Origin of the sequence: Actinoplanes palleronii (assembly GCF_016862315.1) — a bacterium.
Taxonomy (GTDB): Bacteria; Actinomycetota; Actinomycetes; order Mycobacteriales; family Micromonosporaceae; genus Actinoplanes; species Actinoplanes palleronii.
This window is the reverse complement of the sequence record NZ_BOMS01000112.1, coordinates 1-55633: the sequence shown is the minus strand read 5'-3', so window position 1 is coordinate 55633 and position 55633 is coordinate 1. Positions and strand designations below refer to the sequence as shown.

Genomic DNA, 55633 nt, shown 5'->3' with positions numbered 1-55633 from the left:
CGAGGTGCATCATGGCGTGCGAGTGCGGCAGCTCGATGGCGATCACCTTGGTCGCCGCGCCGGCCTGGAACAGGTTGCGGGCCAGGTTCTCCACGCCCATCGCGGTGGACCGCTCGCCCAGCCCGATCATCACGGCGCCGTTGCCGAGCACGTGGATGTCGCCGCCCTCCAGGGTGGCCGGCTGGTGCGGCAGGTCGTCGGCGCCGTACCACATGTCGAAGTCGGCGAGGGTGAACATCGGGTGGAACCGGTAGATCGCCGAGCTGTGCACCGACTCGCGGTGCCGGGCCGGCATCGCCATCGGGTTGACGCTGACCCCGCCGTAGATCCAGGCCGAGTTGTCCCGCTGGAACAGGTGGTTGGGCAGCGGGGTGAGCACGAAGTCGTCGGCGCCCATCAGCTCCCAGCGCAGGCTGTTCACGGTGAAGCCGGCCAGCTCCTGTTTGAGCACCCCGCCGATCAGGTAGTCGGCGAGCTTGGCGCTCTCGGCCTGCTCGGCGAGCCGGCGCAGCGGCCCGACCAGGGTGGGACCGACCGTGTCGTCGGTGATGATCCGGTCCAGCACCCAGGTGCGGGCGTGCGGGATGTCCAGCACGTCGGCGAGCAGCTTCGCGAAGTAGTGCACCTCGATCCCGCGCTCGCGCAGCACCTCGGCGAACGCGTCGTGCTCCTCCCGGGCCCGGCGGGCCCAGAGGATGTCGTCGAACAGCAGGTCCTTGACGTTGTCCGGGGTGAGCCGGCTCAGTTCGACGCCGGGGCGGTGCAGGATCACCTGCCGCAGCCGGCCGGTCTCGGAATCCACGTGGAAACTCATGGTGATCTCCCTGGTGATCACTCGTAGGTGGGGACCGGCGGCGGCGCCGTCATCCGGTTGCGGGTGGCGAGGTAGACCGGCACGCCGAGCAGGAACGCGGCGCCGGCCATCAGGAACGGGCCCCAGACGACGTACCAGTCGTCGTGGCCGGTGTTGCGCGAGTACCAGACGAACAGGATCGAGAAGATCAGGCTGAGCAGAGCGATCGTGGAGTCCCGGACGAACTGGGCGCGGTTGCCCATCCGGCGGTCCTGCCGGCGCCACTTGAGCTGGGCCAGGGCGGAGAACGCGTACGGAATGGCCGCGGTGATCCCGGTCATCAGCACCAGGGTGTTGAACACCGTGGCACCGCTGGCGCCCATGTAGCTGACCGTCATGGCCAGGCTGCCGAGCACGGTCGACGACAGGATCCCGGCGGTCGGCACACCGCGGGCGGACAGCTTGCCGAAGATCGCCGGGAACACCCCGTCCTTCGCGGCGGCCAGCGGCATCTCCGCGCAGATCATGGTCCAGCCGTTGAGCGCGCCGAGCCCGGACACGATCACCGCGAGGGCGGTCAGGTCGCCGGCCCAGGTGCCGCCCCCGGCTATCGTGTTCGCCGCCACCGAGTAGGACGCCTGGTCCTCGGCGAGGGTGGTGGTCGGCACGATGCCGAAGACCGCGATCATCGAGAGCAGGTACACCACCGCGGCGCCGATCGTGCCGAGCACGGTCGCCCGGGGCACGTTGCGGGACGGGTCGCGGACCTTGGCGGCGGCCACCGCGGCGCACTCCACGCCGAGGTAGCTGAACAGGCAGATGGCCATCGCGCTGCCGATCGCCTGCCAGTCGTTGTCGCCGCTGACGTTGGCCGGCCGGTAGTTCGCGGTGCTGATGAAGAACAGCCCGACCGTGGACATGATCAGCAGCGGGATGAACTTGACGACGGTGGTCCAGAGCTGGACCGCGCCCATGTTCTTCACGCCGGTCAGGTTGATCAGCGCCGGGATCCAGAGGCCGATCAGGGCGATCACGATGGACCAGCCGGTCACCGAGTCCTTGTTGACGAAGTGCTCGACGTAGAAGACCCAGCCGGTGACGATCGCCGCGTTACCGGCCCACGCGGTGATCCAGTACGACCAGGCGTTGACGAACCCGACGGTGTTGCCGAACGCGGCGCGGGCGTAGGCGTACGGGCCGCCGTCGGCGGGCAGCCGCCGGGAGAGCACCGCGAACATCACGGCGAGCGCGAGCGCACCGAGCGTGGTCAGCCCCATCGCGACGATGCTGATCGGCCCGATCCCGGACAGCGAATACGGCAGGTTGAAGATGCCGACACCGATGATGGTGCCGAGGATCAGGGCGGTCGCCTGGGGCAGTCCGAGGCTCCGGTTCATCGGGCCCTCCGTTCGGTCTGCGGGCAGCCTCGCCCGGGTCCGCCGGGCGGGGCATCCTTCCGCGGGGATGACTCAGGGCGCGGCCGGCGTGAACCGGCCCATCTCGTCGGCGCCCTTCTGGATCACGCCGTAGCTCGACTCCGGCACCGGCTGCCAGGCGCCCTCCAGGTCGCCCAGCGGCTCGGAGACCACCAGCCGGGTCTCCTCGGAGAGCGCGCGGAGCTGCCGGTTCTCCGGGTAGAGCGCCTGCAGCGCGGTGGTCTCGGTGCTGAAGTACAGCGACCGGCTGTGGCCCTCGCTGGAGTACCGGAAGCACCAGATCCGGTCACCGTCGGTGGTGGCCACGGTCATCTGCAGCGGATCGGCGACCCCGTGCGCGCGGCCCACCGACTCGACCAGCCCGGCCATCCGTTCCACCGCGGCCACCGGGCGGTCCCGCAGGCCGTACGTCAGCGCCAGGTGGAACATCACCTCGGAGTCGGTGGAACCGGCCAGCGACGGGTAGAGCCGCGGGTCGACGGCGAGCATCAGGTCCCGTTTGAGCGTGCTGAACTCACGGATCGATCCGTTGTGCACCCACAACCAGTTCTCGTGCCGGAACGGGTGGCAGTTGGTCTGCTGCACCGCGGTGCCGGTGCTGGCCCGGATGTGCGCCAGGAACAGCGGTGACGAGATGGACCCGGCGATCTCGCGCAGGTTCGCGTCGTTCCAGGCCGGCCCGGTCCCGCGGAACAGCGCGGGGGCGGGCGGCCCGTCGACCGGGTACCAGCCCACCCCGAACCCGTCGCCGTTGGTGGTCTCCACGCCGAGCCGGGAGTGCAGGCTCTGGTCGATGAGCGAATATTGCGGCTTGTAGAGCAGCTCCTCCAGGCGGATCGGCGTGCCCGAGTAGGCCAGCCAGCGGCACATGGACGGCTCCTTCCGGTGTCGATGCCGGCCATCGTCACCGGGTTCCGGGCCGGCGGGCTCACCCCGGCGGGATGAGCTTCGCGAGGCATCCGCGCAGGTAGTGATGCACCTCGTCGGCGGAGTTCAACGCGCCCGGCGGCTCCCAGTCGCGGGGGTGGATCAGCACCGGCCGGTCCTGTGCCCCGCCCATCCCGCCGTGGCAGCCGATCAGGTCCTCGAACGCCGCGACCTGCCCGCTGACCGGATCCCAGAGGCTGTTCACCACCAGGTCGCCGGTGTGCGCGAGGCTGTCGTGCCGGCGCAGGTCGGCGGCGGCGTGCGAACCGAAGCCGAGCAGCGGATCCACCCCGTCGACCCGGTCGTCGGCGAGGCGCCGGCGGCCGGCCGGTCCGAGAACGATCGGGCCCCAGCGCCGCGAGCGGACCAGCACCCAGCCGATCCCGGGGTGCCCGGTCAGGCCGGGCAGCAACGCCGGGTGTTCCTGCTCGATCTCCTCGAGGCTGACCCGGCCGGCGCGCCGGGCGAAATAGATCAGGGCGAGATTCCCCGAGGCCGCGACCACGATCTGCGGCCGGTCCGCCGCCGGGTCCGCGTCGTTTTTCACGGTACGGGTGAGCCCGGCCCGCAGCGCCCGGGCCCGCCCGGCCTGCTCGTCCTCCGCGGGGGCGACGACCGCCCCCGCCGTGGTCAGCCCGGCGACCAGGTCCTCCAGCCGGATCCCGTAGCGCTGCGCGAACGTCGCGCCCTGGCTCTGCCCGTGATCGGAGAGCACCACGAACCGGTACGGCCGGGGCGCCGCCTCGGCGATCCCGGCCAGCACGGCCAGCACCGCGTCGATGCCCTCCAGCGCCGCGAGGGCCTCCGGCCGGGCCGGCCCGGCGTGGTGGGCGATCTCGTCGTAGTCGACGAAGTCGCAGTACACCACGGGCGCCCCGCGCATCATCTGCTCGGCGAGCACGGCCAGGTTCAGGTGCCGCAGCAGCACGTTCGTCGCACCCCGCAACAGCACGTACGACCAGGAGCGGCGCATCCGCGGCAGCACCCGGCGCAGCCGCTGCCGGCGGGCCTGGTGCAGCTCCTTGACGATCTCGCCGACGGTCAGCACCAGGGAGCGGGTGAGCCCGAACGGGTCGAGCAGGTAGGCGCTCACGTACCGGGCCGGGCCGGCGGCGGCGCGGCGCGCGGTGCTCATGGTCAGCAGCGAGGTGGGCGCGTCGCCGGAGAACACGTTGCTGACGCTGACCCCGCCGTCGGCGAGCAGCCCGTGCCCGTCCGAGCAGCGGGACTCGACGAGCGCGGCGTCCCGGGGCCGGTTCGTGACGATCATCCGGCCGGACGTCTTCTCGTACCAGCGGAACGCCGGGACCCGGTCGCTGGCGCCGTGCAGCAGCCCGGCCTGACTGGCCGGTGTGGTGGCCGGCAGCTGGGCGTGCCACTCGGCCAGCAGGTGACTGCCCGCGCCGAGCCAGCGGCCCAGCGTCGGCAGGTTACCGGCCTCGATCGCCCACCGGGCCAGCGGCGCGGACAACCCGTCGACCTGGATGATCATCACGCCGGGGGTGGTGGTCCGGGGCACGCTGCGCCGGAATCTCCGGTTGACCCGGAGCAGGTGCTGGGTGACCACACCGTCTTGTCCCGCCGTGACCACCCAGAGCCCCGCGCTCATCACCGCCGCACCCAGCCAGGCCGCGCTGAACGCGCTGGCGAACCCGTCCACGTGCACCCCGGGGGTGAGCTCCAGCGCGGCGTAGACCAGCAACGCCTGGCTGACCAGCCAGCCGGCCACGACACCGGCCCAGCCGGTCGCCGCGAGCAGCTTCACCAGCGCCGGCCGCAGCACCGCGCCGAGCAACCCGACCAGGATCGCCGCCGTCAGCACCGCGAGGCCGTTGTCCGCACTGATCCCGGGGAGCACGGCCACCGTGAACCCGAGCGCCACCGCACCCAGCGCCACCGTGCCCAGTTGCGCCGTGACCCGCATGTCGACAGCCTGCCGCCCGCCGGGCGGGCCGGCCTCACACCGGTGGGATGAACGCGGGGCGGGTGCTCCGGTCGTACCCCCGGCGGTTTCACCCACCCGGGATGGGTCGGCCCGGCGGCGGACCGGCGACAGTGAGCCCGGGGGGTGACCGCGATGCCGGAGCCGGCCTGGATGGAGCGGGTGCCGCACGGGCTGCGGCCGCGCGCGGCGCTGGTGCTCGGCAGCCGGCTCGGCGCGCTGGTGCTGCACGGCCTCGGCGAACTGGTCCGGGTGCAGATCTTCGATCGGGCGATGACCCTCGCAGCGCAGTCCTTCACCTCGATCTTCCCGCTGCTGATCATGCTGGCGGCGCTGCTCGGGCCGGCCCACCGCGCCGAGCTCACCGACCTGCTCCGGCTGCCGGACGCCAGCGAGCGGCTGCTGCAGGCGGCGCTGAGCGGCAGCCGCAGCAGCGCGTTCGGCGTGGTCGGGTGCCTGATCGTGATCCTCTCCGCGACCGGGCTGAGCCGGGCGCTGGTCCGCTCCTACCAGGCGGTGTGGGGCGTGCACCGCAAACCGACCGGGGTGGCGGCGACCGGCCGGCAGGTCGGCGCGGTGGTGGCCCTGGTCGCGCTGCTGCTGTCGGCCCGCCTGCTGGCCTGGCTGGCCTCGCTGCTGCCGGCCCCGCGGGCGTCCGGTGTGCTGGTCGCATTGATCGCGGACTGCGCGCTGGCGATCCTGCTGCCGTGGCTGCTCCTCGGCGGGCAGGCGCCGCGCGGGCCGTTGCTGGCCGGCGGCGTGGTGTTCGCCCTGCTGATGATCGCGGTGCGCGGCGCCGGGGCGATCTACCTGCCCCGGGCGCTGCAGTCCAGCACCGACAAGTACGGCACGATCGGGCTGGCGTTCACCTTCATCGGCTGGCTCTACGTGCTGTCCTTCTGCCTGCTGCTGTCCGCGGTGATCGGCGGCATGATCACCGCGGGCCGGGGTGAGCTCACAGCAGGCCCAGCTGACGGGCCGTGACCACGGCTTCCCGGCGGCGTCCGGCGCCCAGCTTGCGATAGATCGATCGCATGTGCGCCTTCACCGTGTTGACCGAGATCCCGAGGTTCTCGGCGATCTCCGCCGCGGTCAGCACGGTCGGCAGGTACTGCAGCACGTCGATCTCCCGCTCGCTGAGCGGCCCGGCCGACTGCCCGGCGCCGACCACCGGGATCTCCCCGGTGATCTCCGCGAGGACACTGTCGCCGGACGGGCCCCGCGGCTCGGTCAGCCACTGCTGCCGCTCGGCCAGCGCGAGCACCCGGTCCGCGTCGAAGTGCCGGAACGGCCGCCGGATCCGTTCCGGTTCGGCTGCCGAGAGTGCCCGGGTCAGCGCCTCGCCGGCCTGGCCGCCCCGGCCCTGCGCGTCGGCCGCCAGCGCGGTCAGCAGCCAGGCGGAGACCGCGTTGAGCCGGTCCGGGCCGGTCCGCACCACGGCCAGCACCTGGTCCGCCTCGGCCGCCCGCCCGGCCGCCCGGTACGCCTGGGCCAGCCGCACCTGCTCGCCCGGGTACAGGTCGGGCCGCCGGGCGTAGCGGGTGAGCACCGGCACCGGGTCGTCCAGCATCAGGTCGATCTCGCTCTGCGCCAGGTCGACGACGCGTCGCAGCAGCGGAGCGTCGAGCCGTGGCCCGGCCTCGTCGGCCATCCGGCTGAGGACGGCCTGCGCGCTGTGCGGCTCTCCCCGGCCGGCCAGCAGGTAGGTCCGCACCGCGCCGGACAGCAGGGTGACCGCGGCCTCCGGCTGGTCACCGGAGGCGTGCAGGGCCTGGCGCAGGGTCGCCTCGGCCTCGACGTCACCGCCCTGCTGCACCTCGATCACCGCCCGGGCCAGGTACGCCACGGCGGCCGCGGTCCGGCTGTCGGCCTCGATCCGGCGGGCCACGTCCAGGGCCGCGTTCACGTGTTCCTCGGCCGCGCTCAGCGAACCCCGCACGATGCCGAGCCACGCGAGGTGGCCGAGCGCGCTGACCTCGATCAGCGGCGCCCCGGACGCCCGCGCCGTGGTGGCGGCCGCCCACAGGTAACGGTCGGCGTGGTCCAGCCGGTCCGACCAGAGCAGCCCGATGCCCTTGTTGAGCAGCGTGATCGCCCGGTACTGCGGCATGGCCGGCACCTGGTCCCAGCGCAGCCGGGCCAGCGCGGCGAGGATCTCGGTGGTGGCCTGGACCAGCCGGGGCATGTCGCCCTGCCAGCGGGTCACGATGCCGGCCTCGATCGTCCGCACCGCCAGCTCGATCACCGCGCGGTAGCCGTCGCCCAGCTCGGGCAGCAGCGCCCGGACCCGGTCGAGCTGGGACGCCAGGCCGGCCACGTCGCCGAGCGCGTAGGTCAGCAGCGCCGCGCAGACCCCGAGGGGGGCGCTGCGGGTCAGGCGGTCCACCGGGATGCGCCGGAGCAGCGCGACCAACTCGGCCCGGTCCGCCGACGCGAACAGCGGCATCCCGTGGTCCACCACCAGCCGGCCGACCAGCTCCCAGTCGGCGGCCGCCGCGGCGTGGCTGAGCGCGGCGAGCGGGCTGCCCGCCCGGGCGTGCCACTGCGCCGCCAGCAGGTGCAGCCGGAGCGGCACGTCCGGGCGCTCCTCGGCGAGGCGCTGCCGCAGCGCCGCCCGGAACTGCCGGTGGAACCGGAACCAGCCGCCGGCGCCCACCGCCTCGATCATCAGGTGGGACCGTTCCAGCTGTTCCAGCAGCTGCCGGCCGTGCTGCCGGCCGGTGAGCGCCTCGGCGAGGCCGCCGAAGATCCGGTCGGGCAGGCTGACGTACAGCAGGAACTCGCGGAGGTCCGGAGGTAGCCCGTCGAGCACCTCGCGCACCAGGTAGTCGGCGGCCGCCTCGTCCGGGCCGACGCCGGCCGGGGCGTCCAGTGCCAGGCGCAGGCCGGCGCCCCAGCCCTCGGTGGCCCGGACCAGGACCGCCAGCTCGTCGACCGGCATGTCCGGGTGCCGCGCGGTCTGTGCGGCCAGCTCGGCGGCCTCCTCGACGCGGAACGCCAGGTCATGGTCCCGGATCTCGGTCAGGTCGCCGGCCGCGCGCAGCCGGTGCAGCGGCAGCTCCGGCTCGGCCCGGGTGATCAGGACCAGGTGCAGCCGGGCCGGCGGGCGGCGCAGCAGTCCGGCCAGGGCGTCCAGCACCCGCGGGTCGGTGACCTGCTGCAGGTCGTCGAGGACCACGATCAGCGGGCCCGGCGCGACGCCCGGCCCGGAGCCGAGCCGGCGCAGGAAGGCCAGCGCGTCCACGGCGAGGGCCGGGCCACGGTCCGGGGGCCGGTGGCCGTCCCGGATCGCGCCGCCGGTGTGCAGGGCCAGCAGCAGATCCGACCAGAAGACGTGCGGACGGTTGTGCTCCGGCCCGAGGGTGAGCCAGGCGATCGGGCCGGCGTGCCCGCGGGCCCCGGCCCAGGCCGAGGCCAGTGCGGTCTTGCCCCAGCCGGTCCCGGCGCAGATCAGCGTCGCCGGCCGGCGCGTTCCGGCGTCCAGCGCCCGGGTCAGCCGGTCCCGCCAGATCACTCCCTGCGGCAGTCGCGGCCGGCCCGCCCGGTCGGTCGCCGCCGGCGGGCCGTTGCCCATGTGGTCGCGCATGTCGCCCCCTACCCCTGGCAGGCGTGGGCACGGCGGCGATCCGGCGCGAACGGACACCCCCGTGGTACCTGCTCGTCGTCCTGAACCCCCGACAGTGACCATCACGCAGAGTGAAGATGAATCCCCCTTTTCCCCAGCAATTCCCCCGCCCCCGAGCAGATCGCTGACAAAAAGTGATGCACCGGCATGTGTCACCCGGACACCGAATCACAGAAAGTACGCGAGCAGCAACCATCGGTATTCGCAAGTATCGAAGAACGCACGCCGGGCTTTCACCCCTGGCGCACGAGGCGGCACCGCCCGTTCCGCCGTTTCCTGGTGGCATGTCGACCAGCTACGCGAGCGAACGACCGTCCGGCGCCACGTCACCCGCCCCGCCGGTCACCGGCTGGGTGGGCCTGGTGGTGTTCGGCGGCATCATGCTGCTGACCCTGGGCCTGTTCCAGGGCATCGAGGGCGCCGTGGCGCTCTATCACGAGCGGTTCTACCTGGTCACCTCGGACGGCCTGTTGCTGGAGATGGACTACCAGGTCTGGGGCTGGACACACCTGCTGTTCGGCCTGCTCTCGCTGACCGCCGGGGCCGGCGTGCTGCTCGGCCGGCTCTGGGGCCGGATCCTCGGCGTGCTGATCACCTTCCTCGGTGCCCTGCTGCACCTGCTGTTCCTGGCCGCCTCGCCGGTCTGGTGCACCATCCTGATCAGCATGGACATCCTGGTCATCTACGCCCTGACCGCACACGGCGGCGAGGTCCGCCGCCACCGCCCCTAGATCGAGGGCCGGCCCTCGATCAGGGCCGGCCCTCCACCAGGGTCGGATCTAGATCAGCTTGAGCGAGCGGGCCCGGCGGACCGCCTCGTTGCGGCGGGAGGCGGACAGTTTTCGCAGGATGCTGCGGACGTGGGTCTTCACCGTGTTGACCGAGACGAACATCGAGGCGGCGATCTCCTCGGTCGGCAGCATCTCGGCCATCCCGCGCAGCACGTCCAGCTCGCGCTTGCTCAGCGTCTCGACCACCACCGGCTCGGCGACCGCCTGCGCCGGGCCGGCGCTGCCCAGCGCGGCCAGTTTCTCGTCGTCGCGCAGCACCCGCCGCAGCACGCCCCACACCTGGTGCACCGGCCGCCGGACGTTCTCCGGCCCGGCCACCCGCAAGGCCCGGCGCAGCGCCTCCCGGGCGCCGGGCGCGTCGTCCTCGCTCGCCGCCAGCATCGCCAGCAGCAGCCAGGCGTCCAGGGACACCGGGGCGGACACGCCGGACGCGTCGGCGACCGTCCGGGCCACCTCGTGCGCCCGGGCCGGATCGCCGCGGGCCATCCAGATCGCGGCGTCCAGGACGGCCACGTCCGGGGTGCGGGGCACCGGGTATCCGGCGAGCACCTCGGCCGCGGTGTCCACCTGACCGGCGGTGATCAGCAGCCGGGCCCGGGACAGGTCGATCTCCCGGCGCAGCCAGCGGGGCGCGCCGGGGATCGGGGTGAGCGCGTTCAGGGCGCCGCGCAGCTCGCCGCGCACCTGCAGGCGGCGGGACTTGACCACGGCGTGCACGGCGACGGCGAGCGGGTCGTCGCCCAGCCGGGCGGTGCGCAGGTGACGGTCGGCGGACTCGATGTCGTACCGCTCCAGGGCCACCCAGGCGAGCGCCACCTCGGCGGTCACCGGCCAGTGCCCGATGTCCGGGCCGCACTGCGCGGCCAGGTCGAGCGCCTGCCGCGCCGCGCTGTCCGCACGGGTCAGCCGCCCCCGGTACGCCTCCAGCGCCGCGACCGTCCGCAGGCAGTCCACCTTGAGCGACTCGCAGCCGACCGGCGCCACCGCCGCGGCCTCGGTCAGCACCTGCACGGCGGTGTCCACGTCGCCGCACGCGCTGCGCGCCGCACCCTCGGCGGCCAGCAGCAGCGCCCGCAGCTCGGGGTGCCGGGCCAGCTTGCGGGCCGGGACCACGGACAGGAAGGCATCGGCGACCGGCGCCAGCTCCTCGACCTGCTCCGGCTCGGGGCCGCCGGCCAGCAGCAGCAGCCGCATCAGGAAACAGGTGAGGGTGAGCCCCTCGCCGCAGTCGCTGCCCTGGATGGCGAGCAGGTTGCCGGCGTAGCTGAACAGCTCCCGGGCCTCGTCCACCCGGCCGTCGCCGTAGGCCAGCGCCGCGCGCACCACCACCACCTCGGGCAGGTCGAGGTGGTCGGGCAGCCCGGCGAGCAGGGTGCCGAGCCGTCCGGCACTGCCTTCGACGATCAGCCGGCCGACCGCGAAGTCCTCGATCACCATGGACGCGGCGGTGCCCCAGTCGGCCGCGATGACCGCGTGCCCGACCGCGTCGGCGAGCCGGCCGTTGCGGGCCAGCCAGGCGGCGGCCCGCTGGTGCAGCGCCGCCACCCGGTCCGGCTCGGCCCAGGCGAGCTGGGCGCGCAGCAGCTCGGCGAAGAGCCGGTGGTACCGGTACAGGTCGGTGCCGTCACCGAGCGGCTGGATGAACGCGTTCCGCCGGGTCAGCACGGCGAGCAGCCGGGCCGCGTCGGGCCGGCCGGTGACCGCTGCCGCGAGGTCGGCGGAGAACGGGTCCAGCAGGCTGGTCTCCAGCAGGAAGCGCCGGATGTCGGGCGGCTGGGTCCGCAGCACCTCGCCGATGAAGTACTCGGCGATCGTCGACTCGTCGCCGGAGATCGTGGTGACCATCCGGGTGACGTCGGCGCTGCCCTGCATCGCGCAGGCGCAGAGCCGGATGCCGGCCGCCCAGCCCTCGGTGTGTTCCAGCAGCGCGGACAGGTCGGGGGCGGCCAGCGGCACACCGTGCAACTCCATCAGCCGGGCCGTCTCGTCGGCGGTGAACGCCAGGTCCGCGGCGCGCACCTCGCGCATCTGCCCGGCCAGCCGGTAGCGGTAGAGCGGGAGCGGCGGGTCCCACCGGCCGGCCAGCACCACGCGCAGCCCGCGGGACTGCTCGAGCAGGAACTCCAGGCCGCTCGCCCAGTCCCGGCCGGGCAGCTGGGCCGCGCCGTCCAGGACCAGCACCACCGGGGTGCGCTGCCGGTCGATCGCCGCGGCGAGCCGGGCCAGGATCGCCCGGCCGGCCGCGGCGCCGGGCACGGCCGGCACCGGCACCGGCACCCCGGCACGGCGCAACCCCTCCAGCACGTACGACCAGAACGTCGCGGCCGGCTCGTCACCGCTCTCGCAGGTGATCCAGGCGATCGGCCAGTCGACCACCTGGGCACGCACCCAGGAGGCCAGCAGCTGGGTCTTGCCGCTGCCGGCCAGACCGGTGACCAGGGTGACCGGGCCGCGGACCCCGTCGCTCAGCCGGTCGAGCAGTGCCGGCCGGGCCACCATGAACGGTGGAGCGGCCGGCACCGTGAACTTCGAGGCGAGCAGGGAGCCGTCCCCATCGCATCCAGCAGTGCCGGGTGGATCCACGATCACTTCGATGGACACCTTTGTCACCTCCGAGGCCGACCCCGTCCGATCTCCTCGTTCAGACTTCCGGCGCTAGCACCCCCGCGCATCGTCCGGATCGGATAGTCCGTGACGTTCGGTACCAACCTGGTCACTCCAGGGTGAGAACATGTGTTCCCCAGGGCGGCAGGTCGACGTAGAGCCCGTTCTCGGCCAGGTCGCTGCCGCTGCGTTCGAACACCCGGCCGTCCAGCAGGTCGGTGAGCCGCCACGCCCGGCCGGCCAGGTCCGGCCGAGCCAGCTCGACCCGGCCCTGGGACGGGTGGTCGGACAGGTTGATCACCACCAGGTGCCCGGACCAGGACCAGGCCAGCAGATCCTGGTGGGTCTGGTTGTCCGGCCAGCCCTCGGTGCCGAGCAGCCGCCACTCCCCCCGCCGGACGGACGCCGCGACGCGCAGCAGCGTGCGGTGGAAGTCGCGCAGGCCCGCGTCGACCGGTTCGTCGGGGAACCGGGCCAGGAAGACCGGGAGGTGGACGCGCCGCCCCTCGAACTCGCCGTCGTGCCAGAGCGTCGCGCCGGGCAGGGTGGCGATCGCGACCGCGGCGGCCCGTTCCCGCCCGCCGGGCAGGGTGGCCGCGGCCCGCGGCTCGTCGTGGTTCTCCAGGAACCGGATCAGGCCGTTCTGATAGGCCAGGTCCGCGGAGAGGTGCTTGCTCACCGAGCCGGCGTCCTCGTGCACCAGCCGGTCGTAGAGCCGCTTGTCGTAGCAGTGGTCGAAGCCCTGCTGCTGCAGCATCCACTCGGTGTCCCAGTACGCCTCGGCGATCAGCACCAGCCCGGGGTGCCGTTCCCGCAGGGCCCCGGTCACCCGCGGCCAGAACTCCTCGGCCGGCGCCGGGCCGGCCAGGTGACCCCAGGTGCGCGCGAAGATCTCGTTGATCAGCAGCATCGCCATGTCGCAGCGGATGCCGTCGCACTGATCGGCGATCCCGGACATCATCTCCAGGGTGGCCGCCCGCATCCCCGGCGAGAACGCGTTCAGCTGCGCCACGTCCGGCCACGGCGGGAAGTACGGGTCCCGCCCCTGCGCGATCACCCGGCCGCCGACGTGGAACCCGTCCGGCGTGCCCTGGATGAACCAGTCCGGGTGCTCGGCCAGCGCCGGGTGATCCGGCGCGACGTGGTTCGGCACGTAGTCCAGGACCAGCCTCAGCCCACGTTTGCGCAGCTCGGAGCGGGCCACCGCGAGCCCGTCCGGGCCGCCCAGCCGGTCGTCGACCCGATACTGCCGCACGCAGTACGGCGAGCCGACCACGTCCTCGGCGGTCAGGTCGGGCAGCGCCTCGTGGAAGCTGCGCTGCAGGCCGTCGTTGGACCGGGCCACCGCGAGCCCGGCGGGGCTGCGCTCCCACACTCCCATCAGCCACACCGCGTCCAGGCCCGGCGCGGCCACCTCGTCCCAGACGTGCCCCGGCACGTCGGCCAGGGTGACGCCCTTGCCCAGGCCGGCCAGCCACGGCCAGGTGTCGATCTCGTAGATCACCGGTGTCATAGTTGCTCCTCCTGACCCATCGCGGCGCGGAACAGTCCAGCCATACCGTGCTCCAGCAACGCCGGGCCGTCCAGCCCGGCGAAAAGATTGGGGAAGACCGCGACCAGGCCGGTCCAGCCGGTCTGGTGCGAGGCGCCCAGGCCGGCGCCGTTGTCGCCGTGGAAGTACTCGGCGAACGTGATCAGGTCCCGCCAGTGCTCGCCGGCGAAGACGTCCTGGCCGCCGTGGCAGGGCCGGTGCCCGTCCGGGCCGGGCAGGAAGATCCGGGTGAGCCGGTCGGAGATCTCCCGCGCCACCTCGAACAGGTTCTTCTGTACGCCGGACCCGGTCGGGCACTCCACGGTGAAGTCGTCGCCGTAGGCCACGTACAGGTTGAGCAGTGCCCGGATCATCAGGGCGTTGACCGGGAACCAGACCGGGCCGCGCCAGTTCGAGTTGCCGCCGAACATCCCGCTGTCCGACTCGGCGGGCTGGTAGGAGACCCCGTACGTGGTTTCGCCGACGCCGAACTCGAACGGCTGGCCGGCGTGGTGCCGGGAGAGCGAGCGGAGCCCGTACGGGCTGAGGAACTCCTCCTCGTCCAGCATCCGGGCCAGGATCCGGCGCAACCGCGTCTCGTCGAAGAGCGCCAGCAGCCGGCCCCGCGCGTCGGTCATCGTGATCGCCGGGTGCCGTTCCAGGAACCCCTGCTCCTCGGCGATCACCCCCGGGTGCCGGGTGATCAGCTCCGGGTCGTAGACGGTCGCGGCCGCCAGCGGCAGCAGCCCCACCATCGAGCGCACCCGCAGCCGCTGCGACGAGCCGTCCGGCAGCCGCAGCAGGTCGTAGTAGAAGCCGTCCTCCTCGTCCCACATCGACCCGCTGCCGGTGGCGATCCACGCGAAGTGCTCGAAGTAGGTCTGCGCCTGCTCCACGTAGACCGGATCCTGCCGGGACAGCTCCAGCGCGATCTGCAGCATGTTCTGGCAGTACAACGCCATCCACGCGGTGCCGTCGGCCTGGTCCAGGTGCCCGCCGGTGGGCAGCGGCGCACTGCGGTCGAAGACACCGATGTTGTCCAGGCCCAGGAAGCCGCCCTGGAAGACGTTGCGCCCGTCGACGTCTTTCCGGTTCACCCACCAGGTGAAGTTCTTCGCCAGCTTGTGGAAGACCCGTTCCAGCCAGTCGTGGTCGCCGTGCCCGGTGCGCGCCTTCTCCAGTTCGTGGACCAGGTAGGCGGCCCACGCGTGCACCGGCGGGTTGACGTCGCCGAAGTTCCACTCGTAGGCCGGGATCTGCCCGTTCGGGTGCAGGTAGCGGCGGCTCAGCAGCAGGTCCAGCTGGCCCTTGGCGAAACCCACGTCGACGGCGCTCAGCGCGACCGCCTGGAACGCCAGGTCCCAGGCCGCGAACCACGGGTACTCCCAGGTGTCCGGCATCGAGATGATGTCGTGCGCGTCCAGGTGGAACCATTCGCCGTTGCGGATGTCCGGCGCGTCCAGCGGGTCGCGGCCGTGTTCGCGCAGCCAGCGCTCCACGTCGTAGCCGAAGTACTGCTTGGACCAGAGCATGCCGGCCAGCGCCTGCCGGGCCACCTGCCGTTCCGGCTCGCTCAGCGCCGGCGCGAACAGGTCGCGGTAGAACTCGTCCGCCTCGGCGCGGCGCGCCTCGACGACCTCGTCGAACTCCGCTTCGGTCACGGTGCGCCGCTGGTCACCGAGCATGGTCCGTACGATCGCAGAACCGCCGGCGGACAGCGTCACGGTGACCAGAGCAGCGGCCTTGGTCCCGGTCTCGTCCGGGTTGACCGCGCCCTTCTCGCCCTGCACCAGGAACCGGCCGACCGCGTCCTTGCGCCCGTCCGCGTTGTCGGTGAACAGCACCGGCGGATCGCCGAGGCAGGTCCACCAGCGGTCGCCGAGCCGCTCGTGCCCGGCCTGCACCACGCCCCCACCGACGTGGCGCAGGTGCGCCCGGTCGCCGGTGGCCCGGAACCAGACGGTCGGCAGCACGTGCAGCTCGGCCTGCTCGGGACCCCGGTTGTGCACGGTGACCCGGGTGAGGATCTCCTCCGGCCCGGCCTTGGCGTACTCGATCACCACGTCGAAGTACCGGTCCTCGGCGAAGATCCCGGTGTCCAGCAGCTCGTACTCGAAGTCGCCGCGCCCGCGCGCCCGGTTCGTCGCGACCAGGTCCTGGTACGGGAAGGCCCGCTGCGGATACTTGTAGACCATCCGCATGTACGAGTGCGTCGGCGTCCCGTCGACGTAGAAGTAGTACTCCTTGACGTCCTCGCCGTGGTTGCCCTCGGCGTTGGTCAGCCCGAAGAAGCGCTCCTTGAGGATCGGGTCGTGCCCGTTCCACAGCGCCACCGCCAGGCACAGCTGCTGACGGTCGTCGCTGAAGCCGCCGATACCGTCCTCACCCCACCGGTACGCCGTCGACCGGGCCTGCTCGTGACTGAGGTGATCCCAGGCGTCCCCGCCAGGGCTGTAGTCCTCCCGGACCGTCCCCCACTGCCGTTCGCTGAGGTACGGCCCCCAGTGCCGCCAGTCCACGGCGGCGGTGTCGGCGTCTTGCAGGCGCCGTTGCTCGGCATTCGTCGTCATACCGTCAGGCTGAGCAGCCCCCGGGTCAGCGCACGTCCTCCCGAAGGGATGAAACCGCGTCCTCGACGGTCGGGTAGAAGTGCGCCGGGTCGATCGTCCGGGTCAGCTTGTACCTGTCGATCTTCTCCCGCACCGGGCTCTTCAACTCGGCGAAGACCAGCGAGATCCCGGCCGCGTTGAGCTCCTCGTCCAGCTCCTCGAGCATGTCCGCGGCGGTGGTGTCGATGTCGGTGATCGGTTCGGCGGCCACCACGATCCACCGGGGTTTCGGCTCGGCCCGGGCCAGCGCACGCACCTCCTCGCGGAACGTCCGGGCGTTCGCGAAGATCAGCGGCGCGTCGAACCGGAAGATCGTCATGCCGGGCACCGCGGCGGCGCCCGGGAAGTCCCGCACGTCGTGGTACCCGTTGATCCCGTCGGGCCGCCCCAGCACGGTCCGGTACGGCCACCAGGCGCGCCGGAACACGTTGAGCACCGACAGGCCGACCGCGACACCGATCCCGGGCAGCACGCCGAGCAGCGCCACCCCCAGGAAGGCCGCCGCGGCCAGGGCGAACTCGACCCGGCGCTGCCGCCAGAGCCGGCGCATCCCGGGCACGTCGGCCAGCGACAGCGACGCGGCGATCACCACGGCGGCCAGCACCGGCTGCGGCAGGTTGCGCAGCAGACCGGGCGCCAGGACCAGCAGCAGGGTGATGGCGGCCGCGCCGACCAGCCCGGTCAGCTTGGTGCGCGCGCCGGCCCGGAACGCCACCGCGGTCCGGGAACCGCTGGTGCTGACCGGGAAGCCCTGGAAGAACGCGGCCGACAGGTTGGCGGCGCCGATGCCGAGCATCTCCCGGTTGCCGTGCACCTCCTGACCGGTGCGGGCGGCGAACGCCGACGCGGTGGAGATGGTGTCGGTGACCGAGACCAGCGTGATGCCCAGCGCGCCGACCGCGAGCAGCCCGAGATCCGCCCAGCTCGCCGACGGCAGCGTGAACGGCGGGAACCCGCGCGGCAGCGCACCGATCACCTGCACACCCCGCTCGGTCAGACCGAACGCCGGAACCGCGAGGATCGCGCCGACCACCACCAGCAGGATGCCCGGCACCCGGGGCGCGAACCGGCCCAGCAGCAGGATCACCAGCAGGCCGAGCCCGCCGACGGCCAGCGCGGCGGGCACCGTCTCGCCGTTCGCCACGCCGCGCACGAACCCGGCCGCCTCGGCGAACAGGCCGTCGCCGTCCACCGAGAAGCCGAACAGTTTGGGCAGCTGACCGATCAGGATCGTCACGGCGAGGCCGTTGACGTAGCCGAGCTGGGTGGGATGCGACAGCAGGTCGGCCACGAAACCCAGCTTGGCCACCGCCGCCACCGTCATCATCACCCCGACCAGCAGGGCCAGCATCGAGGCCAGCGCGACCGCCCGGCCCGGGTCACCGCCGGACGCCACGATCGGCAGGATCACCGCCGCGATCATCGGGCCCAGCGACGAGTCCGGGCCGAGGACCAGGACCTTGGAGGGGCCGACGATCGCGTACGCCAGCAGGCACAGGATCGACGTGTAGAGGCCGGTGATCGCGGGCAGGCCGGCGAGTTCCGCGTACGCCATGCCCTGCGGCACCAGCAGGGTGGTCAGCACGATCCCGGCGATCAGGTCCCGTCCGTAGCCGCGCACCACCACTCCCCTGCCGCACGCCAGGCGCCGCCCGGCCGGCCGGGCGGCGCCCGCACTCTTCTCGCGAGGTTATCGGTTGGCGTCTCCGCCGTGCAGCGCCTCCTGCAGCTCCTCCTCGGTCTCCTTGGGCAGCGACGACTTGAGCACCGTGCCGCCGAACTTGCTCAGCGACTCGACCGCCTTGTCCGGGGTGACCGCCTCGACCACCAGGAACAGCGCCGAGGTGCCCGGCTGGAGCTCGCTGCGGATCCGGTCCTGGAACTCCTTGTTGATCGCGCCCTTGGCGAGTTTGCCGGTGAGCGCGCCCAGGCCGGCGCCGACCGCCATGCCCAGGATCGGGATGAAGAACAGCATCCCGAACAGCAGACCCCAGAACATCCCCCAGGTAGCGCCGCCGCCGACCGCGTGGTGGTTGGTGGTGACGTGGAACTTGCCCTCCCGGTCCCGGATGATCACCGCGATCGCGTCCGGCTGGATGATCAGATCCTTGGCCAGCCGGTTGGCCTCCAGCGACGCCGCTGTCGCGGTGGTCTCGTCGGGGTATCCGATGGCGACCAGTGTTGCCATGACGTGCTCCTTTTCGTTGCCTCGGCTACGTCCCGACAAGTCAGCCACGCACCGCCGCCACGATCCTCATTCCGTACGGATGACTTCCCGGACGACTTCCGGGCGCGAGGCCGCATTCATCCCCGCCGGGCGATGCCGCCCGGACCGCTCGGGGCGAAGGTCAAGGACACCTTTTTTCGTACGACGGGAGCCGGTCATGCAGGAGCGTTACGAGATCCGGGTACGGGGCTTCCTGGGGCCCCTGCTCCGCAAGGTGCTGGGTGACCTGCGGATCCGAACCCTCCCCCGGCAGAGCACGATCAGCGGCCGGCTCTCCGACGACGACCTGGAGCGCCTGCTCACCCGCCTGGACCACTCCGGCGTGCAGATGGTCTGCCTGAGCCGCAGCCCGTCCGGCGCCGGAGAGCGCTGATGACCGAGCCGGCGGCCCCGGTGCTGCCCCGCGGCGTGCTGGTGCTGCTGGGCTTCGCCTGTGTGGTGGTCGTGGTGGCCGGGCTGCGCTGGGTCGCCGACCTGGTCGGGCCGGTCTTCCTGGGCCTGATGCTGGTGGTCACGGTCAGTCCGCTGACCGCCTGGCTGCGCCGTCGCCGGGTGCCGGTCTGGCTGGCCGCGATACTCACCGTCCTGGTGCTCTACCTGATCCTGGTCGCGCTGGGCGGCGCGCTGGCCGCCTCGGTCACCCGCCTGATCGACCTGATGCCGGCCTACCAGGAACAGTTCGCGGCGCTGCGCGACGACCTGGCCGACGGGCTGCGCACCCTCGGGATCAGCACCGGGCAGGTGCACGCCGCGGTGGCCGGCGTCGACGGCGAATCGGTGGCCCACCTGGTCACGTCGCTGTTCGGCGGGCTGGCCGGGCTGCTGTCGAACACCCTGTTCCTGCTCGCCGTGCTGCTGTTCATGGCCCTGGACGCGGTGGACTTCCCGGCCCGGCTGCGCTCGCTGGCCGGCGAGCGCCCGCAGGTGGCCGCGGCGCTGCAGTCGTTCGCCGGCGGCACCCGCCGCTACCTGGTGGTCTGCACGGCGTTCGGGCTGATCGTGGCGGTCCTCGACACGCTGCTGCTGTGGGCCCTGGACGTGCCGCTGCCGGTGCTCTGGGGGCTGCTGTCGTTCATCACCAACTACATCCCGAACATCGGCTTCGTGGTCGGCGTGATCCCGCCGGCGCTGCTCGGCCTGCTGCAGGGCGGACCCGACCTGATGCTCGCGGTGATCGTGTTGTACTGCGCGATCAACTTCGTGATCCAGTCGGTGATCCAGCCGAAGATCGTCGGGGACGCGGTGGGGTTGTCGGCGACCGTCTCGTTCCTGTCGCTGATCTTCTGGGCCTGGGTGCTCGGCGCGCTCGGCGCGCTGCTGGCCATCCCGCTCACCCTGCTCGCCAAGGGGCTGCTGGTCGACATCGACCCGGGCACCCGATGGCTGAACCTGCTGCTCGCCGACACCGTCACGACGGAACCAGCGGAACCGGACGACGCCGCCGAATCGCCCGCCGGGGATGAAGTTCCGGCCGCGCCCGCCCGGTGACGATGGGCCGATGACGGCTTTTACGGTATGGAAGTACGACGACCCCAAGGGTGCCGAGCAGGCGTACGGCACCGTCAAGTACGCCGCCGCCGACGGCCTGGTGAAGATCGTCGACCACGCGGTGGTGACCTGGCCCGAGGGGGCCGAGCAGCCCGAGATGCACCACACCCACTCGCACACCCTGCGCGGCACCGGCTGGGGCGCGTTCTGGGGCGTGGTGATCGGCGGCCTGCTGTTCATCCCGGTGGCCGGCGCCGTGGTCGGCGCCGGGCTGGGCGCCCTCGCCAAGATCACCGAGGGGACCGCGATCACGCCGGACCAGCTGGAGCGGATCCGCGCCGAGATCACCCCGGGAACGTCCGCGCTGTTCCTGGTCACCGGCGACGCCGACCTGGACCGGCTGGGCGAGCGGTTCCACGGCATGGGCCAGCGGCTGATCTCCACCAACCTGACCGAGGCGGAGCGTGACTCGCTCACCGAGGCGTTCGGCGGCAACCGCCCATGACCACGAGCGAGCGGGCCGGCGCGGACGTGGCGGAGCGGGCCGCGACCGGCCGCGCGGCCCGCGACCGGCTGCCGATCGACGGGCACGGCGTCTTCCGGCCGCCGGCCGACCGCGCCGACCCGGTCCAGATCGTCTTCGACCAGGAGGCCGACCGGCTGCCCGACCTGCTGGCGCTGCGGCACCGGCGGATGCGGGCGTCCCCGCTCGCGTTCTACCGTGGTGCGGCCGCCGTGATGGCCGCCGATCTGGCCGGCCAGCCGGACTCCGGGCTGCGCACCCAGCTCTGCGGGGACGCGCACCTGTTCAACTTCGGGCTGTTCGCCTCACCCGAGCGACGGCTCGTCTTCGACCTCAACGACTTCGACGAGACCTGCCCGGGCCCGTTCGAGTGGGACCTGAAACGCCTGCTGGCCAGCGTGGCGCTGGCCGGCCGGGCGAACGGTTTCGGCCGCCGGGTGCGCGCCGGGATCCTGTCCGGCGCCGCCCAGCGCTACCGGACCGCGATGATCCGTTTCGCGGGCGAGGGTGAACTCGACGTCTGGTACGCCCGGGCCGACGTGGACGACCTGGTCACGCGGCTGGCGAAGAGCCGGCGCCGGCGGGTGACCCGGGTCGGCGACAAGGCCCGCGCCCGGACCACCCTGCAGGCGTACCGCAAGCTGACCACGGTGGTCGACGGCCGCCGCCGGATCGTCGCCGATCCGCCGCTGGTGGTGCCGGTCGCCGACCTGCTGCCGGCAGTGGACCGGATCGCGCTGGAGGACCGGATCCGGACGATGCTCACCGGGTACCGGTCCACGCTGGCCGAGGACCGCCGGCACCTGTTCGACGCGTTCCGGTTCGTCGACATGGCCCGCAAGGTGGTCGGCGTCGGCAGCGTCGGCACCCGCTGCTGGATCATCCTGCTCACCGCCCGGGACGACACCGATCCGCTGCTGCTGCAGGTGAAGGAGGCCGGTGTCAGCGTGCTGGCCGGGCCGGACCCGGTGCCGGACCCGGACGGCGAGGGGCACCGGGTGGTCGCCGGGCAACGGCTGATGCAGGCCACCGGCGACATCTTCCTGGGCTGGCAGCGGGTGCCCCAGCTGGACGGCCGGACCCGCGACTTCTACGTGCGCCAGCTGCGCGACTGGAAGGGCTCGGTCGCCATCGACGAGCTGACCCCGCGCGGCCTGCGGACGTATGCCGAGTTGTGCGCCTGGACCCTGGCCCGCGCGCACGCCCGGGCCGGCGACCGGATCGCGATCGCCGGCTACCTGGGCCGGCGCGGCCGCTTCGACAGCGCCCTGACCGAGTTCGCCGAGTCCTACGCCGACCAGAGCGAACGAGACCACGCCGCCTTCCGCGCCGCCACCAAGTCCTGACCCAGCCCCATCCCCCAGCTGGGTTTCAGGGGTGCCTCAGCTGCGCTGAGACACCCCTGGAGACCAGCCCCGAACCCGGACCGATGGGGCTTCCGGTGAGCGGTCAGGCGCGAGGTCCCGGCTGGTTGCCAGGGGTGTCTCAGCGGCCGTGAGACACCCCTGGCAGCCAGCCGCCTTCCGGCTCGGACCGGCTGTCGGGGTGTCGATGGGCGATCAGGGTCACGGTGATCTCGTAGACGATCAGCAGGATGGCGATCACCAGCAGGGCGGTCCAGGACGACAGGACCAGGGCGAGGACCGCGGCGACGACCACTCCGGTGATCCGGAGCGGGTCGAGGTGCGCGGCGATCCAGCCGGGCGCGTGCGTGGCCAGCGCGCCCGAGCCGGTGCGCACGCCACGGGCGGTGGCCCGGCCGCCCCGGGCAAGCTGGGAGCGCAGCCAGACCGGGAACCGGCCGGGGCCGACCAGGTAGGCGAGCAGCGCCAGCAGCGCGCCGAGCACGATGAGCTGCGTGCCGCGGTCCCGGAGCAGGCCGAAGATGCTGGTCATCGCGGCGTCGGCGCCGGACCGGTAGGTTCCGTCGGGCACCTGGGCGAGCAACTCCCGGCGGACCGCGCGCAGCACCGCGGTGACCGTGACGGCCGCGATCACCAGCCAGATCCCGAACTGGACGGTGGTGCGCCGGCGGGCGGGCGAGACGACGTACGCCGCGATCAGCAGCAGGATCGCCGCGCCGGTGAACAGGGCCAGATCCCGCTTCGCGGTGGTGACCGCCTCCTGAGCGGCCTTCAGCTTCCCGGCGTCGTAGACGGTGAACTGCGCGAAGTTCGCCGGCAGCGGCACGCCGAGCTGCTCCTGCACCCGTTCGCGCAGGCCGGGCGGGATCGCCCCGCTGCTCAGGTCGGGCAGGGTGATCTCCTTACCGAACATCGTCGGCAGCTGCGCGCTCAGCTCCCGCAGCGCCTGATTGATCAGTGGCAGCAGGTCGATCTGGATCCGGTCGTCGTAGGCCGTCACCACCTGGCTGGTCCCGCTGAGCACCGCCATCAGCCGCTGGTGCAACCGCCGGTTCAGCTCCGTCCAGACCAGCTGGAAGCGGTCGCTGCGCAGCACGTTCGTCATCACCTCGCGGACCTGCTCGCGCAGCTGACCGGTCAGCGGACCGGCGACGAACGCGGCCTGCTGCGGCAGCACGGTCCGCAGCCGCTGTTCGACGTCGATCACCTCGAACAGCTGGGTGGTCGCGTACTGGGCGACGGCCGCGGAGACCGCCGGGTCCTGCGGCAGCGGCGCGACGGTGGCCACCCAGCGGTCGGTGTTCAGCGTGGTGCGCGCCGCCCACAGCCCGACCACGCTGGTGACCAGGGCGAACGCCGCCAGCGCGGCGAGCACGGCGGCGATCGCGCGCCGCACGGCCCGGCCGCGGGCCGGACGGGGAGGACGGGGAGGACCGGGCGGGTGCTCCTGCAACTGCGCGCGCAGAGCGGCGTTCTCGGCACGCAGCCGCGCCAGTTCATCGGGCGCGTCCTCCTCGACGGCGGGCGGCGCTGGCGGGGTGTCGTCACCGCGTACCGGAAAGTCGTCGGCGGCGGGTGACGGGCTCGCGGACCTGGTCATGAATCCTCCTACCGACCGGACGGCCGGTGGCCGTCGGCCTTGCCGACGTTCGCCGAGCGCGGCGGCCCACGCTTCATCCGGCGGGGATGAACGGCGCGGCCGGCCGGCGGAGCGGACCAGGGCGCTTTCACCCCGGACGGATGAGGCCCGGGGTACGGCACCCGGGGCAGGCTCGGCCGCATGGCAATGGGCCCGCTGGAACTCATGATCCTTTCCTTTCCCGCGGAACGACTCAACGACGGCGTGCTGGCCACCCTGAACCGGCTCAGCCGAGCCGGCGACATGCGGGTGGTCGACGTCCTGGTGGTGCGCACCGACTCGGCGGGCGGTTCCTGCACGGTGGAGATCTGCGAGCTGCCCGGGTTGCCCCGGGACACCGGATGGGCCCGGCTGGCGACCGGCCTGATCACCGAGACCGACCTGGACGAGGTGGCCCGGCTCGTCGACGACCACACCGACGCGCTGGCCGTACTGCTGGAACACCGCTGGGTGAACGACCTGGCCGGCCGGGTCGCCGCCGCGAAGGGGACCATCGTGGCGCTGACCCACATTCCGGGCGCGCCGGGCCGCCATCGGCCCATGCTGACCACCACGAGCTGAGGGGAAGCGATGACCAGGAGAAAGATCGCACGGCGGCGGGCCGCCGTCGCCTACGACGTGCTGCGGGGCCGGCCGGTACGGCTCGACTACGGCTACTTCGTCGTCATGCCGCTGCTGGCCGCGGCCGGTGGCGCCCTGATCGGCTGGGGCCTGGAGTCGGCGGTGACCCGGTCCCGGGCCACCAAACCGGACGCCGAGGCGACCAGCGTCACGGACCGTCGCGCCGAGTCGGTGAGCGCCTGATGGCCACGCCGACCCGCGACGAGCTGGACGTGATGGGACCGGTCGACTACCTGTGCGTCGAGTTCCCGCAGGGCACGCTGACCGGCCGGGCCCTGCCGATGCTGCTGGACCTGGTGGACCGGCGGGTGATCCGGGTGCTGGACCTGCTGTTCGTCCGCAAGTCGCCGGACGGCACGGTGGTCGCCCTGGACGGGCGGGAGCTGGAACTCAGCGGACTCGGCGCGTTCCACGGTGCCGCCTCCGGGTTGCTCGGCGGCGACGACCTGCGCGAAGCGGGTGCGATCCTGGCGCCGGGCGCCGCCGCGGTCCTGCTGGTCTACGAGAACCTGTGGGCCGCACCGCTGGCCCGGCAGCTGCGGGTGTCCGGCGCCCAACTGGTCGCCGGCGGCCGGATCCCGGTGCAGGGGCTGCTGGCCGCGCTGGACGCGGCCGAGTCGCAGGACAACGCTGTCGCGAGTGGGAGGTGACGGGCGATGCCGGGTCTGCTCCGAGGGATCGCACGAACCGCGGTGATCGCCGGTACGGCCACCGCGGTGTCCAACCGGGTGTCGCGCCGGCAGGCCGGCCGATGGGCACGGCAGGAGCCGGAGGACCAGTACGTCGACGAGCCGGCCGAGGCCGAGCCCGAGCCGGATCCCACGTCCAAGAAGTTGGACCAGCTGCGCCAGCTCGGTGAGCTGAAGGCGCAGGGGCTGCTCGACGCCACCGAGTTCGAGGTGGAGAAGGCCAAGATCCTCAACCCCTGACCAGCCTGCGGGACCGGGCCGGCCACCACGGTGGCCGGCCCGTTCAGCGTGCCGTCACCACCGGTGTGGTGGCCTGCGCCAATTCCCGGACGAAGTCCGTGCCGGCACCGTGCCGCGCCCATAACCGGCGCTGCCGATCCGCCCCGGTGCCCTCCCGCCGCAGCCGCGCGAACCCGGCGTGCACCGCGGCGAGGTCGTCGCCGAGATAAGGGTCGATCTTGGCCAGCAGCCGGCTCTCCTGCCGCAGCCGGCCCCGGGCGGCCGTCTCCAGGTCGGCGCCGATCCGCCCGTCCGGCGTGGGGACGATCTTCTCCTGCCGCCGGATGTCGTCCTGCAACCCCGCCACCAGGGCGCGGACCACCGCGGCGAACAGCACGCTGTCGGCAACGTCGAGGCAGGTGTCGGCGACCCGCACCTCGATCGTCGGGTAGCGCGGGGAGAGCCGGGCCAGGAAGTACACGCCGGCCGGGTCCATCGCCGTACCGGAATCGACATGATCCTGCACCGCGCGGTCGTAGCGTTCCGCGCTGGCCCAGACCCCTGGCGGCCGGAAGGTCGGCCAGCGCAGCTGTGCCGGATAGCGCGAACTGGCCCACCCGGTGTCGTGGGCGGCCGCGAACGGCGAGTTGACCGTGAACGCGAGCAGCACCGGCAGCCACGGCCGCAGCCGGGTCAGCACCGCGGCGGCCAGCTCCCGGTCCGGCACCCCGATGTGCACGTGGCAGCCGCAGGTCCCGCCCTCGGCGGTGGCGTCCGGGAACCGCCGGGCCAGCTCCCGGTAGCGCTCCTCGTCGGTAAGTGCCTCCCTCGGGCCGCCGGCCAGCGGCGCCGACCCGGTGGCGACCAGGTACGCACCGGCCTGCCCGGCGGCCTCCGCGGCGACCCGCCGCAGCCGGACCAGGTCCCGGCGCAGCTCGTCCAGGTCCTCGCAGACCCGGGTGCTGGTCTCCAGCTGGTACGCCATGTACTCCGGCTTGATCTGGTCGGCGCCCCGCGCGTCGCGGACCACCGACCGGGCCGCCGGCACCACCGCGCCGTCCGGCCCCAGCAGCAGGAATTCCTCTTCGACACCCATCGTCAGCACGTCGTCAGGGTCGCCGCGCGCGTGGGCGGGGCGCCTCACCCCACCCGGATGACCGCGGTACGCGCGATCTTGTCGTGCACGGCCTGCCGGCGCCGGTCGGCCAGCAGCCACAGCGCCCCGATCGGGAAGAACGCCAGCAGCAGCGCCCGGACCAGCGCACCGGGCCAGCGCACCGGCCGCCCGTCGGCGCGCACCACCCGCACCCCGAGCACCGCCATCCCGGGGGTACGCCCGGCCAGGCTCCAGAACAGCGTGCAGTAGACCACGAGCAGACCGGGCAGGAAGACCAGGTAGCCGGAGAGCACCAGATCGGCCAGGTCCCTGGCACCGGCCCCGACCACCGGGGCGACCACCGCGAGGACGGCCACCCCGGAGCCGGCCAGCAGCGCGACCACGAGCGCGTCGAGCAGGTACGCCAGGGCCCGGCTGACCAGACCGGCGTACCCGGTCACGGGGTGTCGCCGCGCCTCGACATCCGCAGGGTGAACCGGTCGACGGCCTCGTCACCGGCGGCCGCACCGGCGCGGACCCGGCCGACCGCCTCGCCGACCAGGCTGTCGCGCTGCCCACGGACCAGTGCGCGGATCCGTTCCGGCTCGGTCTCCAGCACGGTCAGCACCCGTTCGAGCTGGACGTCGATCACCCGGTCGAGCAGCGGCGCGTGCGCGATCTTCTCGACCGCGGCGTCCACCACCCGGTGCGCCTCCCGCCGGCCGCGCTCGCGTTCCGCCGCGCCCCGGTCGGCCAGCAGGATCCAGTAGGCCCAGAGCTCGCCGGCCGTTCGTACGCTCTCCTGGTCCCACCGCGACCGCAGCTCGGCGACCGTGTCCGCGCTCTTCTCCCCGGCCCGGAACACCGCGCCGATCGCGACGTCCCCGAGCTGCCGCAATCCGATCATCGAGGGCTCCTCGCCCGGCGCCGCAGCACCGCCTTGCGGATCTCAGTGGGCACCACCACGAACCCGCCGGCCAGCAGGCAGAGCAGCCAGTGCTCGACGTCCAGGCTGGTGGTGTGCAGGATCTTCTGGAACAGGCCGAACTCGGTGGCCAGCACGATCGCCGCGGCCGACATCCCGGTGGTGATCACGAAGCGCTTGTCACCGAACGTCTCCAGGCTGAAGACCGAGCGGATCTCGCTGCGCACGGTGAACGAGAACGCCAGGTTGGCGATCGAGAACGCGGTCAGACCCATGGTGCGGGCCTGGTCGACGCTGTTGTCCCGGTCCGCCCACCAGATCACCAGCAACGTGATCGCGCCCATCAGCAGGCCGAGCAGGCCGAGCCAGCCGAGCGCCCGGCGGGTCAGCAGCGGTTCGTCGGAGCGGCGTGGCGGGCGGTCCATGATGTCCGCCTCGGCCTTGCCGTAGCCGAGGCCGACCGCTTGGAAGACCTGGGTGGTGAAGTTCAGCCACAGGCTCTGCAACGGCTGGAACGGCACCCCGGCGGCGATGTTGCCGATGCTGGCGCCGAGGAACGTGACGATCATGCCGGCCAGCACACCCATCTGGAAGAAGATGTACTTCTTCAGGTTGGCGTAGAGCGCGCGGCCCAGCTCGACGGCCTTCACGATGGTGGCGAAGTCGTCGTCGGTGAGGATCATCGCGGCGGCTTCCTTGCTCACCTCGGTGCCGGTGATCCCCATCGCGATGCCGATGTCCGCCTTCTTCAGCGCCGGGGCGTCGTTCACCCCGTCGCCGGTCATCGCGACGATGTGGCCCTTGCGCTTGAGCACCTCGATCAGGCGGACCTTGTGCTCCGGGGTGACCCGGGCGATCACACCGATCCCGCCGATCTCCCGGTCCGCCTCCTCGTCGCTCATCGCGGCGAACTCGGCGCCGGTGATCGCCCGGCCGCGGATGCCGAGCTTGCCGGCGATCGCCGCCGCGGTGATCGCGTGGTCTCCGGTGATCATGCGGACCTCGATGCCGGCCGCGTGCGCCTGCGCGATCGCGTCCTTGGCCTGCGGCCGCGCCGGGTCGACGATGCCCACCAGGGCGAGCGGCTCCAGGTCGTGCAGCAGGTCGAGCAGGTCGCCGTCGACGGCGTCCAGATCGCACCGGGCGGTGGCCATCACGCGCAGACCCTGCCGGGCCATCCGCTCGTTCTCGGCCAGGTACCGTTCGTGCTGCTCCGGGGTGACCCGGCACCGGGCGAGAACCTGGTCCGGGGCACCTTTGACGAAACACCGAATTTTCCCCGACATTTCGTGGAATGTCGCCATCAGCTTGTACGCCGAGTCGAACGGCAGCTCCGCCACCCGCGGGTACTTCTCCCGGGTGGCCACCGCGTCCAGCCCGCCCTTCTCGGCGAGCACCACGAGCGCACCCTCGGTCGGGTCACCGATCAGCGCGCCGTCGGTGACCACCGCGTCCGAGGCGAGGATCATCGGCAGCAGGTACTCCTCCAGCGGCACGTCCGGATCCCCGGCCACCCGCTTGATCGTGCCCTCGATGGCATAACCGCCACCGGAGACCACGTAGCGCCGCCCCGGGATGGCCATCTCGGCGGCGGTCATCTGGTTCAGGGTCAGCGTCCCGGTCTTGTCCGAGTTGATCGCCGAGGTGGAGCCGAGCGTCTCGGTGGAGCGCAGCCGCTTGACGATCGCGTTCGACCGGGCCAGCAGCTGGGTGCCCATCGACAGGATCGTGGTGACCACGGCCGGCAGCCCGGTCGGGATGGCCGAGACGGCGAACGCCACCGCGGCAGTGAAGACCACGGTGAACTCGTTGCCCCGGGCCAGGTTGATCACCACCGAGGCGAGCAGCGCGAACCCGGCGATGAACAGGATCTGGTTGGTGAGCGTGCTGAGCTGCCGGGTCAGCGGGGTCTGCGCGTCCTTCTCGGCCTGCAGCATCCCGGAGATCCGGCCCACCTCGGTGGCCATCCCGGTCGCGGTGACCAGCAGCTCGCCTGATCCCCGGGTGACGTTGGTGTTCATGTACGCCATGTCCGACCGGTCACCCAGGTCGGTCTGTGCCGACGCGACCGGCTCGACGTTCTTGGCGACCGGCAGGCTCTCCCCGGTCAGCGCCGACTCGCCGATCTCCAGGGTGGCCGCCCGCAGCAGCCGCCCGTCGGCCGGGACCACGTCACCGGCCTCGATCTGCACCACGTCGCCGGGCACGAGCTCCTCGGCGGGCAGCTCGGCCAGGGCGCCGTCCCGGCGGACCCGGGCCTTGACGATCATCATCTTCTGCAGCGCGTCGATCGCGGCCGCCGCCTTGCCCTCCTGGTGCAGGCCCAGGGCCGCGTTCAGCAGGGTGAGCGCGATCAGCAGCACGCCGGTGCCCCACTGCTTGAGCGGGTAGAGGCTGCCCAGGCCGGCGAGGAGCAGCACGATCTGCATCGGGTCGGCGTACTGCCGGACGAAGGAGCGCCACCAGGGTTCCTTCTTCGCCTCGGCGAACCGGTTCGGGCCGTACCGGTCCCGGCGCGCGGCGGCCTCGTCGCTGCTGAGGCCGTGCTGCTGGTCGACGTTCTCGGCCGCGAGGGCCTCCGGGACGGTGAGCACGTGGAAGACCGGGGTCTCCTCGGTCATGGTCGCCATCGCGGGCCTACCGGTACTGCTGCGGGTAGGGGCGCGGCGACGGCTGCCCGCCGGTGCGCACCAGCCGGGTCGCGGTCCGCGCGGTGCCGGCCACCAGCGAGCCGATCGCGATGCCGAGGATCATGTTCAGCCCGGCGGTGTAGAACTGCTCGGCGCGGGCCGCGTCGGTGACGAACGGCGCGAGCATCCCGACCACCGTGGCCAGGCCGACCACCCAGCCGAAGAACCGCATCGGCCGCGGCGTGGTGAGGATCAGGACGTGTGCCACGCCCGTCGCGACCAGGGCGGCGAGGGCGGCGCCGAGGGCGTACCAGCCGGTGCTCGCGTCGCCCCAGGCGCCCTCGCCCTTCGGTGCCAGCACGTCGACGTCGAAGATCCCGCGGCCGAGCAGGATCCCGGCGATCGCGATCAGGGCCGCGATCGCCGCGGTGGCGCCGCCACCGGCCCACAACTTCCCGGCGTTGACGGTGGGTTTCACAGGTTCGGAGGTCATCGGATTCTCCTCGGTCACACGGCAGCTGCCGCGCTGAGAATCGCCGGGACCGGCCTCCGGCACCTCATCCAGCGAGGATGAGCGCACGAAGCACCGCACGCCGTCGCCCCGGTGCAGGGCGACGGCGTGCGGTGTCGCGAAGGTCAGCCGCGGGAGCGCGGCAGGCAGCACTTCTTGTACTTGTTGCCGGAACCGCACCAGCAGGCCGCGTTGCGCTCCGGCGGCCAGCTGATCCGCGCCGAGCTGGCGCTGAGCTGCCGGGCGTAGGCGACGCGGGTCTTCGCCTCGGCCGGGTCGCCGACCTTCTTCAGGTTGGCGAGCACACCCGGCAGCAGGGCCAGGTCGGTGCCGCCGGCGGCGGTCAGCCGGACCAGCTCGCGCTCCAGGCCGGCCCGGTGCCCGTCGAAGGTCCCGCCGTACTGCGCGGACACCTCGCCCAGCTGATCGAACTCGGTCTGCGCCCAGAACACCAGGTCGGGCGCCTCGGTGGCCGCCGCGGGGCCGGCGGTGGTCAGCTTGCTCTCCAGCCGCTCCGCGAGGTTGTCGTGCGTGTCGTGCGGCAGGCCGACCGCGTGCCGGACCCGGTGCCGCTGCTGCAGCAGGAAGAAGAGCAGGCCGGCGTCGTCCGGGTTGGTCGGTTCGGCGGCGGATCCGCGGTCGGCCAGGACCGACTGGACCGCTTCGCTCAGCCACTGCTCGGCGATCCGGTTGCGGCCGCCGACGGCCAGGGCGGCACTGATGTACGCCGCGGCGTCCGGGTACTGGGTGAGCGCCGGGCGCAACGGCTCGAGCTCGGCCAGCGCCTCGTCCTCGCGGCCGGTGCGGAACAGGATCCGCGCGCGCAGGGCCCGGGCCGCGGCCACCTGGCCGTCGTCCCGCTTCCCGTACGCCTCGAGGGCCCGCTCGACGTACGTCGCGGCGGCCTCGAGTTTCGCCCGGCTCTCGGCGATCTCGGCGGCCAGGGTAAGGGCGAGCCCGGCGTCCGCCGGGTCGGCCAGCCGTCCGGTGTCGGCGGCGTCGGCCAGGTCGGCCGCCACGCCGAGCGGGTCGGCCGCGCCGAGCGCGGACTGCCGGATCTGGGTCAGGTCTGCGCTGGTGAGTTCAGCTTTCAAAGGCACGCCGCCACGCTACTGCGCGCGACACCCCGACGGCTGTTGATCTGAGTCTCACCCGGCGTCCGGTTGCGCCCATCCGCCGCGGATGACGCGGCCGGCTCGGCACGGCTGGTACTCCGGTACCGGACCTGTCGCACGTCGCTAGGAGGTTCCGTGGCCAAGAAGACCGGGCACCAGCGCCTGGACCGCCAGCTGTACGAGACCGAACTGGCCCGGCTGCAGGCGGAGCTGGTGAAGGCGCAGGAATGGGTGCGCTCGACCGGCGCGCGGGTCGTGGTCCTCTTCGAGGGCCGGGACGCGGCCGGCAAGGGCGGCACCATCAAACGGGTGACGGAGTTCCTGAACCCGCGGGTCGCGCGGATCGTGGCGCTCCCGGCACCGACCGAACGGCAGCGCACCCACTGGTACTTCCAGCGGTACGTCGAGCAACTCCCGGCGGCCGGCGAGATCGTGCTGTTCGACCGCAGCTGGTACAACCGCGCGGGTGTGGAGCGGGTGATGGGCTTCTGCACCAAGCAGGAGTACACGCGTTTCCTGCACCAGTGCCCGATCGTCGAACGCCTGCTCGTCGAGGACGGGATCCTGCTGCGCAAGTACTGGTTCTCGGTGAGCGGCCGCGAGCAGCAGCGGCGGTTCCGCGCCCGGCTGAAGGACCCGATGCGGCGCTGGAAGCTGTCCCCGATGGACGTGGAGTCGATCAACCGGTGGGAGGAGTACTCCCGGGCCAAGGACGAGATGTTCGTCCACACCGACATCCCGGAGGCGCCGTGGTGCGTGGTGGACGCGGAGGACAAGCGGCGGGCGCGGATCAACATGATCGCGCATCTGCTGGCCGGCATCCCGTACACCGAGGTCGAACAGCCGAAGATCCATCTGCCGGACCGGCCGGAGAGCACCGGGTACCACCGCACCCCGCGCGAGCTGCAGTCGATCATCGAGGACCACGCCGCGACGCTGGAGAAGAACGCCGCGTGACGACCCGCTGGTTCATGCCTGCGGGATGAGGCAGCGGCCCGCGTCGCGGCACACCGTAGGAATTCGGACCGGGATGTCGTCGGCTCCCGACGCAGGCCCGGCGACATACGTCCGTGGAGGCGCGGGTGTCCAGATACGCAGTTCGATCCCGGGTGGGGCGCGGCAGGCGCCGGCTCGCCGCGGCGGTGGTCCTCGCCCTGTCCGCCGGTCTGCTGACCGGCTGCGGCGACGACAGCGGTGTCCCGGTCGTCACCTGGTACATCAACCCCGACAACGGCGGGCAGAGCCGGCTCGCCGAGCGGTGCGCGGCCGCCGCCGGCGGGACGTACCGGGTCGACGTCCAGGTGCTGCCGAACGACGCGTCCCAGCAACGCGAGCAGCTGGTCCGGCGGCTGGCGGCCAAGGACAGCTCGATCGACGTGATGAGCCTCGACCCGCCGTTCGTCGCGGAGTTCGCCAACGCCGGGTTCCTGCGCCCGTTCGACCCCGCGGACACCGCGACGCTGACCGGGGACGTGCTGCGCGGCCCGCTGCAGACCGCGTACTGGAAGGATCAGCTGGTCGCGGCGCCGTTCTGGGCCAACACGCAGCTGCTCTGGTACCGCAAGTCGGTCGCCCGGGCGGCCGGCGTCGACCCCACCGCGACCGGCTTCACCTGGGACGCGATGATCCGCGCGGCGGAGAGCCAGCGCAAGGTGATCGGGGTGCAGGCCAACCGGTACGAGGGCTACATGGTCTGGATCAACGCGCTGGTGGCGTCGGCGGGCGGCGAGATCCTCGGCGACGTCGAGGCCGGCAAGGACGCCTCGCCGGAGATCGCCGGGCCGGCCGGCGACGACGCGGCCCGGATCATCGGCGACCTGGCCCGGTCGCCGGCGGCGCCACCGGCCATGTCGACGATGGGCGAGGAGGAGGCCCGCTCGGCCTTCCAGAGCCCGTCCGGCGGCTTCATGGTCAACTGGCCGTACGTGTACAGCGCCGCGAAGGAGTCGGTCGCCAGTGGCGGCATCGGCCAGGACGTCCTCGACGACATCGGCTGGGCACGGTACCCGCGGGTGGCCGCCGGCACACCGAGCAAACCGCCGCTGGGCGGCATCAACCTGACCGTCGGCGCCTTCTCCGAGCACCCCGAGCAGGCCCTGGACCTGGTCCGGTGCGCCACCTCGCTGCCGAACACCATCGCCTACATGCTCGACGCCGGCAACCCGGCGGCGCGCGGGGCCGCGTACGACGACCCGGGGGTGCGCCAGGCGTACCCGATGGCGTCGGTGATCCGGCAGTCGATCAACGACGCCGGGCCGCGGCCGATCACGCCCTACTACAACGACGTCTCCACCTCGGTGCAGATCACCTGGCACCCGGCCACCGGCGTCACCGCACCCGCGACCCCCGAGGAGTCCGCGGCCTTCATGTCCGACGTCCTGCAGGGCAGACGGCTGCTGTGAGCTGAGAGGAGCATCCGCATGGCTCTGACCGAGGTCCGGGTCGCTCCACCGGAGCCGGCGAAAGCCGAGCTCACCGACCGCGCGCGACGCGAACGGCGGCTGGGGCTGACCCTGTCCGCGCCGGCGTTCCTGGTGATGGTGTTCGTGACGGCCTACCCGCTGATCTACGCGGTGGTGCTGTCGCTCTACAACTACCGGCTGACCGACCCGGCCGGGCGCGAGTTCGTCGGGCTGCGCAACTACAGCACGGTGCTGACCGACCCGGTGTGGTGGACCGACTTCGGCACCACACTGATCATCACGGTGGTCAGCGTCGCGGTCGAACTGGTGCTCGGCTTCGCGTTCGCGTTCGTGATGTACCGGATCATCCGGGGCCGGTCGCTGGTCCGCACCGGGATCCTGATCCCGTACGGGATCGTCACCGTCGTCTCCGCGTACATCTGGCAGTTCGCGTTCCAGCTGGACTCGGGCTTCGTGAACCAGTGGCTCGGGCTGGGCACCTTCAACTTCTTCGGCCAGCGCTGGTCGGCGCTGGTCGTCATCATCCTGTCGGAGATCTGGAAGACCACGCCGTTCATCTCGCTGCTGCTGCTGGCCGGCCTGGTGCAGGTGCCGGAGGAGTACCAGGAGGCGGCCCGGGTCGACGGCGCCACCGCGTGGCAGCGGCTGCGGCGGGTGACCCTGCCGAACATGAAGGCGGCCATCATGGTCGCGCTGCTGTTCCGCACCCTGGACGCCTGGCGGATCTTCGACAACCCGTTCATCATGACCCGCGGCGCGAACGACACCGAGACGCTCTCGTTCCTGGCCTACCGGCAGAACGTCACCCTGGTGAACATGGGCGCCGGCTCGGCCGTCTCGGTGCTCCTCTTCCTCACCGTCGTGGTGATCGCGTTCATCTTCGTCAAGGGCTTCCGCACCGACCTCTCCCAGGTTCGAGGTGATCAGTGATGGCCACCGATCGCCGGGTCAGCGGCTGGTGGACCGTCTGGGGCCTGCTGATCCTGGTCTGGGCGCTGTTCCCGCTGCTCTGGATGGTCTCGCTGTCGTTCAAGGACCCGGACACGTTCCGGAGCGGCACACCCACGTTCTTCCCGGAGACCTGGGTGTGGGACAACTACAGGACGGTCTTCGCCGACTCGCTGTTCACCAGCGCCCTGATCAACTCGGTCGGCATCGCCCTGATCGCCACCCTGCTCGCGGTGGTCACCGCGATGTTCGCCGCGTACGCGATCGCCCGGATGACGTACCCCGGCAAGAAGTTCCTGCTCTCGATGGCCCTGGCGATCGCGATGTTCCCGCAGGCCGCGCTGGTCGGGCCGCTGTTCAACATGTGGCGCAACCTCGGCATCTACGACACCTGGATCGGGCTGATCATCCCGTACCTGACGTTCGCCCTGCCGCTGTCGATCTGGACCATGTCGGCGTTCTTCCGGCAGATCCCCTGGGAGATGGAGCAGGCGGCGCAGGTCGACGGGGCCACCGCCTGGCAGGCGTTCCGCAAGGTGATCGTCCCGCTGGCCGCGCCCGGGGTGTTCACCACGGCCATCCTGACGTTCTTCTTCTGCTGGAACGAGTTCCTGCTGGCCATCTCGCTCACCTCGACCGACCGGGCCCGCACGGTGCCGGCCGCCCTGTCGTTCTTCACCGGCGCGTCGCAGTTCGAGTCGCCGATCACCTACATCATGGCCGCCTCGGTGGTCGTGACGATTCCCGTCGTCATCCTGGTGCTGATCTTCCAGCGCCGGATCATGGCCGGCCTCACCGCCGGCGCCGTCAAGGGCTGAACTGGGGAGGGACGAGCTCATGGCAGCCATCACCATGCGGAACATCGTCAAGCGGTACGGCGACGGATTCCACGCCGTCGACAACGTCAGCCTGGACATCGCCGACGGCGAGTTCATCATCCTGGTCGGCCCGTCGGGCTGCGGCAAATCCACCCTGCTCCGCATGATCGTCGGCCTGGAGGACATCACCTCCGGCGACATGATCATCGGTGACACCCGGGTGAACAAGAAGGCGCCTCGCGACCGCAACCTCGCCATGGTGTTCCAGAACTACGCCCTGTACCCGCACCTGACCGTCTACGAGAACATCGCGTTCCCGCTGCGGCTGCGCAAGGCTCCCGAGGAGGAGATCCGTGAGCAGGTGAACAACGCCGCGTCCCTGCTCCAGCTCACCGAGCACCTCGAGCGCCGGCCCGCCAACCTCTCCGGCGGGCAGCGCCAGCGCGTCGCGATGGGCCGGGCCATCGTCCGCAAGGCCGACGCGTTCCTGTTCGACGAGCCGCTGTCGAACCTGGACGCGAAACTGCGCGGGCAGATGCGCACCGAGATCGCGCGGATGCAACGCCGGCTCGGCACCACGACGGTCTACGTCACCCACGACCAGACCGAGGCCATGACGCTCGGCGACCGCATCGCGGTGCTGCGCAAGGGTGTCCTGCAGCAGGTCGGCACGGCGCATCAGCTCTACGAGGAGCCGGCGAACCTGTTCGTGGCCGGGTTCATCGGCTCGCCGCCGATGAACTTCATGCCCGGACGGCTCCAGGACGGCCGGATCGAGACCCCGTTCGGCGCGGTTCCCGCGTCCGGGCCGCGGCTGAGCAAGGTCGGCGACCGGGAACTGGTCATCATCGGCCTGCGCCCCGAGCACTTCGAGGACGCGGCACTGGTGGCGAGCGCGGTGCGCGGGCGGGGGCAGGCGTTCACCGCCGAGGTGGACGTGACCGAGTGGCTGGGCAACCAGCTGTACGCGTACGTCCCGTACAGCGCGCCGGCCGAGATCACCCAGCGTCTCGAGGAACTGGAACGCGAGCTCGACAGCGAACAGATGCGCACCCAGCTCGTCGTCGCCCTGGACGCCGCCAGCCGGATCCGCTCCGGCGCACAGGCGCACCTGTGGTTCGACCCGGAGCGGATGCACGTCTTCGACGCCGCGACCGGCGAGAACCTGACCCGGGACCCGGACCGCTCGTTCGCCGAGGACGTGCACGTGCCCGCGGCCAAGCCCGACGACACCCCGCCCGCGCCCTGACACGTGGAAGGCCGACCGGATGTACTCCTTCGACCCCACGCTCTCCAGCGCCATGAGCACCGTCGACGGCATCTATCGGGCCGGGCCCGGGCACGGTGGCCCGGCGCTGGTCGGGCACGCCGATCCGGAGGGCACCTACTCGGAGGTCTACCGGCAGGTCACGCCGGACGAGGCCGGGCGGTGCCGCCGGTTCTCCACGCCCGGCGGAATCCCCGGCCACGTCAGCGTGCAGACCCCGGGCTCCGTCCACGAGGGCGGCGAGCTGGGGTACAACGCGTACGCCCACGAGCACTTCGAGGACCAGCCGGAGATCCGTGACTGGGTGTGGACCGGCTGAGACGAGGCTGAAGATGACCGGCACCACCGACCCGGGACAGCCCATCGCCGCGGTGCTCGCCGACGTGGACGGGACCCTGGTGACCAGACAGAAGGAGTTGACGCCGCGGACCATCGCGGCGGTACGGGAGCTGCGGCGACGGGGCGTGATCTTCGCCCTGACCAGCGGCCGCCCGCCGCGCGGCATGCAGATGCTCGTCGAGCCGCTCGGCATGCGCCTGCCGATGGCCGCGTTCAACGGCGGGGTCATCGTCCTGCCCGACATGACCATCGCCGACGAACGCGCGATCGACCCGGAGGCCGCGGCGGGGGTGATCGAGGCCGGGCGCGCGCACGGCCTCGACATGTGGGTCTACACCGCCACCGACTGGTACGTGACCGACCCGCACGCCCCGCACGTGGACCGCGAGTCGCACACCTGCCGGTTCCCGCCCACGGTGGTACCCGGCTACGACGGGCTGCTGGAGCACGCCATCAAGATCGTGGGCGTGAGCGACGACCACGACCTGGTGGCCCGGGCCGAGGCCGCGGCACAGTCGAGGTTCGGCGCGCGGGTCTCCGCGGCCCGGTCGCAGCCGCACTACCTGGACGTCACCCATCCCACCGCGAACAAGGGCGTGGTCGTCGAGCGCCTCGCGCACTACTTCACGATCCCGCTGACCCAGATCGCCACGTTCGGCGACCAGGCCAACGACGTCCTGATGTTCCGGCGCAGCGCGATGAGCATCGCCATGGGCAACGCCAGCGAACAGGTACGCCGGCAGGCCACCCACGTGACCGGGTCGAACGAGGAGGACGGTTTCGCCGACGCCGTCGAAAGGCACATCCTGCCGCGGGTGCCCGTCTCCGGTGGCTCAGGAGCGCCGGGCTGAGGTCTCACCGATGTAGCCGGTCATGGTCGCGCAGACGTCGGTGAGGAACCGCTCGAAACCGGCCAGCAGCTCCGGCGGGTAGTCCCGCATGACCGCGCCCATCCGGTCGGCCAGCGGGTCGAAGAACTCGTCGACCATGCCGTCGACACCGTCAGTGGCGTGCAGGGTGACCAGGCGCCGATCCGCGCTGTCCCGGACCCGGCGCAGGTGCCCGGCCGCCTCCAGGCGGTTGAGCAGCGACGACGTCGCGCCGGTGGTCAGGCCGATCCGCTGGCTCAGCTCGGACTGGGTCAGCGGGGTGCCACGGTCCTGCGCGCCGAGCACCTCGACCAGGGCGTGCGCGTCGGTGGTGTGCAACCCGGTGCTGGCGCCGAACTGCCGGGCCAGCTCGGCGAACGCCATCCCGTGCGAATACAGGCCCGCCAGGATGCGGTCGCGCTGCGCGTCCAAGGTGTCGGCCACGTCTGCTCCTCCGGTGAGCGTCAAGATCCCGGTCGAACTTTACCACCGTCAAGTAGTTTGATCGTGTGATAGTTTCACGGTGTTACTACTTGAAAGGACGGCCATGACGGCTGCTCGGAAATGGTGGGGCCTGATCGGGATCGCCCTCGGCGTCTCGATGATCGTGGTCGACACCACCATCGTTAACGTGATCACGCCCTCGGTCATCGACGACCTGGGCATCAACTCCTCGCAGGCGCAGTGGATCCAGGAGTCCTACGCGATCCTGTTCGCCGCGCTGCTGCTGCTCTTCGGCCGGATCGCCGATCTGGCCGGTGCCCGCCGGATCTTCGTGATCGGCACCGTGCTGTTCGGCGTCACCAGCCTGCTGGCCGGCCTGGCCCCGAGCGGCGAGGTGCTGATCCTGGCGCGCTTCCTGCAGGGCGCGGCCGGTGCCATGCTGCTGCCCACGTCGCTGTCGCTGCTCAACCAGACGTTCACCGGCAAGGCCCGCGGTCAGGCGTTCGCGGTGTGGGGCTCGACGATCGGCGCGGCCACCGCGGTCGGCCCGGTGCTCGGCGGCTGGCTCTCCGAGCACGCCAGCTGGCGCTGGGCGTTCGGCATCAACGTCCCGCTGGTCGTGGTGATCCTGGTGCTCACCCTGGTGTTCATCACGCCGTCGCCGCGGACCGCCGGGCGGGTCGACGTGCCCGGGTCGGTGCTGTCCGTTCTCGGGCTGGCCGCGCTGGCGTTCGGGCTGGTCGAGGGCCGCACGTACGGCTGGGTGACAAGTGTCCGGCCGTTCGGTCTGTTCGGCCGGACCTGGGACGGCGGGCTCTCCCCCGCGTTCGTGGCGCTGGTCGCCGCCGTGCTGCTGCTCGCCCTGTTCGGGTGGCGTCAGCTGCGGCTGAGCCGGACCGGCGACCCGCTGATGAACACCCGGCTGTTCCGGATCCCGTCGTTCCGCAACGGCAACATCGCCACGGTGATCATCGGGCTGGGCGAGTTCGGCATCATCGCGGTGCTCCCGCTCTGGCTGCAGTTCACCCTGGACTACACCGCCCTGCAGGCCGGGGTCGCGCTGCTGCCGCTGGCCGTGGGCAGCTTCCTGGCCAGCGGGCTGAGCTTCGGGCTGGCCGGGACGCTCTCCCCGCTCGCCCTGGTCCGGATCGGCCTGGCCCTGGAGGCGGTCGCGCTGGCCGGTCTCGGCGTGGTCGCGGCCACCACCACGGCACCGTGGTGGTCGATCGCGATCGCGCTGTTCCTCTACGGCATCGGTGTCGGCTTCGCCACCGCGCAGGTCACCAACGTGGTGCTCGCCGACGTGCCGGACGCGGACGCGGGGCAGGGATCCGGCATCCAGTCCACGTTCCGGCAGCTCGGTTCGGCGCTCGGCATCGCGGTGCTGACCACGGTCTTCTTCGCCACCCTGAGCCGCCACGTGACGAGTGCGCTGACCGGCGGCGGGCTGCCCGCCGACCAGATCGAGCGGTACGCGGCGGCGGTCACCGACAGCGCCGGCGCGGCGATCGCCCCGCTGGCCGCGGACCCGGCCACCGCGGTGGTGGCCCAGGCCGCCCGGGACGCGATGGCCGACGGGATCGCGTTCGGGTCGTACCTGGCGGCGGGGCTGCTGGCGCTCGGGGTGCTGGCGACGCTGCTGATCCCGGCCGCCCGCACCGCGGAGGTGCCCGCCGAACCGGAACTGGTGTCCCATCTCGGCCGGTAGCGCGCGTCGGGTGGATATGACGGACGTCGCTGGGTAATTTAGGGTTATGACCAGGGATGCGGCGCGCGATCTGCTGCGCCGCTCCCTGTCGTTCCTGCTGGACCTGTTCGGCTCGCTGCCGCCGCACGCCGGTGACTCCCCTGTGGTCACCGTGCCGGCCGCCGAGCCCGCCCCGGCCGGCCGCACACCCCTGCTGACGGAGCAGTTCATCGCGGCCGTCGGCGCCTCACGCGCGCCCCCGGCCCCGCTCGCCTGACAGCGGCGCGAGCCCGCCTCCCCCGCGTGCCGGAGACACCCCTCGGCTGAGCGTGCCCCGACGGCTCCCCGTCGTACCAAAAGATGGTTTTTGTTTTGAAAAATCGTGATTAAGGATTTGTTGACGGTGAATTCCCTGTCGCAGGTGCTGATGGCCGACCCGACGACCCCGATGGTGATCTGGCTGGTGCTGATGCTGGCGGCGTTGCCGGCGCTGGCGCTGCTGTCGAGCCCGGAGGCGATCCGCGATCCCGGCGCCGCCCTGATGACGAGCCTGGGCGCACTGCGCCGGTACCGGGCGGAGCGCGACCGGGCCCGGCGCCAGGCCGTCGAGGCGACCCGTTTCGCCGACGAGATGCAGGTCGCCGCGGTCCAGGCGGACGACGCCGCGCAGCGCTGGCAGGACGTCTGGCGGCAGGCCGCGGAGCACGCCGACGGCGCGTGGCAGGACTGGCAGGACGCCGAGCAGCAGGTCACCCGGGCGCGCGCCGCCGCCGCGTTCGGTCCGCCGTGGGCCGCGCGGACCCCCACCGAGTACGTGGACCGCGAACGTTTCCTGCACCGCGCGGTGCGTGCCGCCGTGCAGCGCGGTGACCTGCCGTCCACCGCGCTCGCCGACGCCCTCGCCGCACGCGGCGGCTGGGACCCGCGGCTGCACCCGGTCGAGCAGGAACTCGTGCTGCTCCGCGCGGTCGCCGACCATCGGCAGCGGCGGTACCGGCGGGTGGCGACGACCGAGCGGACCGCCTGGCACGACGTGCGGCTCGCCGTCGCGGCCCGGGACAGCCTGCGCCACGAGACGAGCGTCGCCGCGTCGGCAGCCGCTCCGCTGCGCCGCTACCTGCCGCCCGCGCCCCGCCCGGCCCGGGATCTCCAACCGGCCTGAGGTGTACTGGGTGCATGGAGCACCGAGCCGAGGTACGCGACTTCCTCATCACCCGCCGCGCGAAGATCACCCCGCAGCAGGCCGGCCTGCCGGTGACCGGCACCCGCCGGGTCGCCGGGCTGCGCCGCAGCGAGGTCGCCGCGCTGGCCGGGGTGAGTGTCGAGTACTACGCCAAGCTCGAGCGCGGCTCGCTCGCCGGGGTGTCGGCCGGGGTGCTCGAGGCGATCGCCCGGGCGCTGCGGCTCGACGACGCGGAACGTGCCCACCTGCTGCGCCTGGCCCAGGAGGCGAACGGCAGCGGCGCCCTGCTGCGGCCGAACCGGCGGCACCGGCCGTGGACGGTGCGGCCCAGCCTGCAGTGGACCCTGGACGCGATCACCAGCCCGGCGATCGTGGTCAACAACCGGATGGACGTGGTCGCCGCGAACCCGCTCGGCCGGGCCATGTACGCCGACATGTTCGCCGACCCGGCCCGGCAGCCGAACTTCGGCCGGTTCACGTTCCTGGACGGCGCCGCCCGGCGCTTCCACACCGACTGGGACGCGGCCGCCGACATGACCGTCGCCGACCTGCGCACGTCAGCCGGCAAGGACCCGCACGACAAGGGCCTGCACGACCTGGTCGGCGAGTTGTCCACGCTCAGTGACGAGTTCCGGCACCGGTGGGCCGCGCACAACGTCCGGATCCACGGGACCGGGATCAAGACGTTCCGGCATCACGTGGTGGGTGAGCTCGTCCTGTCGTACGAAAGCATGGATCTTCGGGCCGATCCGGACGTCGCCCTGAAGATCTACGCGGCCGAGCCCGGCTCGCCGTCGGCGCACGCGCTCACCCTGCTGGCGTCCTGGGCGGCGATGACCGGCGACGGCCGGGCGGCGGATCAGCGCAGCGAGTCGACGTCGATGACGAACCGGTAGCGCACGTCCGACTTCAGCACCCGCTCGTAGGCGTCGTTCACCGCGTCGGCGTCGATCACCTCGATCTCCGGGGCGATCCCGCGCTCGGCGCAGAAGTCCAGCATCTCCTGGGTCTCGGCGATGCCGCCGATGCTGGAGCCGGCGAACGAGCGCCTGTTGCCGAACAGCGTGAACACCTGGATCGGCAGCGGCTGCGGCGGGGCACCCACGTTGACCAGCGTGCCGTCCAGCCGCAGCAGGCTCAGGTAGGCGTTGATGTCGAGCTCCGCGCTGACCGTGTTGACGATCAGGTCGAAGCTGTTGGCGAGCTGCTCGAACGTCGCCGGGTCACTGGTCGCGTAGTAGTGCTGCGCACCGAACCGGAGCCCGTCCTCCTGCTTGCTGAGCGTCTGCGACAGCACGGTGACCTCGGCGCCCATGGCCGCCGCGATCTTGACGCCCATGTGACCGAGACCGCCCATACCGACGATCGCGACCTTCTTGCCCGGCCCGGCGTTCCAGCGCGCCAGCGGCGAGTAGAGCGTGATGCCCGCGCACAGCAGCGGCGCGGCCGCCTCGACCGGGATGCTCTCCGGCACCCGCAGCACGAAGTCCTCGTCGACCACGACGTGCGTCGAGTAGCCGCCCTGGGTGATCGTGCCGTCCCGGTCCTTGGCCGCGTAGGTGCCGGTGTTGCCCTTCAGGCAGTAGTTCTCCAGCCCGGCCTTGCAGTTGTCGCACTCCCGGCACGAGTTGACCATGCAGCCGACCCCGACCCGGTCACCGACGGCGTGCTTGGTGACCTCGGCGCCGACCTCGGTGACCTGCCCGACGATCTCGTGCCCGACGGTCAGCGGGTAGGGCACCTCGCCCCACTCACCACGAACCGTGTGAATGTCCGAGTGGCAGATCCCGGCATAACGAATCTCGATCAGCACGTCGCGCGGCCCGACGTCCCGGCGCTCGATCTTGGTGCGAACGAGGGCTCCGGTGGCGGACGGCGCGGCGATGGCGTTGACGGTGAGAATGGTCCTGGTCCTTCCCGAGGGTTTTCGATCCGAAGCCAGTTCAGTGCCCGGCCCCGCGATCAGCAAACCGCATCCGGCCCGCTCCAGGGAGCCCCTTCCGATAGGTGTACTGCCAGTGCATCCCTCACCCCCGGACCGCTGTCCGCTCCCGATCACCCCTTTCCGGTACGAACAGCCGAGCGCCCGTCCGTAGGCTACGAGCCACGCTCACTGGTGGTCTCGCGCCGGACCGCGGGGACTCCGGGCCCGGCCGCGCTTCCAGATTTCGGCTGGCTGGGGCTGAGGGGTGTCTCGACCGGCCGGAGGCACCCCTGCGCACCCGCCGGGGACTACTGGCCGGCGGTGGCTTCGCGCTGGATCTGCTCGAACTCGGCGGCCATCGCGGCGGACAGCGCCTGCGCCGCCGACATCGGGCGCACCATCACGGTGAACTCGTCGATCAGGCCGTTCTCGTCCAGGTGCACGAAGTCGCAGCCCTCGACCGCGACGTCGCCGATCCGCGCCTCGAACACCAGGGCGTGGTCGCGGCCGCCGTCGCCGGTCAGCTCGCGGACGTACCGGAAATCCTCGAACACCCGGAGCACGCCGCGCAGGATCGCCGCGGTGATCGCCTTGCCCGGGTAGGGCTTGAACGCCACCGGGCTGCGGAAGACCACGGTGTCGGCCAGGGTCGCCGCGATGGCGTCGGGGTCGCGCGCTTCCACTGCGGTACGAAAGTCGATCATCCGGCCAGCGTAAATGGCTGGCGCTCCGGCGCCCTACCCGGCCAGGCTGAGCCGTGATCACTGTTCAGCGGGTGCGGGTGCGGTGGACCGCGGAGTCGCGCGGAGCACCCCAGGCGAACGCCCGCCGCGGCCTGTGCCGCCCGGCACCCCTCCCCCTGCCGATGCCGCCCGGCGCTGTGGTGGTCCACGACGTGCTGGCGGACGAGAGAGCGGGATACCTGCCGCGGGACGAGGTGACCGGTGGCGACGACGCCCGTGACCTCGACCTGCTGCTCTCCCCGAAAGGCGCGGCGCTGGCCGTCGACCGGTTGCCGGGACACTACGTCGCCTACCCGCAGCAGAGCGGCCCGGCCCGCCTCTTCACCCTGCTACCCGGGCAGATCGGCCGCTACCGGGCGAACTTCCGGTTCACCCACACCACCTGCCCGTGCAACCCGAGCTGGTACTACGAGGACTGGCTGGTCCACATCGCCAACGGCCCGGTGGCATCCGACGCCTTCACATCCCGCGAGCCGGACCACGACGTCGACCACCGCGTCCACCTCTACGGCGGCAAGCGGCGGCCGGCGGCGGCCTGACCGGCCGGTTCGCCGGGCCCGGTGCGGGTGTCGTGGCGGTAGCCATCGGCGACGAACCCGACGCAGATGCTCATGCGCGTGACCGGGCCGCCGATCGTGTCCCGGGTGAGGCACATGGTGAACACCCGCCCCCGGCCACCGGCCGAGCCCCCGATACGCCGTCGCGAGCACCCCGCGACGGCGCCGGAACGCTCACGCCGGCTGCCAGCACTGGACGGACTGCGCTTTCTGGCCGCCCTGTCCGTCGCCGTCTTCCACCTGGTGGCCTGCGCCGACAACAGCCGGGTGGTGCTCTGGGGGCAGCCGGCAGCGGAGGTCTTCGGCACCGGATACCTGATCGCCTCCTACGGCTGGGTCGGCGTCCCGCTCTTCTTCATGATCAGTGGCTTCGTCATCTGCATGTCCGCCTGGAACCGCACGCCGGCCGAGTACGGGACGTCCCGGCTCATCCGGCTGTACCCCGCATTCTGGTTCTGCGTGCTCCTGACGAACCTGGTGACGACGCTGAATCCGGCCGTGGCACAGCCCGTCGGCACCCGCGCGCTGCTGGACAACCTCACCATGCTGCCGGACGCCCTCGGGTCACCCCGAGTCGACGACGTCTACTGGACGCTGTGGGTCGAGCTGAAGTTCTACCTGCTGTTCCTCGCCGTGGTCTGGCGGGGGATGACGTATCGCAGGGTCGTCGGGTTCTGCCTGGCCTGGAGCGCGGCCTCGGTCCTCACCGGCGAAGCGGGCGTGCCCTGGCTCACGGCGCTCCTCATCCCGGAGCACTCGCCCTACTTCATCGCCGGCATCGCTCTCTGCCTGATCCACCGCTACGGATCCCGGCCGGTCCTGTGGCTCATCGTCGGGGTCAACTGGGCCCTGGCGATGCACTACTACGACACCAACGACTGGCAGCACGTGCACGGGCACTCGTATGCCCCGGCGAGCATCCTGATCACCGGCTGTTTCCTGGTGATGGGGCTGCTCGCGGTCGGCAGGCTCGACGGGTTCCGCTGGCGTGGACTCACCGTGCTGGGCGCCGCCACCTACCCGCTGTACCTCCTGCACAACGTGACCGGTTCCCTCCTGGTCCACACCGTGCGCCAGCACCTGACGATCCCACCGTGGTGGCTGCTCGGCGCCGCGCTGCTCACCCTCACCGGACTAGCCCTGCTCGTCCACCACCTCGTCGAACGTCCACTCGCCGCACGCATCAGGGCGGCCTGCGGCACACACCTTCCTCACCCGCACATCGCCCGGCGAGTCAGGCCGGCGGCGCGTGCCCCACAGCGACGTCATCGACGGCACCCGCAGCGCCCGGACGACATCCGACGGCTGACCAGCGGGGCGGGGCGCGGCGCCGCACGCTAACGTCGGCATCCATGGTCTCCCCCCGGCATCCCGTCGACGTCCTGTTGCTGCTCCGTCGCGACGATCAGGTGCTGCTCGCGCTGCGCGACGGCACCGGGTACGCCGACGGGCAGTGGAACCTGCCCTCCGGCAAGCTCGAATTCGGCGAGGACGCGGTCGCCGGGATCATCCGCGAAGCGTACGAAGAAATCGGCATCACCCTCGCGCCCGCCCACCTGCGTCTCGCCACCACGATCCACCATCGCAGCAGCGCCGAGCACGCCCGCATCGGTCTCGCGTTCGCCGCGACCTTCGACCCCGGCGCCCACGGCGAGCCGCTCAACGCCGAACCGCACAAGTGCGCCAAGATCGCCTGGTTCCCCGCCGGCCGGTTGCCGCCGGACACCTACCCTTACTCCGCGGCGTGCGTGCGGGCGATGCTCGACACCACGCCGTTCGTGCTGAGCGGCTGGGACGACTGAACGGGAGTCAGCGGCATGGATCACCCCCTGGTCGGGCGGGCCACCGAACGGGCCGCCCTCGCCGCCGTGCTCACCGCCCCGGCCGCGACTCCCCTGCTGCTGCGCGGCGCCGCCGGATCCGGCAAGAGCGCCCTGCTCGACGTGCTCACCACCGATGCCCGGGTCGCCGGATTCCGTCCGCTGCGGGCCGCCGGGGTCCAGGCCGAGACATCGATTTCGTACGCGGGACTGCACCAGCTCCTGCACGCCCTCCTCGCCTCGGCCGACGGCATGGACCCGGGACATCGGAGGGTCCTGACCTCCGTTCTCGGCGGGGTGCCGGAGCGCGCGACCTCGGTGATGGCCGTCGGCGTCGCGGTCCTGGACCTGTTCGCGGTGGCCGGCGCGGTCACGCCGCTGCTGGTGGTGGTGGACGACGGGCAGTGGTTCGACGTGCCCAGCACACAGGTGTGCGCGTTCGCCGCCCGGCGGCTCGGTGACCTGCCGATCCGGTTCGTGGTGGCGGTCCGCGACGACGAGCCGTCCGGTTTCGACGACGCCGGGCTGACCGAACTCGCCGTGCCGCCGCTCTCCCCGGAGGCGTCGGCGACGCTGCTCGACGAGCGGTTCCCCGGCCTGAGCCCGGAGACCCGGCACCTGACCCTGACCTACTCGAGCGGCAACCCGCTGGCCCTGGTCGAGTTGCCGGCCGGGCTGACCGGCCGGGACGCGGGCGACCCCGGGCCGCTGCCGCTGCCACGCCGGCTGGAGCGGATCTTCGCGGGGCGGATCGCGGCGCTGCCGTCGGCCGAACGCGCCGACCTGCTGCTGATGGCGTTGGACGGGGCCGGGCGCACCCACGCGCACGGCGCGCAGTACGTCCCGCGCGAGGTGGTCGCCGCGCGCCGGGCCGGGCTGCTGGAGGCCGGGCGGCCGGTGTTCCGGCATCCGCTGATCGCCTCGGCGGTGGTGCAGGCCGCCTCACCCAACGAACGGCGCGCCGCGCACACCACCCTGGCCGGGCTGCACGCCGCCGACCTGGAACGACGTGCCGTGCACCTGGCCGCGGCGACCGTCGACCCGGATCCGGAGGTGGCCGCGGCCCTGGAGCGGGCCGCCCGGTCGGCGGTGCGCCGCGGCGGGGCGGTCACGGCGGTGCAGTGGCTGACCCGGGCCGCCGAGCTGAGCCCGCGGCCACGGGAGCAGGCCCGGTTGCTGGCCGACGCCGCGTACGTGGCCGGACAGGCCGGCCAGCTGGAACGCGCCGAGATCCTGGTCGCGGCGGCCGACGCCGCGGACGGCCGGGTGTCGTCGCCGGACGCGGTGCTGACCGCGGCGTACGTGGCGCTCTACCGGCACGGCGACGTCGGCATGCACGGCACGGTCGCCCGGGTGATTCGCGCTCAGCACACCAACCTCGACCAGACGATGCTGCTGCGGCTGGTCAACCTGATGCTGGCGCTGAGCCAGTTCGCCGCCGACCCGGCCGTCTGGGCGGTCACCGACGAGGTGGTGGCGCTGGTCGAGGAGCGGCTGCCGGCCGAGAGCCTGCTCTACCGGGACGCGTGGAGCGACGTGGTGCGGCGCGGCACCGGGCTGGGCGCGCGCCTGCGCGAGGCGGTGGCGGCCGGGAGCGCCGAGCCGTGGGACCTGATGCGGCTCGGGGTGGCGGCGTTCTACGTGGACACCTTGGCCGACTTCCGGCCGTACCTGGCCCGGGCCGCCGAGCGGGAACGGGACACCGGCGCGGCCAGCTCACTGATGATGATCATGCAGTTGGTGATGCTCGACCACCTGGCCGCCGGGCGGTGGGACGACGCGGTCCGCGCCGGCGAGCAGGGGCTCGCGATGACCCGACAGCACGGGTACGACCTGTTCGGCCAGCAGTTCCGGGTGTTCCTCGGCCTGCTCGCCGCCCAGCGGGGCGACACCGGCACCGCGTACGAGCTGCAGGCCGTGGTGGACGCGTGGGCCCGGCCCCGGCGGGTGGGTTCGCTGCTCCGATTCGCCGAGGAGATCGGGTTGCAGGCCGCGTTGAGCACCGGCGACTACGAGGCCGCCTGGACGTACGCGATCGGGATCACCACGCCGGGGACGTTCCCGCCGTATGCCCAGCTCGCGCCACGGACCCTGCTCGACCTGGTCGAGGCGGCGCTGCACACCGGCCGCGACGAGTTGGCGGCCGCTCATGCGCAGGCTGCCGTACGAAAGAATCTCGCGGACCTCTCCCCCCGCCTCGCCCTGCTGACCGCCGGCGCCGCAGCCATGGTCTCGCCCTCATCGGCGGCGTACGCCGCCGCGGCGAACCTCCCGGCCGGCGCGGACTTCCCGTTCGAGCGGGCCCGGATCCGCCTGGCCGAGGGCGCGTGGCACCGCCGCCACCGCCGCCCCACCGAGGCCAAGCTGGCGCTGACCGATGCCCTGACCGCATTCGAACAGCTGGGCGCGGCGCCATGGGCCCAGCGCACCCGGCACGAACTGCAGGCCGGCACCCCGCACGGCGGCACCGGCACGGACCGGCTGACCACGCTGACCGCGCAGGAACGGCACATCGCCGAGCTCGCCGCGACCGGCCTGAGCAACAAACAGATCGGCGCCCAGCTGTTCCTCTCCCCCCGCACGGTAGGCGCCCACCTCTACCGCATCTTCCCCAAGCTCGGCATCACGTCCCGAGCCGCCCTCCGCGACGCCCTGGCCCCCACCTGACCCCGCCCGTGCCCAGCGCATCTCCCGGCGTGACGCGCCAGACCGCTCCCGCCCAGACCCCCCGCGCGCCTCCCGACCCCGGAGTGGCGCGCCAGACCGCTCCCCCCACGACCGCCACGCGTCTCCCCGCCTCGGCTGGTCGTCAGGGGTGTCTCCGAGAGCGGGAAGCACCTCTCAGAGCCAGCCCCCGGGCCCGGGTCCCGGGCACGGTTCCGGTGGTCGGATGGCTGAGACCGGCTGGCCAGGCGGGGCGCGCACGGGTCACGGTTCGTCACGCCCGCCACGGTCAGCGGGCGGCCCACTCACCCCCGCCGTTGCTACAGCGGCCGAATAACCAGCCGAGTTCCACCCCGCCGGTCTTGGGCCCCTCAAGGCCTCATAACGGCCACGAGAACCAGCCCAACTTGCCCAGCTGGTCCTGGCAGCCCTTAAAGCACGCCCATAACGGCCACCACAACCAGCCCAACCGACCCAGCTGGCCGAGACGGCCCCTAAAGCACCCGGATAACGGCCGCAAGGACCAGCCGAGCCCCGCAACCCCCTGCCAACCGCCCGAAAACGCTCAACCAGCAACCCCGGCCACGGACCGAGACCCCCGACCACCTGCTGAGATGACCGCCCCCACCGCCCGGACCGGCGCAGGCCCCACGGGCGGGACCCGGCCCGCAGCCTGCTGACACGCGCTCCCTACCCGTACCAAAAGAGCAACGCGGACCCGCGCTCCCCACCCGGACCAAGAAAGCGATTAAGTCATCCGACTGATTCGACCGCCGTGACTGCCGCGGCATCCTTCCGGTATCACCACGAAGGAGCGCACGATGTCCGAGATCCGCACCCCCGTCGTCTTCATCCACGGTCTCTGGTTGCACGCCACGTCCTGGCAGCCGTGGAGCGACCTGTTCGCCGCGCAGGGCTACGACCCGATCGCGCCCGGCTGGCCCGGTGAGCCGCCGACCGTCGCCGCCGCCCGCAGCAACCCCGACGCCGTCGCCGGGGTCGGCATCGACGACGTCGTCGCGCACTACGCCAGGATCGTCGAGGAGCTGCCGGTCCCGCCGGTCCTGATCGGGCACTCGTTCGGCGGGCTGATCGTGCAGCGGCTGCTGGCCGATCACCAGGGCGCGGCCGGCGTCGCGATCGACCCGGCGCAGATCAAGGGCGTGAAGCCGCTGCCGTTCGCCCAGCTGCGTTCCGCGTTCCCGGTGCTCGGCAACCCGGCGAACCGGAAGCGGGCCGTCTCGCTCACCGCAAAACAGTTCCGCTACGGCTTCGGCAACGCCCTCCCGGCCGCCGAGTCCGACGTGCTGCACGAGCGGTGGACGATCCCCTCGCCGGGCCGGCCGCTGTTCGAGGCCGCGCTGGCGAACTTCGCCAAGCACTCGCCGGCCGCCGTCGACACCGCCGCCACCGGCCGCGGCCCGCTGCTGCTGATCTCCGGCCAGCAGGATCACACCGTGCCGGACGTGGTGACCCGGGCCGCGTACAAGCTCTACGGCGACGCGACATCGGTCACCGAGCTCAAGCAGTTCCCGGACCGGGGTCACTCACTGACCGTCGACGCCGGCTGGCGGGGCGTCGCCGATCACGTCCTGGGCTGGCTGAACAGCCAGGGCATCACCGGTCAGTCCAGCTGACCGTCGTAGTCCGGGAGTTTGAACGTCCGCTCGGCGTGCCCGCCGCCGAGGTCGGTCGCACTGTTCCCGACGTTGGCCACGATCGTGTAGCCGCGGCGTTCGATGTCGATGCGGGCGTTCGTCTTCAGGGTCTGGTTGCTGGAGAAGTCGAACGTCGCACGGGTGTAGAGGTCGGTCCAGACGTAGCCGACCGCCTTCAGGTTCAGCGCGGTCACCGGCTCGATGATCTCGGGGCGGGCGGTCACGAAGAAGACCGCCGCCCCGGCCGCGCGGGCCTGCTTGGCGAGGGCGAGCACGCCGGGCGTCGCGTCGTAGGGCTTGTACTTGCTCTGCAGCGCGGTGTTGTCGATGTCCAGCACGATCGCCGCCCGCACGCCGGAGTCCGGCAGACGTCCGCCGAGATAGCCGGCGGCCACGTCGGTCACGGCCGCGACATCCGACAACCAGATCTCGTACGACGGAAGCGCCTGAACCGCCACCCCCGCCCGGGCTGGCAACGGCGCCGCCGAGGCGCTCGCAGCGACTCCGGTGGTGAGCACGGTCGAGCAGGCCGCGGTGAGCAGCACCCCTCGCAGCACGGCGTTACGCATGGTTTCTCCTCGATCGTCCCCGGACGTGACCGCGGTAGTCCACCGGGCCCAGATGGACACCCGGCGAACCCCGAATTATCGACGATCGTAAATGAGATGACGCCGCGCCGACAGGTGACCGGGTCAGGTGACCGGGAGCCGGACGATGAACGTCGTGGTGGCCTCTTCCGGCTCGCTGACCGTGATGGTCCCGCCGTGCTGCTCGACGATCGCGCGGGCCAGGGTCAGGCCCAGTCCGTTGCCGGGGATGCCGCGGTGCAGGGTGTTCTCGGTGCGGTAGAACAGGTCGAAGATCCGGGCGTGCTCGTCGGCCGGGATCCGGGTGCCGACGTTGGTGACCGCCAGCACCGCGGTGTGGTCGTCGGCGTGTGCCGTGATGCCCACGACGGTGCCGGCGGGCGCCCAGGTCAGCGCGTTGTGCAGTAGCTCGTCGACCACGTTGCGGAGCCGGCCCGGATCGCCGTTGATCATGACGCGGGCCGGCGAGTTCACGTCGATGGTGACCCGGGAGCTGGTCCGTTCGGCCTGCTCGGCGGCGGCCCGCGCCAGGTCGGCCAGGTTGACCAGCCGGGGTTGCAGGGTGATGTGCCCGTTGCGGGTGCCGGCCACGTCGAGCAGCTTCTCGATCAGCACCTGCAGGTCGCCGGAGCGGCGGTGGACGACCTCGAGCATGTCGTCCCGGTCCGCGGCGGACATGTCCGGGTCGTCGCGCATCATCTCCGCGTACGACTGGACCAGCGTCAGCGGCGTCCGCAGATCGTGCCCGACCAGCGCGATGTACTCGTCCCGGGTCGCCTCGAGCTCGGCGGCGAACTGGTCCGCGCGCCGCCGTTCCAGGAACTCCCCCAGGTACGCGGCGAGCCCGGTCAACGCGGTCGTCCGCATGTCGTCCGGTGTCTCGGGGTCGTCGCTGTAACAGACCAGCACGCCGAGCACGAGCGCGCCGCTGGGAATGGCGACCGCGAGCGCGGACCGCAGCGGCGCCCAGTGCCGGGACTGCTGCGCGGCGGCGGGGTCGGTGTCCAGGTCGGCGACCCAGACCGGTTCGTTGCTCTTCCACGCCCGGCCCGGGATGCCGATCCCCTTGCCGAGCCGGTCCGGCAGTTCCCGGGGTAGCTGGTGCTCGGGGGCCGTCCAGGAGGCGGACCGCCGCAACACCCGGCCGACCTGGTCCACCGACCAGAACTCGGCGGCCGACCAGCCCAGCCGCTCGCCGATCAGCCCGGTCGCGGCTTTGATCAGGCTGTCCGCCGGGTCGGCCCGGGCCAGCAGCTCGGCGACCTGCCGTCCGCACTCCTTGAACTGCTCGGCCCGCTGCGCCCGGGTGATCTCGTGCACGGCCAGCACCGCGGCGAGCCGGCCGCCGTCCGAGATCGGTTTCCCCTGCACCCGCAGGGTGCGCGGGGCGACCCGGTCGCCCTTCGCGACGACCAGCATGTTCTCCACCGGTTCGCCGCGCAGCAGCAGTTCGACCGGCAGGTCGTCCGGGGCGATGGCGTTGCCGTCCGGATCGGAGAACGCGACGTGGCTGAACCGCTGCCCCCACAGGTCGACCGGCCCGGCGTCGGGCGGCAGGCCGAACAGGTCCCGCGCGATGTGGTTGCTGAGCACGGCCCGCCCGTCGCTGTCGCAGCCGACGACCGCGGTGTCCAGGCTGTCCAGAACGGCGTGCAGGGTGTCCTCCTGGCCCTGCACGTACGCGGTGACGTCCTCGGCCCGGTGCACGATCCAGAGCAGCTCGCCGTCCGGGCTCTCGACCGGTGAGTTCATCGGCGCCCAGTACCGGGTCTCGAAGTCGGTGCGTCCGGGCACCACGATCGGGTACTTCTGGATGGCCATCACGTCGACCACCCGGTTGTCGCGTACCCGGTTCAGCGACGCCCGGAGGTTGTCGACGCCGTCCGCGTCGGGGTCGGCGGGATCGTCCGGAAAGGCGTCGAAGATCAGCCGTCCCATGATCATGGCACGGTCGGTCCCCGTCGCCTGAAGATAGGCGTCGCTGGCGGCGACGATCCGCAGGTCGGGATCGACCACCAGCAACGCGGCCGGCGCGGATTCGAACACGCGCCGGAAATCCACCTCGATGCCCATGGCGGCCACGAACACAGGCTAGCGACGTTCCTGCAGGTCGGAGCGGTAAACCGGGATCGGACCGGAGTCACCGGCCGGTTGGTGGGCATCGGTGCCCGATCCGAGGCAGGATCGAGGTAGCCATCTATCCCGGCGATAGGAATTGAGGGCACTCACGTGCGTATCGGAATCATCGGCGCCGGCTTCATCGGCGGCACACTCACCCGCCGGCTCACCGCACTCGGCCACCAGGTGCACGTCGCGAACTCCCGCGCCCCGGAGACCCTCGCGGACCTGGCCGCCGAGACCGGCGCGACGGCCGTCCTGGCCGCCGACGCCGCGACCGACGCCGACCTGGTGATCGTCAGCATCCCGCAGAAGAACGTCCCGGACCTCGCGCCCGGCATCGTCGACCGCCGCAAGCCGGGTGCGCCGGTGATCGAGACGAACAACTACTACCCGCGGCAGCGCGACGGCCTGATCGCCGAGATCGAGGCCGGCCTCACCGAGAGCGCCTGGGTCGCCAAGCTGATCGGCGCCCCGGTGTACAAGGTCTTCAACGGCATCTACTGGAAGCACCTGCTGAGCAAGGGCACCGAGGCCGGCACGCCGGGCCGGATCGCGCTGCCGGTCGCCGGCGCGCCGGGCGCCGGGCAGGACCTGGTCTTCCGGATCGTCGACGAGCTCGGCTTCGACCCGGTCGACGGCGGCCCGATCGAGGAGTCCTGGCGCCAGCAGCCGGGCACCCCGGTCTACGGCAAGGACTACGACGCCGACGGCACTCGCCGCGCCCTGGCCGAGGCCCCCGCGGAACGCCCCGCCGACTTCCGGGCTGAGGTCTGACACCGGGCGCGGGCGGTGCGAGCCGCCCGCGCCCGTCGGGCTGTGCGCCCCGGCGGTTCACCAGGTCAGCGTGCCCCGCAGCAGGCTGTGCCCGGAGTGCCCGGCGTCCCCGTCGTGCGGCTCGTCGCTCACGTCCACGAGGCGGTACCGGCTCAGGTCGGTGCCCGGCGGCACCGGCAGCTCCGCACGCGCGCCGTCCGGCAGGTTCCCGAGCGCCACCATCTTGGTCAGGTCGTCCGGATCGATCAGCCACACCTCATGAAAACCCGAGGTCAACGGCAGATTTTGTACGACGATCCGCACCTGCCCACCGGCCAGCACCCGCACGTTGCCCCCCGCCGTCGCCGGCACGTCGGGCAGCGGCGTGAGCGTCGCCCGCGCCGTCACCCGTGGCGCCGCGGTGCGCTGGGTGACCCGGACCGCGACAAGCGTCCCGGCCACCGCGAGCACCGCGGCAGCGGCGGCCGCGAGCACCGGCGCCAGCCAGCGTGGTCTGCGGGCAGCGAACGGCGCCTGCCGGGCGATGTCCGCCTCGATGGCGCGCCAGACCCGCTCCGGCGGCGGGGGCAGGTCGCGCAGGTCGGGCAGGTCCCGGCCCTCGGCCCCGAGGGCGGCGACGGTCCGCAAGGTGTCCAGGTCGTGGCGGCACCCGGGACACCCCGTCAGGTGATCGGTCTCGGTCAGGTCGCCGGGCTCCTCAGAGAGCGCCAGAAGGACCAGCCGATCGGGATCCAGATGCTGCACCGTCCACCTCCCAACGACGTCGCAGGTTCGCCATCCCACGCCGGATATGGCTCTTGACCGTACCCAGCGGCAGCCCGGTGACCTCGGCTATCTGCGGGTGCGTCAGGTCTTCGAAGAACGCCAGCTCCAGGGTCCGGCGCTGCTCCCGAGGCAGCCGGCCCAGCTCGTCCGCGACGACCAGCCGGTCCACCACCCGGTCCGGCGTCTCCCGGGCGTCCGGCGGCGGGGCGGCCTGCGACCGTACCGTCTCGGTCACGCGGACGTCGCGCGCCGCCGACCGCAACCGGTCGACGGCCTTGCGGCGGGCGATCCCGAGCAGCCAGCCCAGCATGGTGCCGCGCTCCGGGTCGAACGTGTCCCGCCCGGTCCACGCCGCCACGAACGTCAGCTGCGTGACGTCCTCCGCGTCGGTCCGGTTCCCGAGCATCCGCTGCGCCAGGTACAGCACCGCCCCACCGTGCCGCTCATACGCCGCCCGCAGCGCCTTCTCATCCCCGTCACGCCACCGCCCGGCCAGCTCGTCCTCGGAATCCATCGACCTCTCTCCCGCACACAGTTATTCCGATGATTCGCTCGGAAGGCCCGCGATGGATGCACCTCCGGACCGCTTTTCGTTCCACCCCATCTTGTACGACCACGGAGCGCCCGCCGCAGGCTACGTGCCGAGTCCCGGGCCGGTCCCGCGCGAGACCGTGCCCACTCCCGACCGCGGCGCGCCCCCTGGTCTCGGCTGGTCGTCAGGGGTGTCTCAACACCCC

General features: G+C 72.2%; 51 protein-coding genes (1 of these 51 cut by a window edge). 27 read left to right on the top strand and 24 right to left on the bottom strand.

The features are described from left to right. The 4 genes from Apa02nite_RS35005 to Apa02nite_RS34990 form a co-directional block, all read right to left on the bottom strand. Positions 1–814, bottom strand: the 5' portion of a protein-coding gene (locus tag Apa02nite_RS35005; protein WP_067699261.1) for an arginine deiminase. Its footprint begins 404 nt before the window's first position; only the first 814 of its 1218 coding nucleotides appear in the window; it begins with the start codon at positions 812–814; the stop codon falls past the left edge of the window. Positions 815–831: 17 nt separating this feature from the next. Beyond that, on the bottom strand, positions 832–2190 hold the full coding sequence (locus Apa02nite_RS35000) for an amino acid permease (RefSeq protein WP_203828893.1): 1359 nt from the start codon (positions 2188–2190) through the stop codon (positions 832–834). Between the two features lie 72 nt (positions 2191–2262). Beyond that, on the bottom strand, positions 2263–3099 hold the full coding sequence (locus Apa02nite_RS34995; protein ID WP_203828892.1) for a class II glutamine amidotransferase: 837 nt from the start codon (positions 3097–3099) through the stop codon (positions 2263–2265). 58 nt (positions 3100–3157) lie between these two features. Then, positions 3158–5080, bottom strand: a complete 1923-nt coding sequence (locus Apa02nite_RS34990) for a phage holin family protein (protein ID WP_203828891.1) — start codon at positions 5078–5080, stop codon at positions 3158–3160. A 153-nt stretch (positions 5081–5233) separates the two neighbouring features. On the opposite strand from Apa02nite_RS34990, the gene Apa02nite_RS34985 reads away from it, so the two are divergent. Then, positions 5234–6082 carry a YhjD/YihY/BrkB family envelope integrity protein gene (locus Apa02nite_RS34985; RefSeq protein WP_203828902.1) on the top strand — a complete coding sequence of 283 codons (849 nt, stop codon included), beginning with the start codon at positions 5234–5236 and terminating at the stop codon, positions 6080–6082. Here the strand turns inward: Apa02nite_RS34985 and Apa02nite_RS34980 are convergent. Continuing rightward, complete coding sequence (locus tag Apa02nite_RS34980) at positions 6054–8684, bottom strand: winged helix-turn-helix domain-containing protein (RefSeq protein WP_203828890.1); 2631 nt, start codon at positions 8682–8684, stop codon at positions 6054–6056. The genes Apa02nite_RS34985 and Apa02nite_RS34980 overlap by 29 nt on opposite strands. A gap of 323 nt (positions 8685–9007) precedes the next feature. On the opposite strand from Apa02nite_RS34980, the gene Apa02nite_RS34975 reads away from it, so the two are divergent. Beyond that, on the top strand, positions 9008–9454 hold the full coding sequence (locus Apa02nite_RS34975; protein WP_203828889.1) for a DUF7144 family membrane protein: 447 nt from the start codon (positions 9008–9010) through the stop codon (positions 9452–9454). A 48-nt stretch (positions 9455–9502) separates the two neighbouring features. On the opposite strand, the gene Apa02nite_RS34970 is transcribed toward Apa02nite_RS34975, so the two are convergent. The 5 genes from Apa02nite_RS34970 to Apa02nite_RS34950 form a co-directional block, all read right to left on the bottom strand. Next, complete coding sequence (locus Apa02nite_RS34970) at positions 9503–12115, bottom strand: winged helix-turn-helix domain-containing protein (RefSeq protein ID WP_203828888.1); 2613 nt, start codon at positions 12113–12115, stop codon at positions 9503–9505. A gap of 112 nt (positions 12116–12227) precedes the next feature. Continuing rightward, entirely contained in the window at positions 12228–13631 is a 1404-nt protein-coding gene (locus Apa02nite_RS34965) for an alpha-amylase family protein (protein ID WP_203828887.1), read from the bottom strand. Beyond that, the gene (locus tag Apa02nite_RS34960) at positions 13628–16219 is read right to left on the bottom strand and encodes an MGH1-like glycoside hydrolase domain-containing protein (protein WP_203828886.1); all 2592 of its coding nucleotides are present in this window, start codon (positions 16217–16219) and stop codon (positions 13628–13630) included. Before Apa02nite_RS34960 ends, Apa02nite_RS34965 begins: the two co-directional genes overlap by 4 nt. A 25-nt stretch (positions 16220–16244) precedes the next feature. After that, on the bottom strand, positions 16245–17879 hold the full coding sequence (locus tag Apa02nite_RS34955) for a SulP family inorganic anion transporter (RefSeq protein ID WP_239164759.1): 1635 nt from the start codon (positions 17877–17879) through the stop codon (positions 16245–16247). Between the two features lie 69 nt (positions 17880–17948). Continuing rightward, positions 17949–18446 (bottom strand): DUF1269 domain-containing protein, encoded by a 498-nt coding sequence (locus Apa02nite_RS34950; protein ID WP_203828885.1) that lies wholly within the window; start codon positions 18444–18446, stop codon positions 17949–17951. 196 nt (positions 18447–18642) lie between these two features. Between Apa02nite_RS34950 and Apa02nite_RS34945 the strand changes: the two genes are divergently transcribed. The 4 genes from Apa02nite_RS34945 to Apa02nite_RS34930 are packed head-to-tail and all read left to right on the top strand — an operon-like array spanning position 18643 to position 21842. Further along, a complete protein-coding gene (locus tag Apa02nite_RS34945; RefSeq protein ID WP_067699270.1) occupies positions 18643–18858 on the top strand; it encodes a DUF8691 family protein in 216 nt (71 codons plus the stop codon). Beyond that, positions 18858–19973, top strand: a complete 1116-nt coding sequence (locus Apa02nite_RS34940) for an AI-2E family transporter (RefSeq protein WP_203828884.1) — start codon at positions 18858–18860, stop codon at positions 19971–19973. The genes Apa02nite_RS34945 and Apa02nite_RS34940 overlap by 1 nt, the downstream gene beginning before the upstream one ends. Before the next feature lie 10 nt (positions 19974–19983). Then, positions 19984–20478, top strand: a complete 495-nt coding sequence (locus Apa02nite_RS34935; protein WP_067699384.1) for a DUF1269 domain-containing protein — start codon at positions 19984–19986, stop codon at positions 20476–20478. Continuing rightward, positions 20475–21842: a DUF2252 domain-containing protein gene (locus Apa02nite_RS34930; RefSeq protein ID WP_203828883.1), complete on the top strand. Its 1368-nt coding sequence runs from the start codon at positions 20475–20477 to the stop codon at positions 21840–21842. Before Apa02nite_RS34935 ends, Apa02nite_RS34930 begins: the two co-directional genes overlap by 4 nt. A gap of 139 nt (positions 21843–21981) precedes the next feature. On the opposite strand, the gene Apa02nite_RS34925 is transcribed toward Apa02nite_RS34930, so the two are convergent. Further along, a complete protein-coding gene (locus Apa02nite_RS34925; protein WP_239164758.1) occupies positions 21982–23460 on the bottom strand; it encodes a hypothetical protein in 1479 nt (492 codons plus the stop codon). A gap of 180 nt (positions 23461–23640) precedes the next feature. Between Apa02nite_RS34925 and Apa02nite_RS34920 the strand changes: the two genes are divergently transcribed. From Apa02nite_RS34920 to Apa02nite_RS34905, 4 genes are read left to right on the top strand one after another with little or no spacing between them, the layout of a single operon-like run. Continuing rightward, positions 23641–24060, top strand: a complete 420-nt coding sequence (locus tag Apa02nite_RS34920) for a DUF6325 family protein (RefSeq protein ID WP_203828882.1) — start codon at positions 23641–23643, stop codon at positions 24058–24060. A 9-nt stretch (positions 24061–24069) separates the two neighbouring features. Further along, on the top strand, positions 24070–24303 hold the full coding sequence (locus Apa02nite_RS34915) for a hypothetical protein (protein WP_203828881.1): 234 nt from the start codon (positions 24070–24072) through the stop codon (positions 24301–24303). Further along, positions 24303–24770: a DUF6325 family protein gene (locus Apa02nite_RS34910; protein ID WP_203828880.1), complete on the top strand. Its 468-nt coding sequence runs from the start codon at positions 24303–24305 to the stop codon at positions 24768–24770. The genes Apa02nite_RS34915 and Apa02nite_RS34910 overlap by 1 nt, the downstream gene beginning before the upstream one ends. A 6-nt stretch (positions 24771–24776) precedes the next feature. After that, complete coding sequence (locus Apa02nite_RS34905; RefSeq protein ID WP_203828879.1) at positions 24777–25049, top strand: SHOCT domain-containing protein; 273 nt, start codon at positions 24777–24779, stop codon at positions 25047–25049. 43 nt (positions 25050–25092) lie between these two features. Here the strand turns inward: Apa02nite_RS34905 and Apa02nite_RS34900 are convergent, their stop codons facing one another. The 6 genes from Apa02nite_RS34900 to Apa02nite_RS34875 all read right to left on the bottom strand — a co-directional run bounded on the left by Apa02nite_RS34900 (position 25093) and on the right by Apa02nite_RS34875 (position 31290). Then, complete coding sequence (locus Apa02nite_RS34900) at positions 25093–26124, bottom strand: carboxylate-amine ligase (protein WP_239164761.1); 1032 nt, start codon at positions 26122–26124, stop codon at positions 25093–25095. Positions 26125–26168: 44 nt separating this feature from the next. Next, complete coding sequence (locus Apa02nite_RS34895) at positions 26169–26585, bottom strand: RDD family protein (protein ID WP_203828877.1); 417 nt, start codon at positions 26583–26585, stop codon at positions 26169–26171. Continuing rightward, the gene (locus Apa02nite_RS34890; protein ID WP_067699285.1) at positions 26582–27031 is read right to left on the bottom strand and encodes a hypothetical protein; all 450 of its coding nucleotides are present in this window, start codon (positions 27029–27031) and stop codon (positions 26582–26584) included. Before Apa02nite_RS34890 ends, Apa02nite_RS34895 begins: the two co-directional genes overlap by 4 nt. Then, complete coding sequence (locus Apa02nite_RS34885) at positions 27028–29670, bottom strand: cation-translocating P-type ATPase (RefSeq protein WP_203828876.1); 2643 nt, start codon at positions 29668–29670, stop codon at positions 27028–27030. Before Apa02nite_RS34885 ends, Apa02nite_RS34890 begins: the two co-directional genes overlap by 4 nt. 16 nt (positions 29671–29686) lie before the next feature. After that, positions 29687–30172, bottom strand: a complete 486-nt coding sequence (locus Apa02nite_RS34880; protein ID WP_203828875.1) for a DUF6069 family protein — start codon at positions 30170–30172, stop codon at positions 29687–29689. Between the two features lie 143 nt (positions 30173–30315). After that, positions 30316–31290 (bottom strand): SEC-C domain-containing protein, encoded by a 975-nt coding sequence (locus tag Apa02nite_RS34875; protein WP_203828874.1) that lies wholly within the window; start codon positions 31288–31290, stop codon positions 30316–30318. A gap of 150 nt (positions 31291–31440) precedes the next feature. Here Apa02nite_RS34875 and ppk2 point away from each other — a divergent pair, with 150 nt between their 5' ends. The 7 genes from ppk2 to Apa02nite_RS34840 all read left to right on the top strand — a co-directional run bounded on the left by ppk2 (position 31441) and on the right by Apa02nite_RS34840 (position 37951). Next, positions 31441–32262: a polyphosphate kinase 2 gene (gene ppk2, locus Apa02nite_RS34870; protein WP_067699291.1), complete on the top strand. Its 822-nt coding sequence runs from the start codon at positions 31441–31443 to the stop codon at positions 32260–32262. 125 nt (positions 32263–32387) lie between these two features. Further along, positions 32388–33707: an extracellular solute-binding protein gene (locus tag Apa02nite_RS34865; protein ID WP_203828872.1), complete on the top strand. Its 1320-nt coding sequence runs from the start codon at positions 32388–32390 to the stop codon at positions 33705–33707. Positions 33708–33725: 18 nt separating this feature from the next. Then, on the top strand, positions 33726–34658 hold the full coding sequence (locus Apa02nite_RS34860) for a carbohydrate ABC transporter permease (RefSeq protein WP_203828871.1): 933 nt from the start codon (positions 33726–33728) through the stop codon (positions 34656–34658). Beyond that, positions 34658–35494, top strand: a complete 837-nt coding sequence (locus Apa02nite_RS34855) for a carbohydrate ABC transporter permease (RefSeq protein ID WP_203828870.1) — start codon at positions 34658–34660, stop codon at positions 35492–35494. The genes Apa02nite_RS34860 and Apa02nite_RS34855 overlap by 1 nt, the downstream gene beginning before the upstream one ends. A 19-nt stretch (positions 35495–35513) precedes the next feature. After that, positions 35514–36743: an ABC transporter ATP-binding protein gene (locus Apa02nite_RS34850; protein ID WP_203828869.1), complete on the top strand. Its 1230-nt coding sequence runs from the start codon at positions 35514–35516 to the stop codon at positions 36741–36743. Positions 36744–36762: 19 nt separating this feature from the next. Beyond that, entirely contained in the window at positions 36763–37080 is a 318-nt protein-coding gene (locus tag Apa02nite_RS51345) for a phosphoketolase family protein (protein ID WP_203828868.1), read from the top strand. A 13-nt stretch (positions 37081–37093) separates the two neighbouring features. Then, positions 37094–37951: a Cof-type HAD-IIB family hydrolase gene (locus Apa02nite_RS34840; protein ID WP_203828867.1), complete on the top strand. Its 858-nt coding sequence runs from the start codon at positions 37094–37096 to the stop codon at positions 37949–37951. Here Apa02nite_RS34840 and Apa02nite_RS34835 read toward each other — a convergent pair. Continuing rightward, the gene (locus tag Apa02nite_RS34835; RefSeq protein WP_203828866.1) at positions 37934–38413 is read right to left on the bottom strand and encodes a MarR family winged helix-turn-helix transcriptional regulator; all 480 of its coding nucleotides are present in this window, start codon (positions 38411–38413) and stop codon (positions 37934–37936) included. The two genes, Apa02nite_RS34840 and Apa02nite_RS34835, sit on opposite strands and share 18 nt — an antisense overlap. A 103-nt stretch (positions 38414–38516) precedes the next feature. On the opposite strand from Apa02nite_RS34835, the gene Apa02nite_RS34830 reads away from it, so the two are divergent. The 4 genes from Apa02nite_RS34830 to Apa02nite_RS34815 all read left to right on the top strand — a co-directional run bounded on the left by Apa02nite_RS34830 (position 38517) and on the right by Apa02nite_RS34815 (position 42179). Then, a complete protein-coding gene (locus tag Apa02nite_RS34830) occupies positions 38517–40121 on the top strand; it encodes a DHA2 family efflux MFS transporter permease subunit (protein WP_203828865.1) in 1605 nt (534 codons plus the stop codon). Positions 40122–40167: 46 nt separating this feature from the next. Beyond that, the gene (locus Apa02nite_RS34825) at positions 40168–40377 is read left to right on the top strand and encodes a hypothetical protein (RefSeq protein ID WP_203828864.1); all 210 of its coding nucleotides are present in this window, start codon (positions 40168–40170) and stop codon (positions 40375–40377) included. A gap of 126 nt (positions 40378–40503) precedes the next feature. Next, entirely contained in the window at positions 40504–41262 is a 759-nt protein-coding gene (locus tag Apa02nite_RS34820; RefSeq protein ID WP_203828863.1) for a hypothetical protein, read from the top strand. 14 nt (positions 41263–41276) lie between these two features. Next, positions 41277–42179: a helix-turn-helix transcriptional regulator gene (locus Apa02nite_RS34815; protein WP_203828862.1), complete on the top strand. Its 903-nt coding sequence runs from the start codon at positions 41277–41279 to the stop codon at positions 42177–42179. On the opposite strand, the gene Apa02nite_RS34810 is transcribed toward Apa02nite_RS34815, so the two are convergent. Both Apa02nite_RS34810 and Apa02nite_RS34805 read right to left on the bottom strand, forming a co-directional pair. Further along, a complete protein-coding gene (locus tag Apa02nite_RS34810; protein WP_203828899.1) occupies positions 42143–43186 on the bottom strand; it encodes an NAD(P)-dependent alcohol dehydrogenase in 1044 nt (347 codons plus the stop codon). The two genes, Apa02nite_RS34815 and Apa02nite_RS34810, sit on opposite strands and share 37 nt — an antisense overlap. Positions 43187–43515: 329 nt before the next feature. Continuing rightward, positions 43516–43911: a nuclear transport factor 2 family protein gene (locus tag Apa02nite_RS34805; protein ID WP_203828861.1), complete on the bottom strand. Its 396-nt coding sequence runs from the start codon at positions 43909–43911 to the stop codon at positions 43516–43518. Positions 43912–43964: 53 nt separating this feature from the next. Here Apa02nite_RS34805 and Apa02nite_RS34800 point away from each other — a divergent pair, with 53 nt between their 5' ends. From Apa02nite_RS34800 to Apa02nite_RS34780, 5 genes are all read left to right on the top strand, one after another. Next, the gene (locus tag Apa02nite_RS34800; protein ID WP_239164757.1) at positions 43965–44489 is read left to right on the top strand and encodes a hypothetical protein; all 525 of its coding nucleotides are present in this window, start codon (positions 43965–43967) and stop codon (positions 44487–44489) included. 114 nt (positions 44490–44603) lie between these two features. Beyond that, positions 44604–45848, top strand: a complete 1245-nt coding sequence (locus tag Apa02nite_RS34795; RefSeq protein WP_239164760.1) for an acyltransferase family protein — start codon at positions 44604–44606, stop codon at positions 45846–45848. Positions 45849–45859: 11 nt separating this feature from the next. Then, positions 45860–46309, top strand: a complete 450-nt coding sequence (locus Apa02nite_RS34790; protein WP_203828859.1) for an NUDIX hydrolase — start codon at positions 45860–45862, stop codon at positions 46307–46309. Positions 46310–46324: 15 nt separating this feature from the next. Continuing rightward, positions 46325–48994, top strand: a complete 2670-nt coding sequence (locus Apa02nite_RS34785) for an AAA family ATPase (protein ID WP_203828858.1) — start codon at positions 46325–46327, stop codon at positions 48992–48994. 818 nt (positions 48995–49812) lie between these two features. Next, on the top strand, positions 49813–50628 hold the full coding sequence (locus tag Apa02nite_RS34780; protein ID WP_203828857.1) for an alpha/beta hydrolase: 816 nt from the start codon (positions 49813–49815) through the stop codon (positions 50626–50628). Here Apa02nite_RS34780 and Apa02nite_RS34775 read toward each other — a convergent pair. Together Apa02nite_RS34775 and Apa02nite_RS34770 are read right to left on the bottom strand one after the other, a co-directional pair. After that, positions 50616–51218 carry an HAD family acid phosphatase gene (locus Apa02nite_RS34775; RefSeq protein ID WP_203828856.1) on the bottom strand — a complete coding sequence of 201 codons (603 nt, stop codon included), beginning with the start codon at positions 51216–51218 and terminating at the stop codon, positions 50616–50618. The genes Apa02nite_RS34780 and Apa02nite_RS34775 overlap by 13 nt on opposite strands. Positions 51219–51341: 123 nt before the next feature. Further along, positions 51342–53309, bottom strand: a complete 1968-nt coding sequence (locus tag Apa02nite_RS34770) for a PAS domain-containing sensor histidine kinase (RefSeq protein WP_203828897.1) — start codon at positions 53307–53309, stop codon at positions 51342–51344. 126 nt (positions 53310–53435) lie between these two features. Here Apa02nite_RS34770 and Apa02nite_RS34765 point away from each other — a divergent pair, with 126 nt between their 5' ends. Next, positions 53436–54131, top strand: a complete 696-nt coding sequence (locus tag Apa02nite_RS34765; protein ID WP_373873076.1) for an NADPH-dependent F420 reductase — start codon at positions 53436–53438, stop codon at positions 54129–54131. Between the two features lie 57 nt (positions 54132–54188). On the opposite strand, the gene Apa02nite_RS34760 is transcribed toward Apa02nite_RS34765, so the two are convergent. Further along, positions 54189–54875, bottom strand: a complete 687-nt coding sequence (locus Apa02nite_RS34760; protein ID WP_203828854.1) for an anti-sigma factor — start codon at positions 54873–54875, stop codon at positions 54189–54191. After that, the gene (locus Apa02nite_RS34755; protein WP_203828853.1) at positions 54829–55410 is read right to left on the bottom strand and encodes an RNA polymerase sigma factor; all 582 of its coding nucleotides are present in this window, start codon (positions 55408–55410) and stop codon (positions 54829–54831) included. Before Apa02nite_RS34755 ends, Apa02nite_RS34760 begins: the two co-directional genes overlap by 47 nt. Between the last annotated feature and the right edge of the window lie 223 nt (positions 55411–55633).

What these genes read in the sequence shown, in the direction of transcription:
- Apa02nite_RS34815 (WP_203828862.1), top strand. Translation starts at nt 41,277, where the DNA reads ATGGAGCACCGAGCCGAGGTACGCGACTTCCTCATCACCCGCCGCGCG.
- Apa02nite_RS34945 (WP_067699270.1), top strand. Translation starts at nt 18,643, where the DNA reads ATGCAGGAGCGTTACGAGATCCGGGTACGGGGCTTCCTGGGGCCCCTG.
- Apa02nite_RS34930 (WP_203828883.1), top strand. Translation starts at nt 20,475, where the DNA reads ATGACCACGAGCGAGCGGGCCGGCGCGGACGTGGCGGAGCGGGCCGCG.
- Apa02nite_RS34990 (WP_203828891.1), bottom strand. Translation starts at nt 5,080, where the DNA reads ATGCGGGTCACGGCGCAACTGGGCACGGTGGCGCTGGGTGCGGTGGCG.
- Apa02nite_RS34885 (WP_203828876.1), bottom strand. Translation starts at nt 29,670, where the DNA reads ATGACCGAGGAGACCCCGGTCTTCCACGTGCTCACCGTCCCGGAGGCC.
- Apa02nite_RS34950 (WP_203828885.1), bottom strand. Translation starts at nt 18,446, where the DNA reads ATGGCAACACTGGTCGCCATCGGATACCCCGACGAGACCACCGCGACA.
- Apa02nite_RS34755 (WP_203828853.1), bottom strand. Translation starts at nt 55,410, where the DNA reads ATGGATTCCGAGGACGAGCTGGCCGGGCGGTGGCGTGACGGGGATGAG.
- Apa02nite_RS34975 (WP_203828889.1), top strand. Translation starts at nt 9,008, where the DNA reads ATGTCGACCAGCTACGCGAGCGAACGACCGTCCGGCGCCACGTCACCC.
- Apa02nite_RS34960 (WP_203828886.1), bottom strand. Translation starts at nt 16,219, where the DNA reads ATGACGACGAATGCCGAGCAACGGCGCCTGCAAGACGCCGACACCGCC.
- Apa02nite_RS34775 (WP_203828856.1), bottom strand. Translation starts at nt 51,218, where the DNA reads ATGCGTAACGCCGTGCTGCGAGGGGTGCTGCTCACCGCGGCCTGCTCG.
- Apa02nite_RS34785 (WP_203828858.1), top strand. Translation starts at nt 46,325, where the DNA reads ATGGATCACCCCCTGGTCGGGCGGGCCACCGAACGGGCCGCCCTCGCC.
- Apa02nite_RS34915 (WP_203828881.1), top strand. Translation starts at nt 24,070, where the DNA reads ATGACCAGGAGAAAGATCGCACGGCGGCGGGCCGCCGTCGCCTACGAC.
- Apa02nite_RS34830 (WP_203828865.1), top strand. Translation starts at nt 38,517, where the DNA reads ATGACGGCTGCTCGGAAATGGTGGGGCCTGATCGGGATCGCCCTCGGC.
- Apa02nite_RS34910 (WP_203828880.1), top strand. Translation starts at nt 24,303, where the DNA reads ATGGCCACGCCGACCCGCGACGAGCTGGACGTGATGGGACCGGTCGAC.
- Apa02nite_RS34905 (WP_203828879.1), top strand. Translation starts at nt 24,777, where the DNA reads ATGCCGGGTCTGCTCCGAGGGATCGCACGAACCGCGGTGATCGCCGGT.
- Apa02nite_RS34920 (WP_203828882.1), top strand. Translation starts at nt 23,641, where the DNA reads ATGGCAATGGGCCCGCTGGAACTCATGATCCTTTCCTTTCCCGCGGAA.
- Apa02nite_RS34855 (WP_203828870.1), top strand. Translation starts at nt 34,658, where the DNA reads ATGGCCACCGATCGCCGGGTCAGCGGCTGGTGGACCGTCTGGGGCCTG.
- Apa02nite_RS34980 (WP_203828890.1), bottom strand. Translation starts at nt 8,684, where the DNA reads ATGCGCGACCACATGGGCAACGGCCCGCCGGCGGCGACCGACCGGGCG.
- Apa02nite_RS34805 (WP_203828861.1), bottom strand. Translation starts at nt 43,911, where the DNA reads ATGATCGACTTTCGTACCGCAGTGGAAGCGCGCGACCCCGACGCCATC.
- Apa02nite_RS34935 (WP_067699384.1), top strand. Translation starts at nt 19,984, where the DNA reads ATGACGGCTTTTACGGTATGGAAGTACGACGACCCCAAGGGTGCCGAG.
- Apa02nite_RS51345 (WP_203828868.1), top strand. Translation starts at nt 36,763, where the DNA reads ATGTACTCCTTCGACCCCACGCTCTCCAGCGCCATGAGCACCGTCGAC.
- Apa02nite_RS35000 (WP_203828893.1), bottom strand. Translation starts at nt 2,190, where the DNA reads ATGAACCGGAGCCTCGGACTGCCCCAGGCGACCGCCCTGATCCTCGGC.
- Apa02nite_RS34770 (WP_203828897.1), bottom strand. Translation starts at nt 53,309, where the DNA reads ATGGGCATCGAGGTGGATTTCCGGCGCGTGTTCGAATCCGCGCCGGCC.
- Apa02nite_RS34965 (WP_203828887.1), bottom strand. Translation starts at nt 13,631, where the DNA reads ATGACACCGGTGATCTACGAGATCGACACCTGGCCGTGGCTGGCCGGC.
- Apa02nite_RS34900 (WP_239164761.1), bottom strand. Translation starts at nt 26,124, where the DNA reads ATGGGTGTCGAAGAGGAATTCCTGCTGCTGGGGCCGGACGGCGCGGTG.
- Apa02nite_RS34860 (WP_203828871.1), top strand. Translation starts at nt 33,726, where the DNA reads ATGGCTCTGACCGAGGTCCGGGTCGCTCCACCGGAGCCGGCGAAAGCC.
- Apa02nite_RS34780 (WP_203828857.1), top strand. Translation starts at nt 49,813, where the DNA reads ATGTCCGAGATCCGCACCCCCGTCGTCTTCATCCACGGTCTCTGGTTG.
- Apa02nite_RS34985 (WP_203828902.1), top strand. Translation starts at nt 5,234, where the DNA reads ATGCCGGAGCCGGCCTGGATGGAGCGGGTGCCGCACGGGCTGCGGCCG.
- Apa02nite_RS34825 (WP_203828864.1), top strand. Translation starts at nt 40,168, where the DNA reads ATGACCAGGGATGCGGCGCGCGATCTGCTGCGCCGCTCCCTGTCGTTC.
- Apa02nite_RS34795 (WP_239164760.1), top strand. Translation starts at nt 44,604, where the DNA reads ATGGTGAACACCCGCCCCCGGCCACCGGCCGAGCCCCCGATACGCCGT.
- Apa02nite_RS34890 (WP_067699285.1), bottom strand. Translation starts at nt 27,031, where the DNA reads ATGATCGGATTGCGGCAGCTCGGGGACGTCGCGATCGGCGCGGTGTTC.
- Apa02nite_RS34880 (WP_203828875.1), bottom strand. Translation starts at nt 30,172, where the DNA reads ATGACCTCCGAACCTGTGAAACCCACCGTCAACGCCGGGAAGTTGTGG.
- Apa02nite_RS34995 (WP_203828892.1), bottom strand. Translation starts at nt 3,099, where the DNA reads ATGTGCCGCTGGCTGGCCTACTCGGGCACGCCGATCCGCCTGGAGGAG.
- Apa02nite_RS34925 (WP_239164758.1), bottom strand. Translation starts at nt 23,460, where the DNA reads ATGACCAGGTCCGCGAGCCCGTCACCCGCCGCCGACGACTTTCCGGTA.
- Apa02nite_RS34840 (WP_203828867.1), top strand. Translation starts at nt 37,094, where the DNA reads ATGACCGGCACCACCGACCCGGGACAGCCCATCGCCGCGGTGCTCGCC.
- Apa02nite_RS34850 (WP_203828869.1), top strand. Translation starts at nt 35,514, where the DNA reads ATGGCAGCCATCACCATGCGGAACATCGTCAAGCGGTACGGCGACGGA.
- Apa02nite_RS34790 (WP_203828859.1), top strand. Translation starts at nt 45,860, where the DNA reads ATGGTCTCCCCCCGGCATCCCGTCGACGTCCTGTTGCTGCTCCGTCGC.
- Apa02nite_RS34940 (WP_203828884.1), top strand. Translation starts at nt 18,858, where the DNA reads ATGACCGAGCCGGCGGCCCCGGTGCTGCCCCGCGGCGTGCTGGTGCTG.